This is a genomic window from Arthrobacter sp. Y3225209 (assembly GCF_059090685.1).
Genome location: NZ_JBNHFW010000024.1, coordinates 1 through 50,169 on the forward strand (window position 1 = coordinate 1; position 50,169 = coordinate 50,169).

Annotated in this window: 52 protein-coding genes and 1 pseudogene; 23 read left to right on the forward strand and 30 right to left on the reverse strand. The window is 66.1% G+C overall.

Features of this window, described 5'->3' with window-relative positions:
* Positions 1–118: 118 nt before the first annotated feature.
* Positions 119–1,174 carry an acyl-CoA dehydrogenase gene (locus tag AC5RVB_RS12775; RefSeq protein ID WP_494142869.1) on the reverse strand — a complete coding sequence of 352 codons (1,056 nt, stop codon included), beginning with the start codon at positions 1,172–1,174 and terminating at the stop codon, positions 119–121.
* Positions 1,171–1,791 carry a class I SAM-dependent methyltransferase gene (locus AC5RVB_RS12780; RefSeq protein WP_494142870.1) on the reverse strand — a complete coding sequence of 207 codons (621 nt, stop codon included), beginning with the start codon at positions 1,789–1,791 and terminating at the stop codon, positions 1,171–1,173. Before AC5RVB_RS12780 ends, AC5RVB_RS12775 begins: the two co-directional genes overlap by 4 nt.
* Before the next feature lie 130 nt (positions 1,792–1,921).
* Here AC5RVB_RS12780 and AC5RVB_RS12785 point away from each other — a divergent pair, with 130 nt between their 5' ends.
* Positions 1,922–4,039, forward strand: coding sequence for an FAD-dependent oxidoreductase (locus AC5RVB_RS12785; protein ID WP_494142871.1), 2,118 nt, complete (start codon positions 1,922–1,924; stop codon positions 4,037–4,039).
* Between the two features lie 102 nt (positions 4,040–4,141).
* On the opposite strand, the gene AC5RVB_RS12790 is transcribed toward AC5RVB_RS12785, so the two are convergent.
* Together AC5RVB_RS12790 and AC5RVB_RS12795 are read right to left on the reverse strand one after the other, a co-directional pair.
* The gene (locus AC5RVB_RS12790; RefSeq protein ID WP_227904843.1) at positions 4,142–4,804 is read right to left on the reverse strand and encodes a response regulator; all 663 of its coding nucleotides are present in this window, start codon (positions 4,802–4,804) and stop codon (positions 4,142–4,144) included.
* Entirely contained in the window at positions 4,801–5,937 is a 1,137-nt protein-coding gene (locus AC5RVB_RS12795; RefSeq protein WP_494142872.1) for a sensor histidine kinase, read from the reverse strand. The genes AC5RVB_RS12790 and AC5RVB_RS12795 overlap by 4 nt, the downstream gene beginning before the upstream one ends.
* Before the next feature lie 168 nt (positions 5,938–6,105).
* On the opposite strand from AC5RVB_RS12795, the gene AC5RVB_RS12800 reads away from it, so the two are divergent.
* Complete coding sequence (locus AC5RVB_RS12800) at positions 6,106–7,107, forward strand: CPBP family intramembrane glutamic endopeptidase (protein WP_494142873.1); 1,002 nt, start codon at positions 6,106–6,108, stop codon at positions 7,105–7,107.
* Positions 7,108–7,159: 52 nt separating this feature from the next.
* On the opposite strand, the gene AC5RVB_RS12805 is transcribed toward AC5RVB_RS12800, so the two are convergent.
* Positions 7,160–7,345: a hypothetical protein gene (locus AC5RVB_RS12805; protein WP_494142874.1), complete on the reverse strand. Its 186-nt coding sequence runs from the start codon at positions 7,343–7,345 to the stop codon at positions 7,160–7,162.
* Positions 7,346–7,445: 100 nt separating this feature from the next.
* On the opposite strand from AC5RVB_RS12805, the gene AC5RVB_RS12810 reads away from it, so the two are divergent.
* From AC5RVB_RS12810 to murJ, 7 genes are all read left to right on the forward strand, one after another.
* On the forward strand, positions 7,446–7,640 hold the full coding sequence (locus AC5RVB_RS12810; protein ID WP_227929323.1) for a hypothetical protein: 195 nt from the start codon (positions 7,446–7,448) through the stop codon (positions 7,638–7,640).
* A gap of 158 nt (positions 7,641–7,798) precedes the next feature.
* Entirely contained in the window at positions 7,799–7,948 is a 150-nt protein-coding gene (locus AC5RVB_RS12815; protein ID WP_227904837.1) for a hypothetical protein, read from the forward strand.
* The gene (locus AC5RVB_RS12820; protein WP_227904835.1) at positions 7,945–9,105 is read left to right on the forward strand and encodes a N(5)-(carboxyethyl)ornithine synthase; all 1,161 of its coding nucleotides are present in this window, start codon (positions 7,945–7,947) and stop codon (positions 9,103–9,105) included. The genes AC5RVB_RS12815 and AC5RVB_RS12820 overlap by 4 nt, the downstream gene beginning before the upstream one ends.
* Positions 9,106–9,185: 80 nt before the next feature.
* Positions 9,186–9,767, forward strand: a complete 582-nt coding sequence (locus AC5RVB_RS12825) for a YdeI/OmpD-associated family protein (RefSeq protein ID WP_494142875.1) — start codon at positions 9,186–9,188, stop codon at positions 9,765–9,767.
* 73 nt (positions 9,768–9,840) lie between these two features.
* The gene (locus AC5RVB_RS12830) at positions 9,841–10,914 is read left to right on the forward strand and encodes a DNA polymerase IV (RefSeq protein ID WP_494142876.1); all 1,074 of its coding nucleotides are present in this window, start codon (positions 9,841–9,843) and stop codon (positions 10,912–10,914) included.
* A gap of 146 nt (positions 10,915–11,060) precedes the next feature.
* Positions 11,061–12,608, forward strand: coding sequence for an LTA synthase family protein (locus AC5RVB_RS12835; protein ID WP_494142877.1), 1,548 nt, complete (start codon positions 11,061–11,063; stop codon positions 12,606–12,608).
* A 58-nt stretch (positions 12,609–12,666) separates the two neighbouring features.
* Complete coding sequence (gene murJ, locus AC5RVB_RS12840) at positions 12,667–14,370, forward strand: murein biosynthesis integral membrane protein MurJ (protein ID WP_494142878.1); 1,704 nt, start codon at positions 12,667–12,669, stop codon at positions 14,368–14,370.
* Positions 14,371–14,448: 78 nt separating this feature from the next.
* On the opposite strand, the gene AC5RVB_RS12845 is transcribed toward murJ, so the two are convergent.
* The 3 genes from AC5RVB_RS12845 to AC5RVB_RS12855 all read right to left on the reverse strand — a co-directional run bounded on the left by AC5RVB_RS12845 (position 14,449) and on the right by AC5RVB_RS12855 (position 18,413).
* Positions 14,449–15,435: an alpha/beta hydrolase gene (locus tag AC5RVB_RS12845; RefSeq protein ID WP_494142879.1), complete on the reverse strand. Its 987-nt coding sequence runs from the start codon at positions 15,433–15,435 to the stop codon at positions 14,449–14,451.
* A gap of 43 nt (positions 15,436–15,478) precedes the next feature.
* Positions 15,479–17,155, reverse strand: coding sequence for a flavin-containing monooxygenase (locus AC5RVB_RS12850; RefSeq protein ID WP_494142880.1), 1,677 nt, complete (start codon positions 17,153–17,155; stop codon positions 15,479–15,481).
* A gap of 151 nt (positions 17,156–17,306) precedes the next feature.
* Positions 17,307–18,413 (reverse strand): helix-turn-helix domain-containing protein, encoded by a 1,107-nt coding sequence (locus AC5RVB_RS12855; RefSeq protein ID WP_494142881.1) that lies wholly within the window; start codon positions 18,411–18,413, stop codon positions 17,307–17,309.
* Between the two features lie 101 nt (positions 18,414–18,514).
* Between AC5RVB_RS12855 and AC5RVB_RS12860 the strand changes: the two genes are divergently transcribed.
* A complete protein-coding gene (locus AC5RVB_RS12860) occupies positions 18,515–19,537 on the forward strand; it encodes an NADPH:quinone reductase (protein WP_227904821.1) in 1,023 nt (340 codons plus the stop codon).
* A gap of 148 nt (positions 19,538–19,685) precedes the next feature.
* Complete coding sequence (locus AC5RVB_RS12865; protein WP_290245825.1) at positions 19,686–19,814, forward strand: hypothetical protein; 129 nt, start codon at positions 19,686–19,688, stop codon at positions 19,812–19,814.
* Positions 19,815–20,095: 281 nt separating this feature from the next.
* Here the strand turns inward: AC5RVB_RS12865 and AC5RVB_RS12870 are convergent, their stop codons facing one another.
* The 3 genes from AC5RVB_RS12870 to arsB are packed head-to-tail and all read right to left on the reverse strand — an operon-like array spanning position 20,096 to position 23,110.
* Positions 20,096–21,571, reverse strand: a complete 1,476-nt coding sequence (locus AC5RVB_RS12870) for an FAD-dependent oxidoreductase (protein WP_494142882.1) — start codon at positions 21,569–21,571, stop codon at positions 20,096–20,098.
* Positions 21,572–21,596: 25 nt separating this feature from the next.
* Entirely contained in the window at positions 21,597–22,010 is a 414-nt protein-coding gene (locus AC5RVB_RS12875; protein ID WP_227929314.1) for an arsenate reductase ArsC, read from the reverse strand.
* Positions 22,007–23,110, reverse strand: coding sequence for an ACR3 family arsenite efflux transporter (gene arsB, locus AC5RVB_RS12880; protein ID WP_494142883.1), 1,104 nt, complete (start codon positions 23,108–23,110; stop codon positions 22,007–22,009). Before arsB ends, AC5RVB_RS12875 begins: the two co-directional genes overlap by 4 nt.
* Before the next feature lie 117 nt (positions 23,111–23,227).
* Between arsB and AC5RVB_RS12885 the strand changes: the two genes are divergently transcribed.
* On the forward strand, positions 23,228–23,572 hold the full coding sequence (locus AC5RVB_RS12885; RefSeq protein ID WP_227904814.1) for an ArsR/SmtB family transcription factor: 345 nt from the start codon (positions 23,228–23,230) through the stop codon (positions 23,570–23,572).
* Positions 23,573–23,582: 10 nt separating this feature from the next.
* Positions 23,583–23,717, forward strand: a pseudogene (locus AC5RVB_RS12890) (DNA polymerase IV); the annotation flags it as partial.
* A gap of 33 nt (positions 23,718–23,750) precedes the next feature.
* Here AC5RVB_RS12890 and AC5RVB_RS12895 read toward each other — a convergent pair.
* Positions 23,751–24,632 (reverse strand): helix-turn-helix transcriptional regulator, encoded by an 882-nt coding sequence (locus AC5RVB_RS12895; RefSeq protein ID WP_494142884.1) that lies wholly within the window; start codon positions 24,630–24,632, stop codon positions 23,751–23,753.
* Positions 24,633–24,733: 101 nt separating this feature from the next.
* Between AC5RVB_RS12895 and AC5RVB_RS12900 the strand changes: the two genes are divergently transcribed.
* Both AC5RVB_RS12900 and AC5RVB_RS12905 read left to right on the forward strand, forming a co-directional pair.
* Positions 24,734–25,426 carry an SDR family NAD(P)-dependent oxidoreductase gene (locus tag AC5RVB_RS12900; RefSeq protein ID WP_290245821.1) on the forward strand — a complete coding sequence of 231 codons (693 nt, stop codon included), beginning with the start codon at positions 24,734–24,736 and terminating at the stop codon, positions 25,424–25,426.
* Positions 25,427–25,637: 211 nt separating this feature from the next.
* Complete coding sequence (locus tag AC5RVB_RS12905) at positions 25,638–26,426, forward strand: hypothetical protein (protein ID WP_494142885.1); 789 nt, start codon at positions 25,638–25,640, stop codon at positions 26,424–26,426.
* Positions 26,427–26,448: 22 nt separating this feature from the next.
* On the opposite strand, the gene AC5RVB_RS12910 is transcribed toward AC5RVB_RS12905, so the two are convergent.
* Together AC5RVB_RS12910 and AC5RVB_RS12915 are read right to left on the reverse strand one after the other, a co-directional pair.
* Entirely contained in the window at positions 26,449–27,285 is an 837-nt protein-coding gene (locus AC5RVB_RS12910; RefSeq protein WP_494142886.1) for a PhzF family phenazine biosynthesis protein, read from the reverse strand.
* 96 nt (positions 27,286–27,381) lie between these two features.
* Positions 27,382–27,849, reverse strand: a complete 468-nt coding sequence (locus AC5RVB_RS12915) for a VOC family protein (protein ID WP_227929306.1) — start codon at positions 27,847–27,849, stop codon at positions 27,382–27,384.
* Between the two features lie 107 nt (positions 27,850–27,956).
* On the opposite strand from AC5RVB_RS12915, the gene AC5RVB_RS12920 reads away from it, so the two are divergent.
* The gene (locus AC5RVB_RS12920; RefSeq protein WP_227929305.1) at positions 27,957–28,919 is read left to right on the forward strand and encodes a helix-turn-helix transcriptional regulator; all 963 of its coding nucleotides are present in this window, start codon (positions 27,957–27,959) and stop codon (positions 28,917–28,919) included.
* Positions 28,920–28,955: 36 nt separating this feature from the next.
* On the opposite strand, the gene AC5RVB_RS12925 is transcribed toward AC5RVB_RS12920, so the two are convergent.
* From AC5RVB_RS12925 to AC5RVB_RS12970, 10 genes are all read right to left on the reverse strand, one after another.
* Positions 28,956–29,351, reverse strand: a complete 396-nt coding sequence (locus tag AC5RVB_RS12925) for an ATP-binding protein (protein WP_227929431.1) — start codon at positions 29,349–29,351, stop codon at positions 28,956–28,958.
* Between the two features lie 432 nt (positions 29,352–29,783).
* Positions 29,784–31,211, reverse strand: coding sequence for an NAD-dependent succinate-semialdehyde dehydrogenase (locus tag AC5RVB_RS12930; protein ID WP_227929304.1), 1,428 nt, complete (start codon positions 31,209–31,211; stop codon positions 29,784–29,786).
* Positions 31,208–32,440: an iron-containing alcohol dehydrogenase gene (locus AC5RVB_RS12935; protein ID WP_227929303.1), complete on the reverse strand. Its 1,233-nt coding sequence runs from the start codon at positions 32,438–32,440 to the stop codon at positions 31,208–31,210. Before AC5RVB_RS12935 ends, AC5RVB_RS12930 begins: the two co-directional genes overlap by 4 nt.
* 7 nt (positions 32,441–32,447) lie before the next feature.
* Positions 32,448–33,422 carry a cyclase family protein gene (locus AC5RVB_RS12940; RefSeq protein ID WP_227929302.1) on the reverse strand — a complete coding sequence of 325 codons (975 nt, stop codon included), beginning with the start codon at positions 33,420–33,422 and terminating at the stop codon, positions 32,448–32,450.
* Positions 33,406–34,212: an IclR family transcriptional regulator gene (locus AC5RVB_RS12945; protein WP_227929301.1), complete on the reverse strand. Its 807-nt coding sequence runs from the start codon at positions 34,210–34,212 to the stop codon at positions 33,406–33,408. Before AC5RVB_RS12945 ends, AC5RVB_RS12940 begins: the two co-directional genes overlap by 17 nt.
* A gap of 48 nt (positions 34,213–34,260) precedes the next feature.
* On the reverse strand, positions 34,261–35,331 hold the full coding sequence (locus AC5RVB_RS12950; RefSeq protein ID WP_227929300.1) for an extracellular solute-binding protein: 1,071 nt from the start codon (positions 35,329–35,331) through the stop codon (positions 34,261–34,263).
* Between the two features lie 127 nt (positions 35,332–35,458).
* On the reverse strand, positions 35,459–36,601 hold the full coding sequence (locus AC5RVB_RS12955; RefSeq protein WP_227929299.1) for an ABC transporter ATP-binding protein: 1,143 nt from the start codon (positions 36,599–36,601) through the stop codon (positions 35,459–35,461).
* Positions 36,602–36,610: 9 nt separating this feature from the next.
* Positions 36,611–37,465, reverse strand: coding sequence for an ABC transporter permease (locus AC5RVB_RS12960; protein ID WP_227929298.1), 855 nt, complete (start codon positions 37,463–37,465; stop codon positions 36,611–36,613).
* Positions 37,462–38,205 (reverse strand): ABC transporter permease, encoded by a 744-nt coding sequence (locus tag AC5RVB_RS12965; protein ID WP_227929297.1) that lies wholly within the window; start codon positions 38,203–38,205, stop codon positions 37,462–37,464. The genes AC5RVB_RS12960 and AC5RVB_RS12965 overlap by 4 nt, the downstream gene beginning before the upstream one ends.
* 181 nt (positions 38,206–38,386) lie before the next feature.
* Complete coding sequence (locus tag AC5RVB_RS12970; RefSeq protein WP_227929296.1) at positions 38,387–39,163, reverse strand: IclR family transcriptional regulator; 777 nt, start codon at positions 39,161–39,163, stop codon at positions 38,387–38,389.
* A 202-nt stretch (positions 39,164–39,365) separates the two neighbouring features.
* Between AC5RVB_RS12970 and AC5RVB_RS12975 the strand changes: the two genes are divergently transcribed.
* The 5 genes from AC5RVB_RS12975 (at position 39,366) to AC5RVB_RS12995 (ending at position 43,754) form a co-directional block, all read left to right on the forward strand.
* Complete coding sequence (locus tag AC5RVB_RS12975; protein ID WP_227929295.1) at positions 39,366–40,280, forward strand: DUF6282 family protein; 915 nt, start codon at positions 39,366–39,368, stop codon at positions 40,278–40,280.
* Positions 40,280–41,227 (forward strand): 3,5-dioxohexanoate:acetyl-CoA acetone transferase, encoded by a 948-nt coding sequence (kce, locus tag AC5RVB_RS12980; RefSeq protein ID WP_227929294.1) that lies wholly within the window; start codon positions 40,280–40,282, stop codon positions 41,225–41,227. Before AC5RVB_RS12975 ends, kce begins: the two co-directional genes overlap by 1 nt.
* A 5-nt stretch (positions 41,228–41,232) precedes the next feature.
* Positions 41,233–42,144: a cupin domain-containing protein gene (locus AC5RVB_RS12985; RefSeq protein ID WP_227929293.1), complete on the forward strand. Its 912-nt coding sequence runs from the start codon at positions 41,233–41,235 to the stop codon at positions 42,142–42,144.
* Complete coding sequence (locus AC5RVB_RS12990) at positions 42,141–42,929, forward strand: HpcH/HpaI aldolase family protein (RefSeq protein ID WP_227929292.1); 789 nt, start codon at positions 42,141–42,143, stop codon at positions 42,927–42,929. Before AC5RVB_RS12985 ends, AC5RVB_RS12990 begins: the two co-directional genes overlap by 4 nt.
* Positions 42,930–42,995: 66 nt before the next feature.
* Positions 42,996–43,754, forward strand: coding sequence for an SDR family NAD(P)-dependent oxidoreductase (locus AC5RVB_RS12995; protein WP_227929291.1), 759 nt, complete (start codon positions 42,996–42,998; stop codon positions 43,752–43,754).
* Here AC5RVB_RS12995 and AC5RVB_RS13000 read toward each other — a convergent pair.
* Positions 43,744–44,430 (reverse strand): CoA transferase subunit B, encoded by a 687-nt coding sequence (locus tag AC5RVB_RS13000; RefSeq protein ID WP_227929290.1) that lies wholly within the window; start codon positions 44,428–44,430, stop codon positions 43,744–43,746. The two genes, AC5RVB_RS12995 and AC5RVB_RS13000, sit on opposite strands and share 11 nt — an antisense overlap.
* On the reverse strand, positions 44,427–45,146 hold the full coding sequence (locus tag AC5RVB_RS13005; RefSeq protein ID WP_494142887.1) for a CoA transferase subunit A: 720 nt from the start codon (positions 45,144–45,146) through the stop codon (positions 44,427–44,429). Before AC5RVB_RS13005 ends, AC5RVB_RS13000 begins: the two co-directional genes overlap by 4 nt.
* A gap of 126 nt (positions 45,147–45,272) precedes the next feature.
* Between AC5RVB_RS13005 and AC5RVB_RS13010 the strand changes: the two genes are divergently transcribed.
* Positions 45,273–46,043 (forward strand): IclR family transcriptional regulator, encoded by a 771-nt coding sequence (locus AC5RVB_RS13010; protein WP_227929288.1) that lies wholly within the window; start codon positions 45,273–45,275, stop codon positions 46,041–46,043.
* 46 nt (positions 46,044–46,089) lie between these two features.
* Here the strand turns inward: AC5RVB_RS13010 and AC5RVB_RS13015 are convergent, their stop codons facing one another.
* The 3 genes from AC5RVB_RS13015 to AC5RVB_RS13025 form a co-directional block, all read right to left on the reverse strand.
* Complete coding sequence (locus AC5RVB_RS13015) at positions 46,090–46,857, reverse strand: EAL domain-containing protein (protein ID WP_227929287.1); 768 nt, start codon at positions 46,855–46,857, stop codon at positions 46,090–46,092.
* An 88-nt stretch (positions 46,858–46,945) separates the two neighbouring features.
* The gene (locus tag AC5RVB_RS13020) at positions 46,946–47,158 is read right to left on the reverse strand and encodes a hypothetical protein (protein ID WP_227904792.1); all 213 of its coding nucleotides are present in this window, start codon (positions 47,156–47,158) and stop codon (positions 46,946–46,948) included.
* A complete protein-coding gene (locus AC5RVB_RS13025) occupies positions 47,155–47,775 on the reverse strand; it encodes a winged helix-turn-helix domain-containing protein (protein WP_227904790.1) in 621 nt (206 codons plus the stop codon). The genes AC5RVB_RS13020 and AC5RVB_RS13025 overlap by 4 nt, the downstream gene beginning before the upstream one ends.
* A 140-nt stretch (positions 47,776–47,915) precedes the next feature.
* Here AC5RVB_RS13025 and AC5RVB_RS13030 point away from each other — a divergent pair, with 140 nt between their 5' ends.
* A complete protein-coding gene (locus tag AC5RVB_RS13030) occupies positions 47,916–48,428 on the forward strand; it encodes a PaaI family thioesterase (RefSeq protein WP_227904788.1) in 513 nt (170 codons plus the stop codon).
* A gap of 175 nt (positions 48,429–48,603) precedes the next feature.
* Here AC5RVB_RS13030 and AC5RVB_RS13035 read toward each other — a convergent pair whose 3' ends face one another.
* Entirely contained in the window at positions 48,604–49,944 is a 1,341-nt protein-coding gene (locus AC5RVB_RS13035) for an APC family permease (RefSeq protein WP_494142888.1), read from the reverse strand.
* Between the last annotated feature and the right edge of the window lie 225 nt (positions 49,945–50,169).

Here is a 50,169-nt window from a genome sequence, read left to right on the forward strand (position 1 = left end):
GCGGCCAGGACCACCATCCGGCGCGGCGGCTCCGGCAGCACGTCCGCCAGCCCGGGCAGGCCGGCCAGCACCGGCTGCCAGATGTTCTCTCCGGGGGTGGGGTCCCGGTGCGTGAAGCTCACCATGGCTCTCCCCCGGCGGTGAGCAGGGCGCGGCCAAGGGCTGCCGAGTCCCGTTCGGCGTGGTGCTGGCGCAGATAGACCTGCAGGTCCGCCACCCGCCGGGCATACTCCTCCTCGCCGGTCAGCGGCCCCGGACCCAGCCCGTGCCCGGCCAGCCGGAGGACCTGCTCGACGGCGTCCGCCACCACCGCCCTCACCTGTCCGGCGAGCAGCGCGCCGTCGGGCCCGTCCGCACGGCCGGCGTCGACGTCAGCCGCCGCGGCGGCCAGGACGCGGCGAGCCCCGTGCAGGGCGGTGTCCGTCTGGCCCAGCAGCATGAGGGCAATCTGGTCCGGTTCCCGCTTTCGGGCGGCGGCGGCCAGCCGTCGGGCAACCCCCACGGCGCCCCCAAACCAGACCGCGGCAACGCCGATACCGCCCCAGGCGAAGCCGCTGCGTTGGAGGTACCAGTTATCCCCGCCCACGGGCACCGCCGGCACGTCGGTGAACTCCACCGCGGTGCTGTCCACGGCGGTCAGCCCGCGGCTGGCCCAGGTCCCCCGGCCGGGACGGACACCGGCATGGCGGAGGTCCACGGCGAAGGCCCGGCGGGTGCCGGGGCCGGTATGGGCGGTGACCACCGCACGGTCCAGCTCTGCTGCCAGGGAGCACCAGGGTTTGGTGCCGGCCAGGCGCCAGCCGCCGCCTTCCGCCCGGGCATCCAGCCGGAGCCCGGAGCCTTCGGCGGCGTACACACCCCAGGAAGCCCCGGCGGAGCCTGCGCTTCCTGGATGGTCCAGGCCGGCCTGGGCAAGAATGGCCAGGGCGTCGAGGTGGGGCTCGACTACCCGGGCCGCGGTAAGGTCTGCCGCACCCAGGGTGGCCAGCAGCTCCCAGAGCCGCATCGTGGTGCCGGTGCCGGGCAGCGGCGCCAGCGTCTCAGCCGGTGCCAGCAGGCCCAGGGCGGCGTCGACAGATCCTTCCACCGCCGCGGTCCGGCGGGCCAGGTCGGCTAACGCGTCCAGCCACGCTGCCGACGGGGCGTCGGAGTCCAGCAGGACGGGACGTCTCACTCCCCGCCGCCGCGTGCGGCCGAGAGTACCGCCACCAGGAAGCCGGCGTCCGGGGTCAGCGGGCGCAGGTCCCAGGTGGACAGCTTCAGTTCCACGCCCAGCCCGGCTGCCTCGGCGTCGGCGAAGAACTGTCCGAAGTCGTAACCGCGCCCGGCGCCGAAGCCGATCACCACCCGCCCTTCCGGCGCGAGGTGCGCACGCATCCGGGCCAGCACTTCAGGCGCGGTGCCGGGGGCCAGAAACGTCATCACGTTGCCGGCGCAGACAATCAGGTCAAACGGCTCGCGGATGCCCTCAGCGGGCAGGTCCAGTTCGGTCAGGTCCCCGACCAGCCAGGTGGCCTGCGGGTGGTCGTTCCGGGCAGCGTCGATCAGCTCCGGGTCCACATCCACACCGACGACGGCGTGCCCGCGCCGCGCCAGCTCGCCGCCCACCCGGCCGGGCCCGGCCCCGGCGTCGAGGATCCGAGCGCCGCGCGGCACCATGGCGTCGATCATCCGGGCCTCACCGTGCAGATCCGCACCCTGCTCCCTCATCTGCTCGAACCGCTGGATATACCAGGCGGAATGTCCCGGATTTTGCTTCTTTTTGGCTTCCCAGAGAGTTTCCTTGCGCATCCTTCCAGCGTACTCAACCGCGGAGAGGGAAAACGCCCGCCCGGGCGCCCGCCGAGGGGCATAAACGGCTGTACGTGGCCCACCCGACATCGTGTGTTTACACCGTAAACATCAGCGGTAAAGTACCACTGTGAGTACTAAAACCTTCCCCCACCTGATGTCTCCGGGCCGTATCGGCCCCATGGAAACGCACAACCGGATCGTCCTCCCTGCGATGGACATGAATGTCTCGGAGCACGGTGAGATCGAACAGCCGGAGATTGACCACTATGTGGCCCGCGCCAAGGGCGGCGCCGGCCTGATCATCACCGGCGCCTGTGCCATCGCGTTCCCGTACGGCGCGGCCTCCATGAAGGAGCCGGGCCTCTCCGATGACAAGTACATCCCCGGTCTCAAGGCGCTGGCCGATGCCGTCCACGCCGCCGGCAGCAAGCTCTGCATCCAGTCCACCCACCACGGCAAGGTGGCCCGCGTCGACACCGCCAACGACCGCCCCGTGCTCGCCCCGAACCAGCCGGACTACAGCTATGACATGTCCGCCCTGGCTGACAGCACCCGCGAAGAACTCGGCAAGATGGGCGCCGCCACCGCCGGCAAGCAGACGTCCTACAAGGAGATGACGGCCGAGGACATCGCCTGGCTGGTCACCACCTGGGCCGATGCCGCCGAGCGCATCGCCAAGGCCGGCTGCGACGCCATCGAAATCCACGCAGCCCACGGGTACATCCTCGGGGTGTTCCTGAACCAGCGCGACAACAAGCGCACGGATCAGTACGGCGGTTCGCTGGAAAACCGGGCTCGGCTGGCCTGCGAGGTCATCAGCGCCGTCAAGGAGCGCGTCGGCGACCGCCTGGCCATCCTCGTCCGTGTCGCCGGTGAAGAATACGGACAGGACGGCGGACTCACCCTCGAGGAAGCCACGGAAGCCTCGAAGCTGTTCGAAGCCGCCGGCGCCGATGCCATTCACGTCACCGGCTGGGGCCGCAACCCGTTCGATAACTTCACCGACGGCCCGCTGCCCAACAAGGTCGGCGCCTACCTGGAGAACGCAGCCGAGATCAAAAAGCAGGTCAGCGTTCCCGTCATCGCCGTCGGCCGTATGCTGCCGGAGGTGTCCGAGAAGGCACTGGCCGCCGGGCAGATCGACTTCGCGGCCATGGGCCGCCAGCTGCTGGCCGATCCGGAACTGCCGAACAAGATCCGCGACGGCAGGTTTGACCAGGTCCGCCCCTGCATCAACTGCTACCTGTGCGTGGCCGAGAACTTCTTTGACGACACCCCGTTCTGCGCCGTCAACCCTGCACTGGGCAACGAGGCGCTGCTGCCGCTGAAGCCCGCCTCCGCCACCAAGCACGTGGTCATTGTCGGTGCCGGTCCCGCAGGTCTGGAAAGCGCCCGCGTGCTGACCGAACGCGGCCACCGCGTCACCGTGGTGGACAAGTCGGACCGTCTGGGCGGGACCATGTGGTTCTCCACCATGACCACCCCGGACAACGAGCGGCTGCTGCGCTGGTTCAAGTCCGAAATCCGGCGGCTGAACATTGCGGTGAAGCTGAACACCCCTGCCACGGTGGAATCCATTCGGGCCCTGCACCCGGACCACGTCATCATTGCCACCGGCGCCGTCCGCCCCAAGCCGGACTTCCCCGGCGGTGACCTGCCCGTGGTGCAGACCGGTGACACGCTGCGCGCCATGATGCTCGGAACGGCCACTGCCGAGGAAGCCGGTGCGGTACTGAGCACCCTGGGCAAGCTGGGCCGGCTCTCCGGCATCACCAAGAGCCCCGAGTTTGTCCGCCAGTTCACCAGGTTCTGGCTGCCCATGGGCAAGGACGTGGTGGTTATCGGCGGTTCGCTGGTGGGCCTGGAACTGGCCGAATTCCTCGCCGAGCGCGGCCGCCGCGTGACGCTGCTGCACGAAAAGCAGCAGCTCGGCCTGCCGCTGGCCATGCCCCGGCGCTGGACCGCGGTGAAGGATGCCGAGAAGCACGGGGTGAAGATCCACCGCAATGCCTCCATCACCCGCATCACGCCCAAGAGCGTGGAGTGGACCGTGGGCGAAGAGAGCTTCACCGCTCGCGCGGACATGGTGGTCTACGCAGACGGTACGACGTCGGCCTCACCACTGGCGGACGAGCTGCGGGCGGCGGACCTGGGCATCGACGTCGACGTTGTGGGTGACGCCGGCGCCGTCAACTACATCCACGGCGCTATCCACTCCTCGTGGAAGGTTGCCGCGGAGCTCTAGGAGGGCGCACCTTCCCCCAGGCGCGGGAAACCGGCAGGCCGCAGTGATGGCGGCCTGCCGGCTTCCCCTTTTAGGAGAAGCAGGGCGGCAACGGTCCCGAAGCTACCCGGCCGGTGCGTCGGCCTGGAGGACGGTCACGGCCAACTGGACACGGTTGGTGACGTCGAGTTTGGTGAAGGCACTGGCAATATGGGTTTTCACCGTAGCCACGCTGACGAAGAGTTCGGCGCCGATTTCCGTGTTGGTCAGGCCGCGGGCAACGGCACGGGCCACGGCGCGCTCCCGCTCACTGAGCTCCAGCAGCGGATTGGGCTGTACCGCGGGCGCCGGCCGGACCGTGGCCGCGGCCGCGACAATACGTTTAAGGATTCCCGGGGAGAAGCGCAGCTTGTCCTCCGCCGCGGCGCGGACCGCTGAGACTATGTCGGCCGGCGCGGTGTCCTTCAGCAGGAAACCGCTGGCCCCGGCCCGCAGCGCGGACAGAATGAAATCATCCGTCTCGAATGAGGTCAGGACAATCACCTTGGGCGGGACGGGCAGCACGGTCATGCGTTCAGTGGCCCCGATCCCGCTCAGGCGGGGCATGCGGATGTCCATCAGTACGACGTCGGGCTCCAGCTCGGCGGCGAGCCGGACGGCGGTTTCACCGTCGCCCGCTTCACCGACAATGGAAAGGTCCGGCGCCCCATCGAGGATGAGCCGCAGCCCCGCCCGGATCAGGGGCTCATCATCCACCACCATTACCCGCACTTTGTCCGCCTTCACCACGGCACCTCCACTTTGGTCATGTAAACGCCCTGGCGGTCCCCCGATTCAAAGGACCCACCGGAGAGCCGGGCCCGTTCGGCCAGCCCGATCAGGCCCAGCCCATCCGGCGAGCGGCGCGGAGAGCCGGAAATCGGATTGCTCACTTTCACGGTAATCCCGTGTCCGGGGGCACCGGTCAGGGACACGGTCACCGGATGGCCCGGGGCGTGTTTCTGGGCGTTGGTAATGCCTTCCTGCGCCACGCGGTACAGGTGACGGGAGGTGGCGTCCGCGGGAGCATCCTCCCCGGATGCCAGCAGGGCCGGTTCAATACTCAGGGTGATCTCGGTGCCGGCCGCACGCGCGGAATCCACCAATGCCGGAATGGATGCGATGTTCGGCTGGGGCGCAGCCTCCGCCTCGTCCTCCCGCAGGACCGTCAGCACGGTGCGCAGTTCCGTTGCTGCCTTATGCGCGGTCTCCCGCAGCATCCCGGCCGTGGAACGGATGGTCTCGGCGTCCAGATCCGTCCGGTATTCCAAGGCTCCGGCATGCATGCTGATCAGGCTGAGCCGGTGGGCCAGGGTGTCGTGCATTTCCCGGGCGATCCGGGTGCGTTCGGCCAGCCGCGCCTGGTCCGCGCGGGCGTCCTGTTCCCGGCGTGCACTGTCCGCTTCGTGGTGCAGCGAGACGATCAGCTGCTGCCGCGCGCCGCGGTTCAGGCCGATAAGCACCAGGACCACCAGCGGGACCACTGCGACCAGGAGCACCCACCAGATCTCGCCGTCGATCGGATCGCCGGGGTTGACGGCCGTGCCGGCGGCCATCCCCGCGGTAAAGACTGCCGCGGTCGCGGCCACGTACCGGGGACGCCGCAGCGCGGCAATGCGGATAATGCACAGGCAGGCCGCCGGGAAAGCCAGGCTGGAGAGCCCGCTCACGGCAATGATGGCCAGCCCGGCACCCACCGGTGCCCGGCGCAGGGCAAGGGGCAGCAGCCCAAGCGCGGCAAGGCCCAGGAGGAAGTCCAGGAACATTAGGGCGGCGAACCTGCCCGTGACCGCTTCTCCTTCGGGCGGCATCATGGCGCCTTGGGCCACCAGGAAAAGCAGCAGCCCCGCCACCCCGGTCCCGGCGGTAATACCGGCCACTCTCCAGGCGCTGTGGCGTTGTCTCAGAGGCGGCATTCCACCGATCCTAGTGAGCTGTGTGCCGGGCCCGCAATTGGCCGAAAGCATGAGGTTATCTCCTCCATCCGGCAGGCGGTTAGGACCGGTTGGCCGAAGCGGGAGCCGGCATGCTGCGGTCAGGCTGGTTTCATGACATTCACTGACCCGCACCGGGACCCGCCGGTCCCTGACCTGCCCCAGCTCCCAGCGGAGCCCTACCCGTATCACCGGGCAGCCCTTGCCCGGCCCGGCAACAGGTGGTGGCACCCGCTAACCACCCTTCTGGTTGCCGTAGCTGTGTTCGCAGTCCTGATGCTGCTGGCAGTGGTTGCGCTGGTGGTGGCGGGCATCTTCGTGCCTTCCATTGGCACCGCCGTGGACCGGGCGGTCTCCGCGGACGCGGACCTCACCGATCCCGCCCAGTTGCTCTTTATGCTTGCCACAATCTGCCTTCTGTGGCCGGCGGCAGCACTGGGCGTCCGCTGGGGAGGCAGGCGTCCGGCCGGCACACTCTCATCCGTCACCGGCCGGCTGCGCTGGCGCGTCTTTCCCCGCCTGCTCGGGTTGGCCGCAGTGCTGTTTGTGGTGTGGAACGGCCTGAGCCTGCTGCTGCCGGAGGCTTGGGTGCAGGCCGGTGAGGGCCGCGGGGACGGAAGCTCCGGCAACGTGTGGCTTTTGCTGCTGGTGGTCCTGGCCGTTGTGCCGCTGCAGGCCACCGCAGAGGAATACGCCTTTCGCGGCCTGCTGATGCAGGGCATAGGTTCCTGGCTGCGGCATCCGGCCTTTGCAATCCTGCTGCCGGTTCCGTTGTTTGTCCTCGGCCACGGGTACGGGCTGGTGGGGCAGATTGATGTTGCCGCCTTCGCTGTTGCCACGGGCTGGCTGGCCTGGCGCACCGGCGGCCTCGAAGCGGCCATCGCCCTGCATGTCATCAACAATGTCGGTGTTTTTGCCCTGGGATCGGTGGGGCTGTCAGACCCCAACGCCACCGATATGCCGCTGGCGGCCCTCCCGTTTTCGCTCGCCTTCCTGCTGGCCTATTCACTGATTGCGGCCCGCGCGTTTCCTGCACCGGCGTTGACGGCAAAGCCACACGAACGAAATGGTCATCCGCCAACGTCCGGAACCACAGCGGCCTCTTCCAGGGTTTGAGCGGCGGTCCGCCATCGCCTAGGCTCCCGCAGATAGGTTGCCTAACAGTTGTTCAGGGGGAAATCGCTTTGCGTATGGAAAACAGTTCAACCAGGACCACCGTTTTAATGCTGTCCGCTTTAGTCCTCTCGGCGGCGGCTGTCTCCGGCTGCAGCGTCAGCCCGGAGGCGGCGGATCCCGCACCGTCCCGGACACCTTCCGCGACGGCTGCGAAGTCAGCGGCACCCGCTCCGGTCACCCGGCAGCCCTCACCGCCTGCGGGCGAAGTGTCAGTCCCGGAGGCGACCGCGGAACCGCCTGCCGTGTCCGCACCGGCCCTCCCGGGGGCCCAGGCCCCGTTGACTGCCGACACCGCACAGCAGATCGTCGCCGATTCCCTGCAGAACAGCCCGGACCTGGTGTACGACGTGTTCGAGAAGCCGGACGGATCCTTCGAGGTGAAGGTCCGGTCCAAATCGCTCGCGGAGCAGGGCGGGTCCGGCACCGTGGGCCTGTACAAGGTCTCACCCACCGGGGCCTTATCGCTGAAGTAGATCGCGGTGCCTTCTGCCTCATGCACGGCGGTCATGGCCGGTATACCCAGGCACGGGGCAGGCCCGGGTACTCCGCAAAAACATGCGTAACCCGGAGACGAACCGGACCTGTATGGTTCAGAGTCAGGAACCCCTCCGGTTCCGCTACAGGAGCGAACATGTCAGACAAGTCCCCGCGCCAAGCAGCATCCAAGAAGTCCGGCAAATCCATCAAGGAAAAACGCGCCGAGAAGAAGGCCGCAGCAGCTCCGTCCGGTTCCATGGACAAGGCCACCGGCTCAAAGCCAGCAAGCAACCAAAAGAAGTGACCGGCCCCGAGGACCATCTCACTCTCGGTGTCCTGGCCAGCACCCGCAAGCCCGCCGAACGCCGGCTGCCCCTCCACCCGCTGCATCTGGAACGCATCGCGCCGGAGGTGCGGCAGCAGCTGATCCTCGAAACGGGGTACGGCGAGAGTTTCGGTGTGTCCGACGCCGTGCTGAAACCGCTGGTGGGCGCAATCCTTCCCCGGGCCCAGGTAGTGGCGGAGGCCGACGTCGTCCTGCTGGCCAAGCCGCAGCCGGAGGACCTTGCCGAGCTGCGGGACGGGCAGACCCTCTGGGGCTGGCCGCACTGTGTGCAGGACCGGGCCATCACCCAGCTCGCGATCGATAAGAAACTCACGCTGATTGCCTTCGAGGCCATGAACCACTGGGCCGGCGACGGCGGCTTCGGCCTGCACGTGTTCCACAAGAACAATGAGCTGGCCGGTTACAGCTCCGTGCTGCATTCCCTCGCCCTGACCGGCGTCACGGGCGATTACGGCCGCCGGCTCAGCGCCGTCGTTATCGGTTTCGGTGCCACCGCCCGCGGGGCCGTGACCGCACTGAACGCGCACGGCATCCACGACGTCCAGGTACTGACCAACCGCGGCGTCGCGGCAGTGGGCTCCCCTATCCACTCGGTGCGGATAGCCCAGTTCGACCACAATGACTCTGCGCCGTTCCTCAGCGAAGTCATCACCGAACGCGGCCGGGTGCCGCTCGCCCCGTTCCTGGCCCAGAGCGACATTGTGGTGAACTGCACGCTCCAGGATCCCAATGCCCCGCTGACCTATCTGCGCACCGAGGACCTGGCCGCCTTCCGGCCCGGGAGCCTGATTGTGGATGTGTCCTGCGACGAGGGCATGGGCTTCGAGTGGGCGAAAACCACTACCTTCGCGGACCCCATGTTCGAGGTGGGTGAGCACATCAACTACTACGCCGTGGACCACAGTCCGTCCTACCTGTGGAACTCCGCCAGTTGGGAAATCAGCGAGGCCCTGCTGCCGTTCCTGGAAACCGTCATCGGCGGACCCGCGGCCTGGGCGGAAAACGACACCATCCGGCAGGCGATCGAGATCAGCGACGGCGTCATCCGGAACAAGGACGTGCTGCAGTTCCAGCGCCGTCAGGCCGTTTACCCGCACGCAGCACTGGCGGTGTAAACGGTGCGGGCCGGCGGTCTGCGCCGGTCCGCTCCGGATAGCGGACCGTAGTTGTCCTGGTTATACGCCAGACTCGAAGCATGCCCGCAATCCCATCTCCTGCCGTTCCAGAACTGACGGTGGCTGACGCCGCCGCCTGGCGGGAGTGGCTGGAGGAAAACGAATCCTGCAGCAACGGTGTCCGCCTGGTCCTCGCAAAGAAGGGCATTCATTCGCCCACGTCGCTGAGCTACGCCCAGGCCTTGGAGGAGGCCCTGTGCAGCGGCTGGATTGACGGGCGGAGGAACAGCGGAGACCAGGGGACCTACCGGCAGCACTTCACGCCCCGCCGGGCGCGGTCGCTGTGGTCGAAGCGGAACATCGAACTGACCGCAGGCCTTATTACTGCCGGCAGGATGCGGGAACGCGGTTACGCCGAAATCTCCCGTGCCAAGGCGGACGGCCGCTGGGACAGCGCCTATCCCGGAGCTGCCGCGCTCGACGTCCCCACGGATCTGCAGACCGCGCTCGACGCCGATCCCGCCGCAACCGCCGCGTTTGCCGCGCTCAGCCGCTCTGCCCGGTATCCGGTCCTGCTGCAGGTGGTCACCGCCCCCAATGATGCCGTGCGTGCCGCGCGCATTCTCCGGCAGGTGGCGCGCCTGGCCGCAGGCAACGGCTGAGGACTGAACTGTTCGCGCCTCTGTCGGGAAATTTTTGCTGGTCCCGCAGCGGTGCCTGCGGCACACTGGTCGCGTGGACGCTATCCCCTGGGTGCTGCATGTTGACCTCGACCAGTTCATTGCCGCCGTCGAGGTGCTGAGGCGCCCGGAACTTGCCGGCAAGCCGGTGATCGTGGGCGGCCGCGGTGACCCCACTGAACGGGCGGTGGTCTCCACAGCTTCCTACGAAGCCCGGGCCTTCGGCGTTGGCTCCGGGATGCCGCTGCGGATTGCGGCCCGGAAGGTGCCCGACGCCGTGATCCTTCCGGTCGACGCCGACGCCTACCTCGCCGCCTCGGAGACGGTGATGGCCACGCTGCGCGCCCGGCCCGGCGCCGTCGTGCAGGTCCTGGGCTGGGACGAAGCCTTCGTCGGCACGTCCACGGACGATCCCGAGGCCTACGCCCGCCAGTTGCAGTCCGCAGTCCTGGAGCAGACGCAACTGCACTGCAGCGTGGGCATCGGCGACACCCTGGTGCGGGCAAAAAACGCCACCGACCTGGGCAAGCCCGCCGGGGTTTTCCGCCTCACCAAGGAGAACTGGCTGGAGGTCATGGGGGCCCGGCCCACCAAGGAGCTGTGGGGCGTTGGCAACAAAATCTCCGCCCGGCTCGTGAAGCTGGGCATCACCACCGTTGCGGAGCTGGCCGCCGCTGATCCGCAGTCGCTGGTGCCCGAGTTCGGGCCGAAGATGGGCCCCTGGTATGCGCAGCTGGGCCGCGGCGACGGCGCCGGTACCGTTGACGACACCCCGTGGGTGGCCCGCGGACACAGCCGGGAAACCACCTTTCAGCAGGACCTCACCGAGGCGGCACAGGTAGAGGACGCCGTGCGGGAGCTGGCCGCGAACGTCCTGAAAGACGTGGAAGCCGAAGGGCGGCCGGTGATCGGGCTGACCCTGAAGGTCCGCTACGCACCGTTCACCACCAAGACCCACGCCAGGAAGATCCCGGAAACCCGCGACCCGGGCGAAGTCCTGGACCGGGCACTGGAGCTCGCCCGGGCCATCGAGCCCGGCCGCCCGATCCGGCTGCTTGGCCTGCGGGCGGAAATGGCCATGCCGGAGAACGCCAGGAAGGGCCATACCCCCACGCGCGGCGGCTGGTGAGGCCGCTGCAACGGGTGTGCAACTGGTTACTAAACGCACCATCATGTTGAACGGGTACCCTAACGGTATTAGTCTTCTATGACCCGAGAACGGGTGAATGTCAAGGGTGCCCGGAGAAACGTGCGTCCAGAACGAGAGGTGTAGCCATGTCCGGCCGTAATCTTCACGTGGCCCGACGGAGCGGCGCCGTGGTAGGGCATCTTCTTGTCTACCTCCTCATCTGGCTGGGCCTCACCCTGCTCATCGCAGCCATCGGCATCCGGATGTTCTGGGGCGAGATCACGGTAGGGCAGATGCTCCTGAACCTCGTGTCGGTGGAAACCGACGGCGGAGGCGGATCCATCGTCTGGATGGGCATCCTCGGCGTCGGCGTCCTGCCCGTGCTCATCACCCTGGCCATCGCCTATTGGCAGCGTTCCCGGCGCCGCAAGCACCGCGCCCGGGGCCAGCACCTTTCCTCCCCGCGCTCGCGCTGGGTCATGCGCAGCGTCTCCACCGTCCTGGTGGGCGCGGTGGTCATCGGCGGCACCACGGCCTTCGCCACCACTGTGGGCGTGGGCGATTACATCAAGGCCGCGAATTCCCCTTATGACATCGGGGACTACTACGCGGAGCCGAACGTCACCGGCGCGGAGAACAAGCGCAACCTGGTGACCATTTACCTTGAATCCGGCGAAGCCACCCTCGCCGATGACCAGCTCTTCGAAAAGGACGCCTTCGCTCCCCTCAAGGAAGCCACCCCGGCCGAAGAAGGCTGGCAGAGCGTGGAAAACCTGCAGCAGTACAACGGCGGGGGCTGGACCATGGCCGGCCTGGTTTCCACCCAGTGCGGCATTCCCCTGAAGGGCTCGGGCCTGGGCGGCGGCAGTGCCACCAACGAACTCGGCGAAGACGTCGACACCTATCTGGGCGGCTCCACCTGCCTGGGCGACGTCCTGGAGGACCACGGCTACACCAGCGTCTTCCTGGGCGGCGCCAACTCCTCGTTCGCCGCGAAGGACACCTTCCTGGGCAGCCACGGCTACTCCGAGGTCAAGGGCCTCAACGAATGGCGCGCCACCGGGGAACCCGAGGAGAACTTCCGCAAGGACTGGGGCCTGAGCGACGAGCGCCTGCTCGCCCACGCCAAGGAGCAGATGGACGAGCTGCACGCCGAGGCAGAACGCACCGGGCAGCCATTCAACCTCTCCGTGCTGACCCTGGACACCCACGAGCCGGTCCACATTTACGATTACTGCGATGTGGACACGGATAGCGCGGTCACGTCCGTGTTCGCCTGCTCCCTCACCCAGGTGGCCGGCTTTGTGGAGTACATGGAAGCCCAGGGATACCTCGAGGACACAGCGGTGGTGATCATGGGCGATCACCTTAAGCACATGAGTGCCGGCGACGCGTTCCACGAACAGCTGGACCACCACCCCAACCGCACCATCTTCAACCGCGTCTGGGTTCCCGGCGGAAGCCAGCCGCTGCGCTCCGACATTGACCAGCTGAACATGTACCCGACCCTGCTCGAAGCCGCCGGCCTGACCCTGCGGGATAACTCCGCCGGGCTTGGCGTCTCCGCCTTCGCCCCGGCGGTCCCGGAAAGCTCGGCGCAGGCGCTGGAACCCGAGGCATACTCCCTGCTGCTGGATTCCCTGTCGCCACGCTTCTACGCGAAGGCCTGGGCTGGCGAGGACCCGGTCCGGTAGCTGCGCGCCCGTGCCGGGAGGCGGCTGCCTACCGGTGTGCCGTGAAACGATGGCCGATATGAGTACACCCTCCGGTCCGCCGCCGAACGCGGCGCCCGCGGCCGTTGACGGCCCCGCAGAGGCGGGGTCTACCGTCCGCGCCGGCGCCGTCATGGCGGCCGGCACCGTGGCCTCCCGGATCCTCGGCCTCATCCGGACGGCGCTGCTTGCCGCCGCCATCGGTACGGCCGGCGGGGTCTCGGATCCGTTCAACTCGGCGAACAGCCTGCCCAACTTCATTTACCTGATGGTTGCCGGCGGCGTCTTTAACGCCGTCCTGGTTCCGCAGATCATCCGCGCGAGCAGGCAGCCGGACCGCGGAGCGGACTACGTCAGCAGGCTGCTGACCCTCGCCGCCGCCGTACTGCTGGTCCTCACGGTCCTGGCGACCCTCGCGGCCCCGCTCATCGTGGATCTGACCACCGGTTTCACCGATGAACGCCTGCAGCTGGCCACGCTGTTTGCCTACTGGTGCCTGCCGCAGATCTTTTTCTACGGGATGTATGCCGTGGTGGGCCAGATCCTGAATGCCAACGGCTCTTTTGGCCCCTATATGTGGGCTCCCGTGGTGAACAACGTGGTGTCCATCGCGTTTCTGACGGTCTTCCTGGTGGTGATGGGCGGCGAAGGCACGCAGGAGCACACCCCCGAGACCTGGACCTCGGCGCAGACCCTCCTGGTGGCAGGGGGCATGACACTCGGTGTGGCCGTGCAGGCCCTGGTCCTGCTTATTCCCCTTCAACGGCTCAAGCTGGGCCTGAAACCCAGGTTCGGCCTGCGCGGGACCGGGCTGGGACGGACCGGCAGACTGGCGTCCGTCACCATCATCACGATGCTGGTGGGCAACGGGCTGTACTTCGTAAACCTGCGCATTGCCACCATCGCCTCCGACGCACGGAAAGGTCTTTTGGCGCAGGATCCGCCGGTTCAGATTGCCGGCTCCAGCAACCTGGATACCGGCGTCCTGATGTACCAGCTTCCGCACGCCGTCATAGCCCTGTCCCTGGCCACCATCATGTTCAACCAGCTCTCCGCCGCGTCCGCGAACGGCGATCTTGCCGCAGTGCGGGCGGTGCTCTCCCGGGGGCTGCGGTTCACCGGTGTGGCCACTGTCTTCGGCGCGGCCGCCCTGCTGGCGTTGGCCGGCCCGCTCGGCATGCTCTTCAGCGAATCCCCCGAGGTGGCCACGCTCAACGGCACCATCATCGCCATCCTCGCCGTGGGTACCCCGTTCCTGAGCATCAACTTCTTCCTCACCCGGGTCTTTTATGCCGCCGAGGATGTTCGGACGCCGCTGAAAATCCAGCTGATCCTCTCCGCCGTGGGGGTGGCCCTTGCCCTGACCGCCGGCATGCTGGACCCGCGTTTTATTGTGCCCACGCTCGCGGCTGCCTACTCCCTGGGCAACGTGATCGCCGTCGTCGTGAGCCATCTCTTCCTCACCCGGGCCATCGGGCCCTACGGTGCCGGGCACGTTTTCGACGTGTATGTCCGGCTTGCCCTCGCCGGGCTTGCCGCCGCCGCTTCCGGCGCAGCCCTGTGCCGGGTGTTCGGCGCCAACGAGGTGGGCGGCTATTTCTGGCAGTCCAGGCTCAACTCCGTGGTGGTGCTGGCCGTGGGCGGTGTGCTGATGCTCGCCGTCTACTTGGGCATGCTGCGGCTGCTGCGGGTCAGCGAGCTCAAGCAGCTGATCGGGTTGGTCCGCGAGCGCTTCGGCCGGTGAGCGCGGCCTGAAAGCGGGCGGTGGACGCCGAAGCGGCGGCCCGGGTGTACCGGACCGCCGCTCTTTCAAAGAGTGCAGCTAACCCTTGAGTGACCGGCTCAGTCCGCCCAGGAAGTCCCGGAAATAGGACCCGGTGACCTGGGCCTGCGGGTTCATGTCATAGGCGTGGTAGGCCCCGGGGTAAACATGCAGTTCGGTGGGCACGCCTGCGGCAATCAGCCGGCGGGCATAGTCGATGTCCTCCTCCAGGAACAGGTCCAGGGCACCCACGCTGATGAACGCCGCCGGCAGTCCGGCCACACTCTCCACCCGGGCAGCGGCCGTATAGGGTGATACGCCGTCGATGCCCGGTTCGTGGCCAAGGATCGAGGTCCAGCCGAAGCGGTTGTCCGACTGTGTCCACAGGAACTCACCGGCGTACGGGTGCGGGTCCCGGGTGCTGGCCGTGCGGTCATCCAGCATCGGATAGATCAGCAGCTGGTAGGCGATGGGGAACTCGCCGCGGTCCCGGGCCAGGATCGCCAGGCAGGCAGCCAGCCCGCCGCCGGCGCTGGCACCGCCCACCGCGATACGGGCAGCATCGATACCGAATTCGGCGGCTTTGCCGTGCAGCCACCGAAGCGCGGCATAGCAGTCCTCCACCAGACCCGGCGCCGCTGTCTCGGGGGCGAGCCGATAGTCCACCGAGGCTATGGATGCCCCGGTCTCGGCGACAATCCGGCGGCACAGAATCTCGTCGGCGTCGGCGGACCCAATGACGTATCCCCCGCCGTGGATCCAGACCATGCCGGCAGAGGACGTCGTCGTTTTGTTTTTGGGTTCGTAGTAGAGGACCCGCACGTCGGGGTCGCCCTCGGCGCCGGGGACGAAGTACTCGGTGGTCGTGACGTCGGGGAAGAGCTCCTGGGGGTCCGGGGCATCCTCGACCGGGGCTCCCATCATTTCGCGGACACTCGGAAGCGTCTCGGCCGAAAGGTTCAGGACCGGGAAAACGTCGAGCAGATCGACAATTTCAGGGTCAATCAGATGCCGGGAACTGATGGATGAAGCGGGTTTCAGGGTCATGGCGTCCTTCATTCTGTTGGGAGGTGGGAGTGATTCGACGGGGTCAGGATTCGGCAGGCACCGGGGCCTGGGAAGCTGACTGCCGGGAGGGGCGTACATCGGTGGAGGTTTTGAGGGTGAAACCGCGGTAGCCATCCGCTGCCACCTGGTCACACAGCTGGCGGTAGGCACCGACACCGCCGATGTACGGCATAAAGACCCGGGGCTTACCGGGGATATTGGCGCCCATGTACCAGGACGCCGCCCGGGGATGGAGGGTCATGTTGGCTACCTCGTTGACGTGGTCGCCCCAGTTCTCCTCCGCCGTCGGGTCGGCGTCGGTCCTGGTGACGCCGTGGTCCCGGGCGTACGCGATGTGGTCGGTAATCCAGTCCACGTGCTGTTCTATCGAGACCATCATGTTGCTCAGCACGGACGGGCTGCCGGGGGCAGTGATCATAAAGAGGTTGGGGAACCCCGCGCTGGCGATGCCCAGGTAGGTGCGGGGCCCGGCTACCCACTTCTCCCGGAGTGCCACGCCGTCCGTCCCGCGGATGTCGATGGCGTTCAGTGGGCCGGTCATCGCATCGAAACCGGTGGCGTAGACAATGTCATCCACTTCGTAGAGTTCCCCTGCCACTACCACACCGCGCTCGGTGATCCGTTCAATCGGCGTCTCGCGGACACTGACGAGGGTGACGTTGTCCCGGTTGTAGGTTGCGTAGTAGTCCGTGTCCACGCAGATCCGCTTCGTCCCGATCGGATGGTCCCGCGGCACCAGGAGGTCGGCGATATCCGGGCGCTCAACTACCTCGCGGATCCGGTCACGGACAAACTCCGCCACCACCTCGTTGGCTTCGGCGTTTACCCCCGTATCGATGAACGCGGACAGGAAGCCCGCACCGCCGTAGTCCCAACGCTCCTTCATTTCCCGGGTCCGGACATCCTCGGGCAGTTCAAGTGCGCTGCCGATGGGGGCCGCGGGATTCGTCCCGGTGGGCGAGATCCGTGCCGCCTGACGCAGCTGCTCGTAGTTCGCCTTGGTCTGCTCGATCTCTGCAGCGCTCAACGGTCCGTTCACCGCCGGCACCGAGAAGTTCGGAGTCCGCTGGAAGACCGTGACATGCGCCGCCTGAGCGGCAATCACGGGGATGGACTGGATTCCCGAGGATCCGGTGCCGATCACCGCCACCCGGCGGCCGGTGAAGTCGACCTCCTCATGGGGCCACCGCCCGGTGTGGTACGTCGGCCCGCTAAAGGTCTCCATGCCCTCGAAGTCCGGCACGCGGGAGGCAGAGAGGCAGCCGACGGCGGTAATCAGGTACTGCGCGGTGGTAACGAGGCCGTCGTCCGTGTACACCGTCCAGCGATCCTGCGCTTCGTCGTACCGGGCACTGTCGATCGAGGTGGAGAAGGCAATGTCGGGACGAAGCCCGAACCGGTCAGCCACGTGGTTTGCGTACCGCAGGATCTCCGGCTGGGTCGGGTAGCGCTCGGTCCATTGCCATTCCTGCTGGAGCTCCGGCGAGAAGGAATAGGAATAAAACAGTGACTCAACGTCGCACCGCGCCCCCGGGTACCTGTTCCAGTACCAGGTCCCGCCTACCCCGTCTCCCCGTTCAAAGACCCGTACGTTGAGCCCCAGGTCATCGCGCAGCCGTTTCAACATGTACAGGCCTGCGAACCCCGCGCCCACAATTACGGCGTCGTAGTCGGTTGTTTGCCCGTCCGATACAGTCATCGGGACACTCCGTCCTTTTCCGGCGTCATTGCCGGCCCAGGCTTTCTGGTGCCCATCAGTCTGTATCGAACCCGGGGACACGTCTTCGGCCAAGTGGCTCAACAAACCCTCCGGCGCACGCCATCTGGCGGTTTCAGGACCCGGCCAGGCCTTAGGTGCCGGACGTGTCCTGCTCCGCGGAGTCGCGGACCCGGCGCAGACAGAGGGCAATGAAGAGCCGGGTCCGTCCGTACGGTTCCGTGATGGTGAAGCCCAGTGCCTGCTCGGCGCGCTCAACCCGGTAGGCCACGGAGTTGTGGTGCAGATACACCGAGCGCGCTGCCTGCCGGACGGAATCCGTTGCCGCGACCGCCTCGAGGATCCGCAGCATCTCCGGACCGTGTGCCTTCCGCAAGGCATCGAGTACGTGGACGTCCTCCACGGTGTCTATCTGCTCCCGGGTCAGGTACGCCGGCAGCAGGGCATACCCGCCCAAGGCCGCTGTCTCCACCAGCACCGCTTCACTCGTGGGATAGGGCGCACTGTCATGGGTTGCCGGCAGAGCGTAGCGCAGCCCCAGGAGCGCCTCGGTGTGAGCTGCCGGCAGGTCCGGGACATTGACACCGCGTGAGAACGCCGCCCGCACCCCGGTCGGTACGGCCAGGCTTTGCAGCGTATCCGCTACGCCTGCGGCTGCGAGGAACAGGGCCTTCCCGTCATCGTAGGTACACAGCACCGAGGCCGTTTTCCCGATCCGCCGCACCAGTTCCTGCACCCCCTCCGCCGGGCCCCTGATACCGATGACGGTGAGCAGTTCAGCCGCGGAAAGCCCCAGCTGCCGTGCCGCCGTGAGCCGCTCATCCGGACGGCGGTTCGCATCAAAAACCACCTCGGCGGCCGGTAGGGAACCCCTGGCTGACTGCCGCAGGGCCACCTTCACGGTGATCCCGAGGCGGCGCAGGAGCAGATCCTCCTCCGGGCATGGCAATCCGTCCAGCCAGACCTGCAGACCTCCCGGGATCCGGCGCGCGCCACGAGGGAGGGGACCCGTGCCGCGCCGTACCGCCCCGTCCGCATCAACGGTGAGCCCTGCCCCGTCCGGCGCCCGGAAACCGGCTCCGCGGCCCAGGACCCTGGCCACACTCTGCAGAACTGTTGACGGGTCGGCCTCCCGTTCCAGCAGTTCGTCGAAGACTTCCCAGACATCGGCCCGGCGGGGAGCCCCGGCACCACGATGTGCCAGAGTTTCCTCGCGCGGGTTGTCCGAGCCGGTCAACATAGGGGTCAGGCTAACCCGTTACCGGTTTTTCCGCGATGGGTGTACCTCCGCGGAAGGAAGCCGGCGGGAATAGATCGCCCGCCACCGCACTTGTACCGCCCATGAAATCAATCGTGTACTCCGCCACCGGTCCTTCATCCGTCCTTTCACTCGCAGAGCGCGACGTCGCCGCGCCCGGTCCGGGCGAAGTGCGGGTCCGCGTCGCTATCTCCGGCGTGAATCCCACCGATTGGAAGGCCCGCGCCGCCGGGGAACCTCCGTTCCCCGAGGTGGTACCGAACCAGGACGGCGCCGGTACGGTGGACGCCGTCGGCGAGGGGGTCACGCACCTGCAGCCAGGTGACCGGGTGTGGATTTACCTGGCAGCGCACGGCCGCCCCACGGGCACTGCACAGGAATTCACTGTCCTCCCCGCGGACCGTGCGGTGAAGCTGCCTGAAGGCATCGGGTTTGACGTCGCCGCCAGCCTCGGCGTGCCCGCCATGACGGCGCACCGCGCCCTGACCGTGCATGAACACGGCCCCGCCCGGCTCGCCCCCGGGGCCCTCGCCGGACGCACCGTGCTGGTCCAGGGCGGTGCCGGCGCCGTCGGGCACGCTGCAATCCAGTTCGCCGTCTGGGCCGGAGCCACCGTGATTGCCACGGTGAGCAGCGATGCGAAGGCTGAACTGGCTACTGCCGCCGGCGCCCACCACATTGTCCGCTACCCCGACGACGCCGAAGCGGACCGGATCCGCGAGGTAGCCCCGAACGGTGTGGACCAGATTGTGGAGGTCTCCCCCGCGCAGAACGCCGCCCTCGACGTGGAGGTGATTGCCAACCACGGCAGTATTGCCTACTACGCCAACAACAACGGCGAGGAATTCACTGCACCCATCGTGGCCAGCTTCGCCAAGAACGTCCGCTGGCAGGGTGTGCTCATCTACACGGTGGGTGAAGACGCCCAGCATGCTGCCGCCGAGGACATCACCGCAGCCCTCCGCGACGGTGCCCTGCCGGTGGGCGGCTCCGCCGGACTGCCGCTGACCTGGTTCCCGCTGGAGGAAACCGCTGCGGCACACGACGCCGTCGAAAACGGCACCACCGGCAAGATCCTCATCCGCGTCTCTGAGGAAAGCGCCTAGTTCTCTGAGGACACCTAGTCAAGGGGCCTGCCCTCCGCCGGCGTACCTGACAGGGGTTACGTTCGGTGGCGCCCGGGTGCAGGATGGGTCCTACCAACCGAGGCAGTGGGCAGGCGCTTCGGCCCCTAGCGAGGAAAGGCAGAATCCCATGGCAGATCTGGGCGGAATGGCAGACAAGGCAAAGGACGCGGCCAAGGATCACCCCGAGCAGGTGGACCAGGCTAAGGAGAAGGCCAAGGACGCCATGAGCGGCAATAAGGACGACGAGCAGAAGTAGCACTCGTTCGCGCACCAATCTTCACAGCGGAGCCGGGCAGCCCAGGCGGCCCGGCTTTCTGCTGGTTTGGGGTCAGTTTCCTGCTGCCGCCCTGACCACCGCAGAACTTCCCAGTCAGTGGTGCGGATGTTTCCGGTGAGGTCCCACGTGCCCCACCAGTCACCAAGCGTGGGAATTCCCGCAGGCGACGCCGTCGAGTGTACAGCTAGCGGGCTTTTGACCGGCCGATAGGGCCGTTAGCTGTACATTGGGCAACCTGAAAAGACCCGGGCAGCCGGCATTCAGTTCCCTCGTGCTGCGGAGCGGCCGTGGGCCAGTCCGGTGGGAATGCCAAGGAACTGCGGTTCCGGCGCACTGCAGCACGACGACGACGCGGGCTCCGGCTCCGCCTCAGGTTCGCTGCAGCACGACGACGCCGGATCGGGTTCCGGGACCGGCGCGGTTCCGCAGCAGGAGGCTTCAGCTGCTCCGCCGCCCGCCGGTGCGTCGCAGCTGCCGCCCAGATCCGTGGAACAGACACCGGTTTCGGGCAGGACCAGCTGCACGTCATCGGCGGCCTCCCGGTCTCCGGCCAAGGCGGCGGCGATGGAGCGGACCTGCTCGTAGCCGGTGGCCATCAGGAAGGTGGGCGCCCGGCCGTAGGACTTCATGCCCACAATGTAGAAGTCCTGCTCCGGGTGGGACAGCATTGTGGCGCCGTGCGGTGCCACGGTGCCGCAGCTGTGGAACTCGGGATCAATCAGCGGTCCGAGTTCCCGCGGCGCCTCCACGGCAGGGTCAAGGTCCAGCCGGATTTCGCGCAGCATGCCCAGGTCGGGGCGGAAGCCGGTGGCGGGCACCAGCCGGTCCACCTCCAGCAGCTTTTCCCCGGCCGGCGTCTTCCCGGCCACGGCCAGGATGCCGTCGGTTGTGAACCCGGTGATGGTGAAGGAGGTGTGCAGCTCGATCCGGCCCTCCTGCACCAGGTTGCGCAGCCGGCTGCCCAGTGCGCCACGGGCCGGCAGCCCGTCCAGGTCGCCGCCGCCGTACACCCCGGCCGCGGAGGCACTGCGGATGGCCCAGCTGATCCGGGTTCCGGGTTCCTGTTCGGCCAGCTCAGCCAGGGCCAGCAGGGTGTTCGCGGCGGAGTGGCCGGCGCCGACCACCAGCACGTGCTTACCGGCAAAGCGTGCACGGTCCCTGCCAAGAACGTCAGGCAGCGGACCGGTGATCAGCCCTGCCGCCAGCGCCTCGGCTTCCCCGGGGGCCGGCAGCCCGGCCTGTCCCAGCGGGTTCGGGGTATTCCAGGTGCCGGAGGCGTCAATGACGGCGCGTGCCCGGTACTCGGCTGCCGTACCCCGGACGTCTTCCGTGCGGATCAGGAACGGCGTGCCCTCCCGGCCGCCGGTGCGGGTTTTATCCAGGCCTTCGCGGCTGACGGCCACAACCCGGGTGGAGGTGTGCAGGGAGGCGGCGATCGCGGGGCTCGCAGCCAGTGGCTGCAGGTATCGTTCCCACAGCTCGGCCCCGGTGGGCAGGGTGTCGGCGTCGGGTTCCTGCCACCCGGCAGCGGTGAGCAGGCGGCGGGCGGCGGGATCGACGTCGTACTGCCACGGTGAGAAGAGCCGGATGTGGCCCCAAGACGCCACGGCGGCAGCCGGTGTTGGCCCGGCTTCGAAAATGATCGGGGTGAGGCCGCGTTCCAGCAGCTCGGCAGCGGCGGCCAGCCCTACCGGTCCGGCACCGATCACGGCGACGGGAAGATCGGAAATGTTCATGGTGTGTTCCTCTTCAGCGCGGGTATTAGGTCGCGGTCAGCAGGTCGGTGATGAGTGCGGAAACCCGGGCCTTGATTTCATCCCGGATGGGCCGGACGGCTTCCACGCCCTGGCCGGCGGGGTCCTCGAGTTTCCAGTCTTCGTAGCGTTTCCCGGGGAAGATGGGGCAGGCGTCGCCGCAGCCCATGGTGATCACCACGTCGGATTCCTGCACGGCCTGCGTGGTCAGCACCTTGGGCAGCTCCGCGGACATGTCGATGCCGTCTTCGGCCATCGCAGTCACGGCGGCGGGATTCACGGACCCGGCGGGGGCGGAGCCGGCGGACCGGACCTCGATCCGCCCCTCGCCCAGGCTGCGGAGGTAGGCGGCGGCCATCTGTGAGCGGCCGGCGTTGTGCACGCAGACAAACAAGACGGAGGGTTTCTGGCTGGCGCTCATCGGTTGGTCTTTTCTGTGGAAACGGCGGGGACGGGAGCAGCGGGCCAGTATTTCCTCTGCGCCCACAGGGCGGCGTAAACCAAGGCCACCAGCACGGGCACTTCGATCAGGGGCCCGACGACGCCGGCTAGTGCCTGCCCGGAGGTCACGCCGTAGGTGCCGATCGCCACGGCGATGGCCAGTTCGAAGTTGTTGCCCGCGGCGGTAAAGGCGAGCGTGGCAGTGCGGGGGTACCCCAGGTCCAGGACCCTGCCCAGGACCATGCCGGCGCCGAACACAACAATGAAGTACACCAGCAGCGGCAGCGCAATCCGGGCGACATCCAGCGGGCGGGAGGTGATGCTGTCCCCCTGCAGCGCGAACAGCAAAACGATGGTGAACAGGAGGCCGTAGAGCGCCCAGGGGCCGAGTTTTGGCAGGAACCTCTGCTCGTACCAGTCCCGGCCGCGGGCTTTTTCACCCAGGATGCGGGTGAGGAAGCCCGCCAGCAGCGGGATGCCCAGGAAGATCAGGACGCTGGTGGTGATGGCCAGGAAGGAGAACTGCATGCTAGTGGTTTCCAGGCCCAGCCAGCCGGGGAGCACCTGCAGGTAGAACCAGCCGAGCGCACCGAAGGCCAGAACCTGGAACACGGAGTTGATGGCCACCAGTACGGCGGCAGCCTCACGGTCCCCGCAGGCCAGGTCATTCCAGATCATCACCATGGCGATGCAGCGGGCGAGTCCCACAATGATCAGTCCGGTCCGGTATTCGGGCAGGTCCGGCAGGAAGATCCAGGCCAGCACGAACATAAACGCGGGGGCGGCCACCCAGTTCAGGACCAGCGAGGTGAGCATCAGTTTCCGGTCCGTCACCACGGCGCGGGTTTCGTTGTACCGGACCTTGGCCAGCACCGGATACATCATCACCAGCAGGCCGACGGCGATGGGCAGGGACACGTTGCCCACGCTCACCGAGTCGAGGGCGGGTCCAATGCCGGGAACCAGCCGGCCCAGCAGCAGGCCCGCTGCCATGGCGGCCAGGATCCATACGGGCAGGAACCGGTCCAGGGTGGAAAGCCGCCCGGTGACATTGTCGGCGGACGGGGCGGGGGTGCTCACGGAACTCCTCTGGCGGGGACGGGATTCATAGCGGTCGGCAGGAATATATCGACGTTCTTCGATCTCGAGTATTCTCCCAGGCATCGACGGGTGTCAATTTATCGGCATAATGGACAGGTGACCTCCGCCCAGACAGCTACCGATCCCGCAGCCTGCTGCGCGCCGTTGACGTCCGAAGCGATCAGTCTTGAGGATGCCCAGCAATTCGCCCGGCTGCTCAAGGCCATGGCGGACCCTACGCGCCTGCGCCTTCTCTCACTCATTGCGGCCCAGGAGAACAAGGAAGCGTGCGTCTGCGATCTCACCGGCCCGGTCGGCTTGGGGCAGCCCACCGTGTCCCATCATCTGAAGATCCTCGTGGACGCGGGCATCCTGAACCGTGAAAAGCGGGGAGTTTGGGCTTATTACTCCCTCATTCCCGGCACCCTGGAGCGAGCTGCGGCCGTGCTCGCGCCGCGGTAAAAACCGCTAGGTCCTGGCCCGCTCGCTGGACCCGGCCGGCGCCATCGAACCCGGCCGTCCGATCCGGCTGCTGGGCCTGCGCGCCGAAATGCCGATGCCCGACGACGCCCGGAAGTGCCGTACGCCCACCCGCGGCGAGTGGTGAGCAGGGACGTGGAGGCAGCGCCGGCGGGTCTCCTCAACCGTCCAGTTGAAGTGCCGCCGAGACAGCCGAGACAGCCGATACAGCCGATACGCGCAGGAAATCGAGTTTTCCTGCCGCCTCGGATCCGGCGGCCGCGGTGTAGGCAACAATGTGCAGGTCCGTGCCGGCCACGGTGAAAATGTCGCAGTCCAGCTCCACATCCCCGACGACGGCGTTCTGCACCACTTTCATTTCGGACTGGTGCTCGCTGACGGTTCCGCTGTCCCACAGTGCCCGGAACCGTTCACTGGATGCAGTCAGATCAGCAATCAGTTCCTGCACCCTTTGGTCATGCGGGTACCGACCGCGAGCACGGCGCAGGTCCGACACAAGGGAGGCTTCAAAAATCTCCAGGCTGCCCTCCGGACAGATGATCCGGATTCCGCTGCTGCCCAGCGTTCTCCCGGCAAAGTGCGAGCGCAGGAGATTGGGACGGCCCTTGTCGGGCGGGGTGGGCTCCCCGAGAAGGGCAGCCCACAGCGGACTGAAGGAGAGCAGGTCCCAGGCGGCGGTGAATACGGCCACCGGTACTTCACCGAGCCGCGCCACCAGCCGCTGCACGCCGGGCGGGATATGCGCCGGCACTTCTCCGGGCCCGGGCGGAAGCAGCCCGGAGATCTCGAAGAGATGGGAGCGTTCGGCGTCGCTCAGCTGCAGCGCACGTGCCAGCGCCGCTGCCACCTGGGCGGAGGGCCGGCGGGCGCGGCCCTGCTCGAGGCGCACCAGGTAATCAACACTGACACCTGCCAGCTGGGCCAGCTCCTCCCGCTTCAGCCCCGGCGCCCGCCGGAAGCCGTAGACGGGAAGGCCCGCGTCCGCCGGCTGCAGTCGGTCGCGCCAGGAACGGAGAAGGGCACCCAAGCCAGAATCCTTCATGGAGAGAGTCTGCCAGCCGCAAACCGGTTCTGGGTGGCACTGACAGTCCATATGCTGGCCCGTGCCACGACATCGGTCCGCAGCGGGTCAAGACTAGGGCCATGACAACAACACTGATTACCGGCGCCAACAAAGGCCTGGGCTATGAAACAGCACGCCGTCTCCTCGAAGCGGGGCATACCGTCTGGATGGGGGCGCGCGATGAAATCCGTGGGCGGGAAGCGGCCGAAGCACTCGGCGGCACGTTCGTACAGCTCGATGTCACCAGCGATTCCTCCGTGGAGGCCGCCGCCAAAACCGTGGCAGCTGCCGGCGGCCTGGACGTCCTGGTCAACAACGCGGGCATTCCCGGACCCTTCGCCCAGGCGGAGGACCTGACGGCGGCCGATGCAGAGGCGGTGTACGGCACCAATGTGGTGGGCATCGTCCGCATGATGCATGCTTTCCTGCCGCTCCTGCGGGAGTCCGACGAGGGAACGGTTGTGAATGTCACCAGCGGAGTGGGCTCCTTCGGCTTTGCGCACGACCCGGAGCGTGTTGAGTCCACCGTGGTGATGCCGCTCTACACCTCCTCCAAGTCCGCCGTCACTATGCTGACCGTGCAGTACGCCAAGGCGTTCCCGGAGCTCCGCATCAATGCTGCGGACCCGGGCTACACCGCCACTGATTTCAACCGGCAGCAGGGCACCCAGACGTTACAAGAGGGAACGGACGCCATCGTGGAGCTGGCCACCCGCGGCGGTTCCGGCCCCACCGGCACGTTCATCGACAGGTCCGGTGCCGCCCCCTTCTAATATCACCGCTTTCCGGCAGCAGCTGCTGTCTCCTCTTCGTAAGCGCACACCATTGAACCGGGCGGGAGATGCCGGGAGCGAACAGACGGTCCGTACCCACCCATGCATCCAGCCTCGCGGCTAGACTGGATTTGAGCCTGGAGACAGGGCCGCCACTCGTGCGCACGGGAGAAGACGGTTGCCCTGATGGCCGTCATCTCACGAGAGGATCATGATGTCTCGTCTAACTCTGGAGAACATCTTCAAGGTGGCCGTCGCGGTCTTCTTCTTTCCTTTCCTGCCGCTACTGGTCCTGATGATCGGCATCCGCAGGAAAAACGTCAAAGTGATCCTCGAAGGCGCCCTCTACGTCGCCTGCATCCTGGCCGTCACCGCTGGTGCCACCTCGTTCCTTTTCGGCACCTTTGTGGTCCTTGGGATTATTGCCGTCTCCGGCATGCGGTCCTATCACCTTCGGGACCTGTGGCTGCACCCGAGAGCCCGCGGATGGCGGCCCTTCGGCATGACCCCTTCCCCGGATGCAGGACAGCCAGGCGACCCGGCCGCGACGGAGGCATCGGCGGCAACACAGGGGCTGTCTCAGGCGCTGTCGTGGTCTGCTTCTCTGGCGAAACGGAACCGGAACCGCCTTCCGGAGCAGGCGTATGCCAGTGTGCTGGAAACCTGCCGGACGTTGGATTCGGTGATCAAAGCCGAAGAGCGTGAGCCGCTGGGCGACCCGCAGTTTGAGTACGAACTCTCCGCCACCGTGCGGGACTACCTGCCCAGCGTCCTGCGCAGCTACCTGGCCATCCCGCCGCGCATGCTCGAGATTCCGCAGGCCAGCGGACGGACCCCCAACCAGGAACTCGCGGAGCAGCTGCAGCTTCTCTCCGGCCAGGCCGACACCCTGCATGCCAGCCGCCACCGCCGCACATCCGCGGAGCTGACCAACACGGGCAACTTCCTGCGGGAGCGGTTCGGCAACGGCAAGAGCGGCTTCGACTTCGGGATCAGGTAAGCAGAACGACAGGCGCCTTCAACTACAGCCGCACAGTCCCCTCGATGCAGCTGGTGACCGTGCCGCCAACCCAGATTTTCCCCTCGCGCCGGGTTATACGAACCCGACCGTGGCGGCCGAGGACGGTTCCTTGCGACGCCGTGTAGGGCGGTGCCGCCACAGCCGTGTCGGTGAGCCACTGCCCCAGGCCGGCGTTGAGGCTGCCCGTGACCGGGTCTTCCCACACGGGGTCTCCGCCCACGAAGGCACGCACCTCGACGTCGGCATCACCGGCGTCGTCGTACGGTCCCACCACACCGATTTCCAGTTCGCCTGCCTTGCCCGGATCGGGCTGCAGGTTCAGGACCTCCCGGGCCGAGGCAAGCCGGACACCGATCCACTGCGGACCGTTCACCAGCCATGAGGCATCAAGGATCTCCTCCCGACGGATCCCAAGCACCTCCGCCACCCGGCGGAGAAGCGGTTCATCAACGGGCCCGTAACGGGTAAACGGCGGCGCTTCGAAGGCCAGTGAATCCCCCTCCACCCGCACCGGGATCAGGCCTGCGGCACATTCCTGCAGCACCGTTCCGTTTGCCCTGGGCCTCCCTCCGGCCTCCAGCCAGGCCCTGGCCGAGCCCAGTGTCGGATGCCCGGCAAAAGGCAGCTCTTCCCTGCCGGTGAAAATCCGCACCCGGTAGTCGGCCCCGGGGCTGCTCGGCGGCAGAAGGAATGTGGTTTCCGAGAGGTTGGTCCACGCGGCGAAGCGCTGCATCTCCTCGGCGCTCAGTCCGTCGGCATCGTGCACTACCGCCAGCGCATTGCCGCGGTAGGCCTCCTCCGAGAAGACATCGACTTCGCTGTAGGGACGCGTTCTCATCGCGCCACTGTAACAAGGTCACCGGCCGAACAAGGTTCCGCAATGAACCAGGTCCCCGGGCGGCGCGGCACCCGGGGACGGTAGCGGGACGGCGGTTCACCCGTTGTAGGGCGCCTCGACGTCGATCACCCAGGTCACGCCGAACCGGTCGGTGAGCATCCCGAAACCGGGGCTCCATGCCGAGGCGGCGAGCGGTTCGATGATCTGCGCACCGTCAGCCAGGGCGCCCCAGAGCTTGTCCACTTCTGCCAGGCTCTGTCCGCGCAGGGACTGGAAGAACGTCCGGTCCGTGATGGTGGTGCCGTTTTCACGGCGGGTGGTGCCGGCGGTTGCGGCGGCGTCGGCACTGTCCTGGCCGGGGATGTCGTAGGCCATCAGGCGGAAGCCGTCCGGGGCTTCGAGCTGGCCGAACACGATCTTCTCGGCACCCGGAACCTCCTTGGGCATACCGAAGTCCCCGTAGGTGGCGGAGGTGACGCTGCCGCCGAAGACCGACTGGTAGAACGCCAGCGCGTCCGCCGCGGTGCCGGGGAAGTTCAGGTGGGTGGTGGTTTTGATGCTCATGGGTTCTGTCCTTTTGCCTCTGTAAAGGCCCGCCCTTTGCGGCCCTGAGAACAGACTGAACCTGGTAGAGGACAGGTTATGTCCTCTACTTCAGGCATACTCAAACCATGCCCGGAACCTCGTCACGGATGCTCGCCCTGCTCTCCCTGCTGCAGTCGCGCCGGGACTGGCCGGGCCGGGTGCTGGCCGAGCGGCTGGACGTGACCTCGCGAACGGTGCGCCGCGATGTGGACCGGCTGCGCGAGCTCGGCTACAGCATCGAGGCAGTCAAGGGGCCCGACGGCGGCTACCGGCTGGCGGCCGGTGCGGAACTGCCGCCGCTGCTTTTTGATGATGAGCAGGCCGTGGCCATCGCCGTCGCGCTCCAGAGTGCCGCGTCCAGCGGGGTGAATCTGGACGACGCCGCGGCCCGGGCGCTGACCACGGTGAAGCAGGTGATGCCCTCCCGGCTGCGGCACCGTGTGGAGGGAATCCGGTTCACCGACGCCGGCGCGGCCGTGCGGGTGGATCCGCAGGTCCTCGAAGCGGCCAGCGCCGCCGCCCGGGACCGCCGGGTGCTTCGCTTCGACTACGGTGATGACGTGTCCAGGCCGCCGCGCCGTGTGGAGCCGCACGCCGTCGTCGCCCGCCACGGCCGCTGGTACCTGATTGGCTGGGACCTCGAGAAGGCCGATTGGCGGATCTACCGGCTGGATAAGGTGGCGCCCAGGTTCCCGGCCGGGCCGGTATTTGCCGCGCGGCCGGTCCCTGCCGGGAACGCTGCCGCGTTCCTCGCGGCCCGGCTGAAGGGCTCCGACGGCGGCACGGACTGGCCGTGCTACGGGGAGCTGCTTATTGAACTTCCCGCCGCCGCGATTGCGCCGTGGCTGGGTGACGGCGAGCTGGAGCAAGTTTCAGAGAGCGCCTGCCGCGTGCGGGTCGGTTCCTGGTCGGAGGCCGGGCTGCTCTCCTGGGCACTGCGCTTTGATGCTCCGTTCACCGTCCTTGGTCCCGACTCGTTGAGGGACTCACTTGCCGGCTTCGCGGCGCGGATTAGGGCAGCGGGTAGTGCCGGCACCGTCCATGCCTGAATCGGGCGCTCTACCGCCAGCGGGAATGCAGGACCTCTATCGCCCCCTGGCTGAAACGAGTCCGTTCCTAGGCCAGCACTCTCCCGGCGTCGTTCGATGCCCGGCGAAGCTCCGGGGCGGCGCAGGCAACTGCGCGCTGACACGGATTCCGGCTTCACTGCGCGGGGTGATCGTCAGGATTCCGTCGTGTGCGTGCATGATTCTATTGACGATCGTCAGGCCCAGTCCGACGCCCGCGAGGTCGCTGTAGTTGCGTTCGGTCCCGCGTTGGAACGGTCCGGAAAATGTGGAGACCAGTTCGGGGCGATTCTCTCTCCCCGCTGTTTCGACAGTGAGCACACCGCGGTCCAGGAACGGGATTCGACCTTGAGTCGTACCGTGCCGTCTTCCGGCAGGTTGTGCACGATGGCGTTGCGTGTGAGGTTCCAGCATCTGCAGCAGCACATGGGGCTTTCGTCCCCGGCATAGATGCTGCTCCCCAGTTTCTCGGCCAACGAGAGCAGCGTTTCGGCCGCTTCCTCCATCAGAAGGGACAGGTGAACCGGTTCAGGAGAGAAAGACTTCCGATTTGCACGGCTGAGCACCAACAGCGCCTCGGTGAAATCGATCGCCCAACCGTTGGCGTTTCACAGGCCTTCATCCTGAACTTACAACTTCCTGCTCATGATTCCAGCCTGATTCCGCACATTATCTTCGCCCAGGCAGTGACTTCCGCGGTAGGGATTGTCCTGTGGCGGAAGTGGTACCGAAACGGCGGGTGAGCACCCGCGTATGTGTCTTTGGTTTCCATTGCGCCTGCCACTGTCCTGGCTTACGACGGATCCGGGATCAGCATCGTCACCGGTGCCACCATGCCAACCCGGGTCAGGCCGTCATTGCGATGTACTTTTCTTCTAGGAACTCGAGAATGCCTTCGGAGCCTCCTTCGCGGCCGAGTCCGCTTTGCTTCACCCCGCCGAAGGGGGCCGCCGGGTCGCTGACTACTCCGCGGTTGATGGCGATCATTCCGGCCTCGAGCCGTCGCGCCACCGCCATGGCTTCGCGTTCTTCTCCGAATACATAGGCCATGAGCCCGTAGACGGTGTCATTTGCCATCCGGATGGCCTCGTCCACGTCGTCATACCTGACGACGGCGGTCACCGGTCCGAAGATTTCCGACGAGTTGATCTTCATTCCGTGCTTGACGCCCGTCAGCAGGGTCGGGTCGTAGAAGGCTCCCACCGCGTGGCTGTGCCCTCCCTGCACGATCGTGGCGCCCTCCGACACGGCAGATTCAACCAGGTCCGCGACCTTATCCCGTTCCCCAACCGACACGAGTGCTCCCAGACGGTTTGCCCGATCCAGCCCGGGGCCAACGGTGTACTCCGCCAGGGCCTCACCGAACCTGGCCACGAAGGCGTCGTGGAGGGAGGAGTGGACGTAGAAGCGGTTCGCTGCCGTGCAGGCGGAACCGCCGTTGCGCATTTTTGCCTGCAGGGCGCCTTCAACAGCGATGTCGAGGTCTGCGCCCGGCAGCACGATGACCGGAGCGTTGCCGCCGAGCTCCATCGACGCGCTCACCACGCTGTCGGCGCATTCCTGCAGCAGTACCCTGCCCACCTCAGTTGACCCGGTGAAGGACAGTTTCCGCACTTCGGGCCGGGCGATCATCTTCGCGGTAAGGGGTCCGGTGGGAACTGGCGTCACGAGGTTGACGACGCCCGGCGGGAATCCCGCCCGGCGCAGTACCTCGACCATGTAGGCGGCCGTCAGCGGTGTTTCCCGTGCCGGTTTCAGGATGGTGGTGCATCCGGCCGCGAGTGCCGGCGCGAGTTTGCGGGTTGCCATGGCGGCGGGGAAGTTCCAGGGGGTGATGAGCAGGGAAACGCCGATGGGCTGCCGGTCCACGACGATGCGTTTGTCTCCCGCCGGGGACAGGCGGTAATCGCCCGGTATGCGCACTGCTTCCTCCGAGAACCAGCGAAAGAATTCCTTTGCATAATTCGCCTCGGCGACGGCGTCAGCCCAGGACTTCCCGTTTTCGCGCACCATGATCTCCGCGAAGGCTTCGGCTTCGTCCGTCAGGATTTCATAGGCGCGGCGGAGCAATTCGCTGCGCAGGCGGGGAGCCGTGGCGGCCCATGGCTCCTGGGCCCTGGCGGCCGCGTCCACGGCGGCCATGCAGTCCTCCTCCGTCGCGACGGCGAACCGCGCGGCCACGGAAAGGTCCGACGGGTCGATGACGTCGAAGCGCTCTCCGGACGATCCCGGCCGCCAGCTGCCGTCGATAAAGAGATCGGCGATGTAGGTCACGAGTGCCTCCCGTTGCTGAGGGCGCCGTCGTAGGCGCGGGTTAGGATGTTAAGGAGAAGTTCAGCCGTCACGGGTATGGGAGCAATGGCCACGAGCCGCCGGGAGGCCAGGCCCATCTCGGCAATATGCGGCAGCTGTTCTTTGGTGATGCCGATGCCGGCGAGGGATCCGGGAACCCCGATCGCTTGGTTGATGGCGACGATCCTCGTGATGGCATCATTTGCCTGTTGTTCCGGCACGGTTGATGCAGAGCCCAGGGCGGCACCGATGGCGGCTATACGTCCAACCGTTCCCGGGTCTGCCATGCAGGCATCAAGGACATATGGCAGGAGCAAACCCGTGCCCAGCCCGTGCGGGGTCTTACTCAGCGCACCGATGGGGTACTGCAACGCGTGGGAGAGGTGTGTTCCTGTGGGGCCGAACCCGATTCCACCGAGGAGGGCCCCAAGGGCTACTTCTTCCCGTGCCTGCCGGTTCCCGGGTTCGGTGACAGCGAGGGGCAGCCAGGTGCCGAGCTTCGCTATTCCCTGCAGCGCGATGGTTTCCGCGAAAATGTTGCGGCCCGTGAAGACCGGCAGCGTCGAAGACCAGTCCGGGTCCAGCGGTGCTGCGGTGAAGGATTCGACGAGGTGTACCAGGGCGTCAATGCCGGCGAAGGCGGTGACGCCGGCGGGTGCACCCAGCGTGAATTCGGGGTCCACAACGGCTGCCTGCGGGATCAGGAATGGGCTCGAAATACCCACTTTGAGGGTGAGCTCGGGGTCGGACACCACGGCCACAGGTGTGACCTCCGATCCCGTTCCGGCCGTCGTCGGGACCGCGACAACGGGGATGGTCGGGCCGGGGACCGCGTTCTCCCCGTAGTAACGGGACAGGGGTCCGCCGTGTGTGGCGAGCAGCCCGATGAGCTTCGCCGCGTCGAGTGCGCTGCCTCCTCCCACCGCGAGGATCACGTCCGGGTCCAGGGACCGGGCCATGCTTCCGGCGGCGTCGAGTGAGGGGGCGGGCAGCTCGGCAGCTATATCGCTGTACACGCTGACTTCCAGTCCGGCACCGTGAAGGACGGCCAGGAGGTCGCGGAAGTGCTCCGTCGGGGGAAGGAACGGGTCCACGACGGCGAGGACACGCGTTCCGTGGAGTTTGAGCAGTTCGGGCAGCTGGGCCCGGGCGCCATAGCCGAAGTGCACGCGCGATGGCAGCCGGAGCGTCCCGGTGATGGAGGGATTCATGGTGCTCCTATTTGAAAGCGATGGCGTTCGGCGGAGAGCCGACGCCGCCGGGAATGTTGAGGGGCTTACAGGTGAGGAAACACTCGTACACGCCGTCCTCGGCACAGTCCGCGGCGAGCTCGTCCAGTTTCCACAGTTCCCCGAGCGCCATGCCGAGCAGGGCGAGGAGCGGGCGGTGCAGCATGCCGCTGTGATCGACCCCGGTCGGCGGGGGTGCGTCGGCCGGGCTCCGGAAGTCGGAGTCGATCACGGGGTCGGCCTCGACGGCGAGGTTGTCTGCCGCGACGAGGGAGATCTCGTGGTCCCACAGCCAGCGGAGCGTTGATTCCCGCTGGGCGAGGCCGGGTGATTGTTTCCAGGGATCCGAGCGGCGCTTTTCGGGGGTTTTCGCGAGGTAGTCCTCCGCCCATGCGGTGCGGAGAAGCAGAATCTCTCCGCCGTGCCAGGACACATTCTGGCTCTCCGCTATTTCATCGAGCAGGTCCGTACCGATGGCAATGGTGGAGGAGGAGTCGTAGGAAAGGCCCTGTTGGGCGAAGAACCGGGGAACGTCCAGCAGGACGCCCCGGCCCGCGATGCCCGGGCCGGCCCAGTTCTGGATGCCGAGCCGGATCGAATCGGATGTGTTTTCCTCCGTCGAAAGGCCGTTGTAGAAACCGTGCTCGGGGTGGCCGATGTGGCGGAGTGCGTCAATCTGGGAGGAGGACTGCAAATAGAAGGAATCAACCCAGTCGTCCCGATGCCAGGTGTTGTTGGAGAACACCGTGTGTTCAAGCGGGCGGCGGGTTCCAGTGGGGTAAGGCTCGAAGGCAGTGACGGGGTGGTCGAGGCCGAAGCGGCGGCCGGTACGGACCAGCCGGGCCGCGGATGCGACCCGCTCGGGTGTTAGGAAGTTGATCGTGCCGAGCTGGTCGTCTCTCCCGAAGACGTTCCAGCTCGACCCCGGGGGCTCGGCGGAGGCGAGCTCATCGTAGGTCGGCAATCTGTTGTCCTTTTTGGCCGCCGCCCAGTTCTTCGCTGAGCGCGGCCGCGGTTCCCCTGAGTTGGGTGAGGATGGGTGAGCCGGGGCTGAGGTCTGCAGCCGGGTCGGCGCCGAGGAGCGCAACCGTGGCGGCAATGCCGTATTCGTCGAAGACCGGAACGGCGATGCCGAAGAGTCCCCCGGAGTGGTGGGCAATGCTGTAGCCGTGACGCCTGGCGTTGTAGATTGCCGCGTCAAGTTCTGACCGCTGGGCAGCAGGCAGGCCTGCCGCCGTTGTTCCGACGGCGTGGGGGTCCTTGAGGTAGGCAAGGAACACGTGCGTCTGTGCGGCGGTGATCTCCAGAAGCGATCCGGGCCGGACGGTCACAATGATGGTTTGGTTGCTGTCCTCTTCCACCAGGGTCGCCACCGGACCGTCCACGGCCCATAGGCTGAGGACGGCGGTCATCCGGACGGCGCCGCTCAGCTCGGCCAGGTACGGGGGCGCGATCTGCACCACCGGACGCCGGCTGAGCGCATGGATGCCCAGCTGCAGCATGAGTCCGCCAAGGACGAAGGCACCGCGCCGCGGACTCCGCTCGAGCATTCCGGCCGCGACCAGCGCTACGCAGTACCGGTAGGCGGTTGTACGGTTCAGGTTGAGCTTGGCTGCGACCTCTGCCGGCGTCACTTCGACCGTGTTGGGCCCGAAGAGTGCGCAAATCTGCGCTGCCCGGGATACTGCCTGAATGTCGTAGCCGGAGGTCTCGGCGTTTCCCTCGGTGTTCACCATCACATAAGCGTAGTTCAAATGGAGAACACTTCAGGGGACGGGCACCGGCCTCCGCCGGTGCCCGTATTATCCGGCCAACCACGTCGTGACCTTGGTGGATGCCTCATTGAAGTTCTTGGCATACCAGTCAACATCCTGGAGGATCGTCTCTCCCGTATTGACCTTGCCGTTGACCTCAACCTGGGACGTGTACTCGTCCAGCTTTGGCTCGGCGGCCGTATTGACCGGGGAAACGCCAAGCAGCTCGGAGATCTTGGCCGCCGGCCCGGGTTCCACAACACTTGATACGAAGTCCACCACGGCGTCCTTCTTCGCGGAACCAAGCGGAACGGCGAAGGCATTGAGTGATGTGACCGTGACGTCCCAGACGATGGTGATGTCGTCGTTCTCCTTGAGGAGAGGCACAAGCCGCGAGTCGGGCAGGAAGAAGATATCAACCTGGTCGGCGCTGACGGCCTGCTGCAGTGCTCCTACATTCGGGGCAAAGGTGGTGTCGTCCCGGATGCTGTCGAGCTTGCCGAGTGCGCGGTCGACGTCGAGCGGATACATCTTGTCCGGCTCCACGCCGTCTGCGGTCAGCGCGTATTCCAGGATGCCGTTCTGCAGGTTGGTGACCATTCCCCGCTTGCCCGGGAACGCGTCGGTGTCGAAGAAGTCGGCAACGGTCTTGGGGCCTTTGCCGTCAGGGAAGGCGTCTGTGCGGTAGGCCATGGGGGTGGCGTTGATCCAGTTGCCGATGTAGCACTCCCCCACGGTGCCCGGGACCAGGTCCTTCTGGTCCACGGAAGACAGGTCGAGTTTCTCGAAGAGGGTGCCGCAGTTCTGTTCCGCGGCATAAGGGGCAACCGCCATCACGTCCCACTGCACCGCACCGGATTCCACCTGTGCCTTCACCTGCGCCACGTCGGGCGGGGAGGTGTTGATGAATGAAACGTTGGGGTTGTCGCCTGTGTAGGACTTCTGCCATGCCTCGATCTGTGCAGCCTGCCCGTCGCCGCCGTAGCCGACGTAAGTGAGTTCAACGGGTGCATCGGGCCCGGTGGCTTCCTCTGCGGAGTCTCCGCAGCCGGTGAGCAGTCCGGCGAGGGCGATGATGCTGAGGGCCGGCACAAACACTGATTTGGATCTGGACATCATTGTCGTTTCCTTTGGGGTTTGGCCGAGATGCTCGGCGTTGTTCATAATATGAATTTCAGTTTCACTTGGTGAACGTTAGGCGACACGGTACCACTCAAGACGTCGATGTAAAGCGAGGAAATGCGGGTCAGGCAGCGACGATCCGTTGGCGTTCGGGCCGCCACCAGGCGGTGACGGCATCGCCGATGTTCAGCGTCGAACCCAGTGCGTCGATACGGGCGCGGCCGCCCAGGTTGCCCCTCCCCAGGTTCAGCAATGCGGTGCGGTAGGACCCCATGTATTCCAGGTCCTTGATGGTGGCCGGGATGGTATTTGCCCCGGCCGGAACGGAGCCTGGATCAAGGGCGATGAACAGGTCTTCAGGACGGACAACTATGGCGCTGCGCGAACGGACGCCCGCATGCCCCGCCACGGTGCGGGGATCCACCGACCAGGTCCGGTCCTCCCAGACGGCGTGCTCCCCGAAGCCCGCGTCGCCAAGGTCAAAGACATTGGAGTCGCCCAGGAACCTTGCCGTGAAAAGTGTTTCGGGTTCGCGGTACAGCTCTTGCGGACTGCCCACCTGTTCAATGTGCCCGTTGTTGAAGAGGGCAATGCGGTCGGAGAGGTTCATTGCCTCTTCCTGGTCGTGGGTCACGAACACGAACGTGGATCCCACTTCGCGGTGGATCCGGCGGATCTCTGCCTGCAGTGTGGCGCGGAGGTTTCGGTCCAGGGCACCCAGCGGCTCATCGAGCAGCAGCGCCTCGGGCTGGAAGACGATTGCCCGGGCAAGGGCGACGCGCTGTTGCTGCCCGCCGGACAACTGCGTCGGGTAATTCCGGTCGCGGCCCGGCAGTTGCACCAGGTCGAGCACGTCGGACACCCGGCGGGCAATGTCGGATTTGGACATTTTCCGCTCACGCAGCGGATATCCCACGTTCTGGGCAACCGTCATGTGCGGGAACAGGGCATAGTTCTGGAACAGCATCCCGAGGTTCCGCTTGTGCGGCGGCAGCGTTCCGACGTCGGTTCCGTTCAGGGCGATGGTCCCGCTGGTGAGGGTATCGAAGCCGGCAATGAGGTTGAGGGTGGTGGTCTTGCCTGATCCGCTTGGTCCGAGGAAGGTCATGAACTCCCCCGGTTCGATGGTCAGGGAGATATCGTCCACCGCCGGAACCTCGAGTCCGTAATCCTTGGTAACGCCCGCCAGCCGGATCTGGGTGCCCCGCCGCACCAGCGTCGGGGGCGCCTTCCGGGAGGGAACGGTCTTTTCGTTCGAAAGGGTCACGGCATACTCCTAGTCGGTCTTCTTGCGGTTGCTGATGAGCTGCGGCACCAGGAAGATGGCGGTGACCGCGACGACGATGAGGCTCGATGCCGCCGAGATGGTGGGGTCGAGTTCATAAGTGACGCTGTTGTACATCTGTACCGGCAGCGTTTGGAACGTCGGCGAGCGGAGGAACAGCGCAATCACCACCTCGTCGAAGGACGTGGCGAAAGCGAAGACCGCACCGCTGAGGATGCCGCGGCTGATCAGCGGCATCGTCACCGTAATAAAGGAACGGATCGGGGAAGCACCGAGCGACGCCGAGGCCCTCAGCAGCTGCGCGTCAAAGCCGCCGAGGGCACTGGTCACGGCCACCAGCACAAAGGGGACTCCCAGCGCGGCATGTGCCAGCACGTACCCCAGGAGCGAACCGGTCAGGTGCCATTTCAGGAACGAGATGTAGACGGCCACGGCAATCACGATCGACGGGGTCACCATGGACACCATGAGCACCGTGCGGACAAAAGACGCGGTCCGTCCGGTCATCCGGCTCAGGCCCACCGCCGCTGCGGTGCCCACAACGGTGGCCATTGCAGCCGCGAGCAGGGCCACAAGGAAGGAATTGGCAAGCGAGGTAAGCCAGATGGGGTTGGTAAAGAAGTTCTGGTACCAGCGGAGCGTGAATCCCTCCGGCGGCAGCTTGAACGCCGAGGATGACGAGAAGCTGGACGGGATGACCACAAGGGTGGGGAGGACCAGATAGAGCGCGACGGCGCCGCCGACCACCCACAGCCATACGGGAATCGGATCAACCCCGCGGTCCCGCCGCCGCCGGCTGCGGGGAGCTGCAGCCTTGCGGCTGCCGGTGTCTGTCAGTTTGCTCATGGGGTGTCCTTCGCCTTTGACGTGGCCACGACGCCGATCGCGGATATGGTGCCGCCGATGCGGTTCGCCCAGACCACCAGTACGAGGGTGACCACCAGGACGAGCATCCCCAACGCGCTGGCTCCGGCGAAGTCCAGGATCTGGGTGGTGCGCTGGGCGAGCAGCTGGGCAATAAGGGATTGCTGCGGTGAACCAAGCAGCGCCGGCGTCACGTAGAACCCGAGGCTCAGCGTGAACACGAGGATCAGCCCCGAAACCACCCCTCCGCGGGAAAGCGGCCAGTAGACCTTCCAGAAGGCGGCGATCGGTGACGAGCCGAGCCCTCGTGCCGCCAGGAGCAGCTTGCGGTCAATGGAACTCAGCGTGCTGAAGAGCGGGAGCACCATGAACGGAAGCAGGACCTGGCTCATCGCCACGGTGACGCCCACAACGGTGCCGTAGAAAACGACGTCGCCGGCCCCGAGGGCGTCAAAGAGGCTCTGTACGGGCCCGCCCCGCTGCAGGAGAACAATCCAGGCGAAGTTGCGTGCCATCACCGAGGTCCAGAAGGGGACGAGGACAATAACGAGCAGCACTCCGCGCAGTCGCGGACCCACCCTTGTCATGAGGTAGGCGTAGGGATACCCGATGAGGAAGGTGACCACGGTGACTATGACCGCGGTTCCGGCCGTCCTGCCGAGCACCGTGAGCGTGACGCCGTCGGTAAACAGGGACTTGTAGTGGTCAAGGGTGAAGTCCACGCCCCCGAAACTGCGGAAGAGGCTCTGCAGGAGGGGAAGGAGAAGCACTCCGGCAACCAGGGCGAGAGCCGGAATCAGGAGTGCCCAGTTCGGGCGCGGTGCCCGAACTGTTCGAGCTGTTCGAGGTAACAGGGTCATGGTCTGGTTATCCGTTCGACATCATTGACGGTCGGGGCAGGCATCAGATGGTCACCGTTGAGCTGATGCGTTCGGCAGCATCCCGAAGCAGCTCTACACGAGGGGAGGAGAGGTCAGAGGGAGAGAGCATTGTGGTGGTGCCGAGGACGGCCACCGCGGCCTGTATATCACGGCTTCCGAAGACCGGCGCCGCCACCGATGCCAGGCCAACCCGGCCCAGGTCGGCCCACGCCACACGGTTCCGCCGTGCAAGCGCGAGTTCCGCCTGCTCCTTCCGCGCTTCCGCCCCGTCAAGGGACGCGTGCATGCGGGAAGCCACCTCCGGGTCGGATTGGAAAGCGAGGAGCATCCTCGACTGGGCCGCCTTGAGTTCGAGAACCGTGCCAACCCGCACGGTCAGCAGGATGGTCCCCCCGTTCGCTTCTTCGACATGGCTCACCACCGCGCCGGACCGTCCCAGGAAACTCAGCACCGCGGTGAGTCCCGTCTGGTCTGCAAGCGTGCGCATGATGGCCGGTGCCACCGTAAGGATCTGCTGGCGTGCCGACACCAGCGAAGCCAATTGGTTGATCAGGGGACCGGGGCCGTAGCCCTGGCCGAGGAACCCGGACGCCTGCAGGGACTGCAGGTAACGATGCGCGGTAGTCCGGTTGAGTCCGAGGCGGTCGGCCACCAGGGTCGGGCTCAGCACCTGGGTGTTCTGGTCGAAAAGGGCAAGGATCATGGCTGCCCTATCGATGGTCTGAATAGCCCCGCGGTCACCATAGGGCAGCGCGGCGCTGCGGTCTGCGGCGGCGAGCGCATCAAGCGGATCAGGCACACCGCACCTCCTCGTCGAGGCTCGAAGGATCATTGGCGCTCAGTAAAACAACTGGTTGTTCATAATGCAAGCATTATTTTCATTTGATGAACGGTCGGCGGACCGCCTGGCAGAAATTGCGCCGCAAACCCCTAGACAGCAACCCATGGACTTCGTATGTTGAACACGGTCAACACAATCCGAACAACAAGGAGGTTCTCGGATGTCCATTTCCAACGACGTTCCCTCGCCCGCCCTGCTCAAAGTCCTGGAAGGAGCGGTCGATCTTCATGTCCACTCCGGGCCGAGCCCGTTCCCACGCCGCCTCAACCATGTGGAGGCGTCCTATGATGCAGCCCGCATTGGCATGCGGGCGCTGCTCATCAAGTCGCACCACCACAACACGGTCATGGACCTGCTTGCCATGGGGTCCCAGCTGGCGGACGCGCCAACCCCTGTCTACGGGGGCGTTGCGCTCAACTCCGAGGTAGGGGGTATCAACCCGTCGGCCGTCGCCGTCGCCATCCAGATGGGCGGACGTGCCGTATGGGGTCCCACGGTGTCGGCGGCCCAGCACATCGCTGCCCATAACCACGACGACGGGTTCCCCACCGCGGGCGCCAATCTCGAGGAGAAGGAGGTGTCCATCTGGGACGCCGGCGGCAACGTCTCCGAAGACACCGTCCGCGTTACACAACTGGTTGCGGAGGCAGACATCATGCTTACCGGCGGCCACCTCGATGCGGCGTCGATGAAGGCACTTTTTGCAACCGCGAAGGAAAACGGTGTTCGCCGGCTGCTGCTCCACCATCCTGATTTCATTGTCAACGCCTCCGATGACGACGTCGAAGAAATGCTGAAGTCGGGCGCGTTCGTGGAACATGAGCTGTCCATGTACCACCCGGACGTTCCCGCCCCCGGTTTCCCCATAAGCCGCCTGGTGGATTGGATCGACCGGATCGGTCCCGAACACACCGTCATCGATTCGGACCTCGGCCAGAAAACCAATCCGTTGCCGGTGGACGGCTACATCTACGTCATTCAGCAGCTGCTCGACCACGGGGTGGCCGAGAAGGACATCCGCCAGATGATCTGCAGGAACACCGCCTTCCTGCTGGGCCTGGAAGAAACAAACTGATGCGCCAGGCAGAAAAGGTCATCATCACCACCGCAGTGACCGGGTCGGTGAACGTCCCTTCGCAGAGCCCCTTCCTCCCCCTCGCGGCCGAAGAGGTAGTTGCCTCGGCCTTTGAAGCCGCTGCTGCCGGCTCCGCGATCATCCATCTCCATGCGCGGCACCCCGACGGGCGGCCCGCCTGGGAGGCCGAAATCTATGAGGAGATTGTCCCCGCCATACTCGAGAAGACCGACGTCGTCATCAACATCACCACCGGCGGCTCGTCTGCGATGACGATGGACCAGCGCCTGGCCGGAGCGCTCCGGTTTTCCCCCGAACTTGCCTCCCTGAACATGGGATCAATGAATTTCGTTTACTCCGGGATCGCGGACAAAGTCACGGGTTGGAAGCACGACTGGGAAAAGGAGTACGTGCTCAACACGTATTCACACCCTTTCATCAACTCCTTTGACCGCATCGAGCACACCCTCCGGACCCTCGGGGACGGCCACGGCACGCGTTTCGAGTTCGAGTGCTACGACATCGGCCACCTGTACTCCCTGGCCCACTTCGTCGACAGGGGCCTGGTGGAGCCGCCGTTCCTTATCCAAGGTGTTTTCGGCATCCTCGGCGGAATCGGCGCCGACCACGAAAACCTCACCCACATGGTCACCATCGCGGACAAGCTCTTCGGCAACGACTACTATTTCTCCGCCTTCGCCGCCGGGCGCAACCAGATGCAGTTCGGCACCCACAGTGCCTGGCTTGGCGGCAACGTCCGCGTGGGCCTTGAAGACAGCCTGTGGATCAGCAAAGGCGAACTTGCCACCAGCAACGCACAGCAGGTCCGGAAAATCCGCGCCGTGGTCGAGGACCTCGGCAAACAGATCGCCAGCCCCGACGAGGCACGGCAAATGCTCAACCTCAAAGGCGTCCAGAACGTCACCATCGACTCAATGATGAGGTAATCCTGATGAACACATACGCCAAGGACGACATCCGGTCCTCCCTTGCGCCGGCGACGGCGGCCAGGACCGTGGATCCGTCGACCCCGATCAAACCCTCGCAGTGGATTGAATTCCTGTCCCATGAGCCCTCCGAAACAGGCCCGCACGGCAGCCGCACGTGGAACGCCCGCGCCGCCAACCTGGTCATCAGCTACACCCAGGCCAAAGCCGGCGACGTCTTCCCCCGCACCGGACAACCCGATGAATACGCCGTCCTCCTGTACTCCGAGAGCGCACCCCTGCACATCACGGCCGGCAGTGAGTCAACCAGTGTGGACGAGGAGGCGCTCGTCGTTGTTCCGCCCGGAGACAGCTCGGTCACGGCCACGGCTGACGGGATCCTTATCCGCTTGTTTTCCTCGGTGGCGGACGATCTCCGGGAGGGCGCCCTCAATGCGGAGGCCTACCGGGAACCGGATCTTCGGGCCACCCCGCTGAAGCCGTGGCCGGATCCGGTAGGAGGCTTCCGCCTGCGGACTTACCGGTTGAAGGACACCCCGGTTGTTCCCGGCCGGTTCGGACGGATCTTCCGGACCACCAACCTGATGGTGAACTTCCTTGCCGAGGAACCGGGCCCGCGGGAAAAGACCAAGCTGTCCCCCCACTTCCACGATGACTTCGAACAGATCTCCCTCGCCGTCAAGGGCAGCTTCATCCACCACATCCGCTACCCGTGGGGGCCGGACTCGACCCAGTGGCGTCCGGATGAGAGCCGCCGGATCGCTACTCCGTCCATCTGCATCATTCCCCCGCCCACGGTGCACACCACCCAGGGGATCGGCGGGCACCAACAACTCATCGACATTTTCTCCGCGCCCCGCGAGGACTTCTCCGCGTCCGGCTGGGTCCTCAACGCCGACGACTATCCAGCCAAATGACGCTTCCCTATCCGGCGAGCCTGTTTCGGCAGGCGTTAGCGAATCCGGGGGCGCCTGCGCTGGGCACCTGGATAAAGATTCCCGCCATGGAGAGCATGGAGCTTATTGCCCTCGCCGGCTTCGATTTCGTGGTCATCGACCTCGAGCATTCCGCCATGAATCTGGAAACCGCGTACCGCCACATCGGCACCGCCCTGTTCGCCGGCGTCGCGCCGATTGTCCGCGTTCCTTCACTGGACAGCGGCATGATCCAGCGTCTCCTCGATGCGGGCGCGGAGGGGATCATGGTGCCGCACGTGGACACCGTCGAGGAGGCGGAAGCCGCCGTCGCAGCCACGCGGTTTCCACCTCTCGGGACCCGGGGCGTGGGCTCAACGAGCCGTGCGGGGGCCTGGGGTGCCATGCCCCGCGAGGACTACATGCGCTACGGCCAGGAGCAGGTGGTGCTGATCGCCCAGATCGAGAGCGGGGCGGCCGCCCGGGCCGCCGGAGACATCGCTGCGGTCAAGGGAATCGATTGCCTGTTGATCGGTGCCGCAGATCTGTCCACCTCAGAGGGCGGGACGGAATCCTCGCCACACGTGACCGAGCTCATCGAAGGTGCCATCCGCGCCGCAGCTGCAGCGGGCATGCCGATCGGCAATGCGGGCGGTCCCACTGCAGGCTCCGTCCAAGCTGCCGTCGACGCCGGTTATTCATTCACGCTGATGGGCAATGACGCCAGTATGCTCGGTGCCGCCGCTGCTGCTGCCGTTGCCGCAGGACGCACCGTCCGGTACGGCTGACCCAAGGCCGACGGCGTATGCCGGCGGCAACGTAACGTTCCCTTTAACGGGGTGAAAGGAAACACCATGACAGCACGGCTTCTCGAAGGAAAAATCATCCTCATTGTCGGTGCGAGCACCGGCATCGGGGCCGATGCCGCACGGGTATTCGCCCGCGACGGGGCGTCCCTGGTGCTTGCGGCCCGGAGTGAAGCCGGCCTCCGGACCGTCGCCGACGAACTCACGGCCGCAGGAACACCGGTGGCCTGGGTTACGGGCGACGTGAGCGTCGGAGCGGACGTGCGGCGCTTCGTCGATACTGCCCTCGAGCGGTTTGGGCGGCTCGACGGCGCGTTCAACAACGCCGGGCTCACCGGCGCCGGGATGCTTCACGACGTCAGCGAAGAAGACTTCGACCGGATCATGGCGGTCAACGTCAAGGGAGTCTGGCTCTGCATCCGCGAGGAGGTCCGGGCCATGTCCGGCGGGGGCGGCGGCTCCATCGTTAACGTCAGCAGCATCGGCGGCACCCGGGGCAGCTCGGGCATGGGCGCCTACCAAGCGACCAAACACGCCGTCATTGGCCTCACCCGCACCGCCGCCCATGACAACGGGCCGGCAGGTATCCGGGTCAACGCCATCGCTCCGGGGCCGATCGAAACGCCCATGCTGCAGAAGACCCGCGAAGCCATCCCCGGCGGCGTCGAGGCGCGCATCGCCGCCACCCCGCTCCGCAAAGCAGGTACCACTACCGAGGTCGGTGATGCCGCCGGCTGGCTCCTGAGCGACAGGGCAAGCCACATCAGCGGAGTCGTGCTGCCGGTGGACGGCGGATTCAGTTCCTGACCGCTTCGGGTCCGGCGGACGGCACCGGCTCCCGGCCGGCGACCCAGGCGACCGTGAACGGGGCATCGGTCCTCGCCCGTACCTCCTCGACGCTCACGGCGGGTGCTATCGCCGTCATCACCAGGCCGTCCTCCGTGACATCGAAAACTGCGAGGTTGGTGATGATCTCATCGACGCATTGCCTGCCTGTCAGCGGCAGGGTGCACTCCCTGACGATCTTGGCGCTGCCGTCCTTCGCCACGTGGTCGGTGACCACGATTACCCGAGGGGTGCCCGCGACCAGATCCATCGCCCCGCCCATGCCCTTGACCATTGCCCCGGGAACCATCCAGTTGGCGAGGTCGCCGCGTGCCGAGACCTGGAGCGCACCAAGGACGGCTGTGTTGATGTGCCCGCCCCGGATCATTCCGAACGACGTGGCCGAGTCAAAGAAGCTTGCCCCCGGGACAGCCGTGACGGTTTGCTTGCCGGCATTGATCAGATCGGCGTCTTCCTCTCCCTCATAAGGGAACGGCCCGATACCGAGCAGCCCGTTTTCACTCTGCAGAATGATGTTGACGCCTGCAGGAATATGGTTGGCCACCAGGGTCGGAATGCCGATGCCAAGGTTGACGTAGTCACCGTCCCGGAGGCCTGCGGCGGCGATCGCCGCCATCTCGTCCCTTGTCCAAGTCATGATCTGTTCCCTCCAGTCAGTGTGCGCGGCCGGGTTGTCCGCTGCTCGATGTCCTTGGCCAGGGACGTTGTCACCAGCCGTTGGATGTACACCCCCGGGGTTACTACGTGGTCCGGATCCAGGTATCCGGGGGCAACCAGCTCCTCGACCTCGGCGACTGCGAGCCGGCCTGCGGCTGCCACCAGGGGATTAAAGTTGCGGGCCGTATGGCGGTAAACGAGATTGCCCTCCCGGTCACCGCGGTAAGCGTGCACAAGGGCGACATCTGCAACGATCGCCCGCTCGAGGAGATATTCCTTTCCCCCGAACTCCATGGTCGTCTTGCCTCCGGCTACGGGGGTTCCCACCCCTGTAGCCGTGTAAAAGCCGGGGATTCCCGCTCCCCCCGCCCGGAGGCGTTCGGCGAGCGTTCCCTGCGGCACAAACTCCACGTCGAGGGTCCCTTGGAGATAGGCCGCGGCGAACCCGTTGTTTTCTCCCACGTAGGACGCGATGACCCGGGAAACCTGGCCGTTCTCGAGCAAAAGGCCGAGGCCTTTTCCATCCACTCCCATATTGTTCGAGACCACCGTGAGGTCCCGGACCCCGGAGTCCCGCACCGCCTCGATGAGGTACGACGGAATTCCGCTCAGTCCGAAGCCCCCAACCGCCAGGGTCATGCCGTCACTGAGCACGCCGTCGAGGACTTCGCGGGCGCTTGTCCACACTTTGGACATCGGAACTCCTTCAATCGGATGGAGGCGAGCCAAACAGGGTGGAAAAGCAGAATCAATAGGCCAGAATGAATTCGGCACTATGTGAATTCTGGTTTTCAAGTTGTCCACATACTGAATCGGTGAACCATGCCTGAAGCGCTTCCCGGAAGCCAAGTTGTTGCACGCGTGGCCGCCATCCTGCGCGCACTCAGCGCCTCCCCGGGCGGGCTGCCCACGAGGACGGTCGCTTCGACCACCGGGCTTACCCGGCCCACCACGTACCGGCTGCTTCGTTCCCTCGCACTCGAGGGATATGTCGATTTCGACGAAACCCGTTCCCGCTGGGTATTGGGTACCGAGCTGTTCGTGCTGGGAACCGTCGCCGGCGCGCGCCACGATATAACCGAACTGGCCATCCCCCATGTCCGGCGGCTCGCGGCAGTGACAGGTGAAAGCGCGTTTCTCTCCATCCGCCGAGGTGACGAGACGGTCTGCCTGCTTCGGGAGGAAGGCAGCTTCCCCGTGCGGTCTTTCGTCCTGTACGAGGGCGTGCGTTTCCCGCTGGGCGTCGCCTCGGCCGGACTCGCCATCCTCTCCTTCAGCAAGCCCGAGGAAGTCGATGCCTACTTCCGTCGCTGGGGAAATCCGTGGGGCACCGGACATTCCGAAGCAGAGATCCGGGACCGGATACTCCGCACCCGGGAACAGGGGTTCGCGGTGAACCCCGGCCTGATTGTGGAGGGCAGCTGGGGAATGGGCGCGGCCGTTTTCGACGCCACACGCAACGCGACGTACGCCCTAAGCATCACCGGCATCGAGCAGCGCTTCGGATCCGCAAGGCTCCCGGTCCTGGGCCGGGCGTTGCTTGAAGAGGCCCATCAGTTCAGCCGGCGCCTCGCGGGAAGGGCCGGCCGGTAACACCCGCGGACCGGCACCGCCTGCCAGCAGCTCGGTCCAGATGGAGTCAGGCCCCTGCGGGGACATCGGGAAGAGCGTCCATCCGCACTTCCGGAAGCGCCTCGAAGGCAGGCTTGGCAAACCAGTAGCCCTGGAACAGCCGGATCCCGGCGGCCTTGAGCACCCGGAACTCAGCCTCGGTTTCGATCCCCTCAGCCAGCAGCGTAATGCCGAGTTCCCGGGCGATGCCGATGATGCCGGCCAGGACGGCCTGGCGGGCAGGGCTGGTGTCGATTCCGCGGACGAGTTTCATATCGATTTTGATCAGGTCCGGCTGGAAATCAACCAGCAGGCCAAGCCCTGCATGGCCGGCACCGAAATCGTCCACGGCTGTGGTGAACCCGTGCTTGCGGTACTCGGTGATGATGTTGGTGAGGTGCGCGGTGTCGGAGACCTCTTCGTTTTCGGTGAACTCGAACATGATCGAGGACATCGGAAAGTTGCACCGGCGGGCAGTATTCAGGGTCGCCCGCAGGCAGGCAGCCGGTTCATAAACAGCTTTGGGCATGAAGTTGATGGAGAGCATCAGCTCCTCGCCCGCGGGAAACAGGCGCGAGGCCAGCTCAATGGCCTTGACCCGGCAGTCCTGGTCGAAGCGGTACTTCTGCTCCGGTGAAACCTTGGACAGGACCTCATAGGCCCCTTCCCCGGAGGCACCACGCACCAAAGCCTCGTAGCCCCACACCCGGCCGGCAGCGGCGTCGTAAATCGGCTGGAACGCCATACTGAAGTCGAAGTCGAGTTTTGAAGCCGTGCTGCAGCCGTTGCATGCCATGTGGTGTCCCCCCGAGTGAATAGGATCAGTACATTACTGCAGCTGGAACACGGAGGTGAGCACCCCGCCGCCCAGACGCACCGCGGCGTTACAGCAGCGGGTAAAGACCGCTGTGGGCGATGGCCCGTGCGTCCGTTCGGCGCTCAAGGTGCTGCCGGAACAGGGCAACTTCGGGCCCTTCGGGCCGGCCGAGCCGGGAGCCGGCGGCGATGAAGGCCGTGCCGAGGCGGATCAGTGCGCGGGAGGTGAATCCTGCATGAACGGTGGCGGGCGGGTAGTACCCGAGGCTGGCGGAACTCATGGCTGCTCCTGGAAATCGATGAGGGGAAAGGCGTTGAAGTGCAGTTGGACGGGGCGGGCGCCGGGGGTTCCGGGTTCGCTCCGGTAGGCCTCGAGCTTTTCCCGCAGGATCGCTTCCATCTCGCGGGTGAACTTCCGGAGCTGGTCTGCGGTGAGCTGGGCGTTGAGGGTACTGAGCATGGCGGCGTCCGCCCACTCTGCCGGCAGTTCGGACGGGCTGCCTGACGTAAAGGCAGCCAGGGCCTCCGCACGTCCCTGGACAAAGTGCCGGTTCACCTGCCGGGCCGCCTCGCGGACGGCAGGGTCCTGTTCGGACGAAGAGGTATTGACGGCCAGGGTGCCCCGCGGGCGTTCCCACCACCGCTCGCGTCCCGAGCCCCGGTTCTCGATTTCGCGGACCAGGCCGTGCCGTGCCAGTTGCCGGAGGTGGTAGCTGGTGGCTCCGCTGGATTCCCCCACCCGTTTGCCCATGCTGCTGGCGGTCTGAGGCCCGTACTGGGACAGGATGTCCAGCAGCTGCACCCGGAGCGGGTGGGCCAGGGCTTTGAGTACGGGGCCGTCGAGGACACGGTCACCGTCACGGGCGGGCTGCTTTTCGGGCAGTGGTTCTGCGGTCATGGAGCCAGCATGCCAGTGCAAAGGTTTATTTGCAAACGTTTCTTTGCATCTGCTCCGCAAGCAGTCCTGCGCCGCCCTGTGTGTGGCCTGCATTACTGTGGCTATGGATCCCAGCACCCACAAGCCTTCAAGGAGACCCGATGTCCGCTTCCGAAATGCGTTCCAAAACGCTTGAATACTCCCCGGCGGAACGGGACGTCGCGCGCATCTTCTCGCGGACCGGGCTCGAGCACCTGCAGGCGCTGGCCGCCGGCGAGGTTTCCGGCCCGCCGATCAGCAGTCATGTCGGCCTGCGGCTCGTCAGCGTGAGCGAGGGCGACGTCGTCATGACGGCGGAGCCTGACGAATCGCACTACAACCCCATCGGCTCCGTCCATGGCGGCTTTTTCGCCACCGTCCTGGACTCGGCCTGCGGCTGCGCCGTGCACTCGACTTTGCCGGCCGGCGTCGGCTACACCAGCCTCGAGCTCAAGGTGTCCTTCCTGCGGCCCGCCACCGCGGACACGGGCACTGTCACGGCCCACGGCTGGGTGACCAAGACCGGACGCAACGCAGCCTTTGTCGAAGCGGACCTGCGCGACGCCGCCGGCCGGGTCCTCGCTACCGCCTCAAGCACCTGCCTGGTGGTGGGCCCCGATCCATCGGGACGTTGAGCCTTACATATCCCTATTGTTTGCCCGCCCCGGCAAGCCCCCAGCGCCCTGCGCTCACGTCACCCTCCCATGGATTCGGCTATCTCGTGCGCCCAGCCTGCCACGCAGGCGCCCGGGCCGTCACACCCTTGAATCCCGGGGCGACTACCTGCAACCAGCAGCCTGCGGTTGCGGATCAGCGGGGGTTCACACGGTCCTCGTGCTTGCGTTGCGCCCGTGCAGCGAGGAACAACAAGGATCCGATCGCCACGTAGACGGCGGCACTGAGCCAGATAGCCGCGGATTGCTGGGTGAGGAGCGCAATGCTGGCAATGATCGCCAGGACCGGCATGAACCGGGGGGCGGAGAAGTGTTCATGGTCCACTTTGTCCTTTTTGAGGACAAGGACGCTGACGTTCGCGGACAGGAACACCAAAAGCAGGAGCAGCACGGTGGTTTCGGCCAGCGAGGCGACATTTCCGGTGAGCGTCAGGACAATCGTCAGCCCGGCCACCACCACAATGGAAACCCACGGGGTACGGCGGCCCGGCAGCACGCGGCTGAAGGCCCGAGGGAGCAATTCGGCTTCCGCCAGGCCGTAACCGACACGGCTGGCCATCACCATAAACAGCAGCGCGCCGTTGGCAATGGCAATCAGCGCGATGATGCTGAAGAGCCCCGGCGGGATGGCGACACCGCTGGCGCCGACGACGGCGAGGAGTGGGCCGGTGGACTCGGCCAGCTCCGTCGGGTCCATCACGATGACGGCGCCGAGGGCGATAAGGAGATACACCAGCCCGGCGGTGCAGATGGCGCCGAACAGTGCGCGGGGGTAGGCCTTGGAAGGATTACGTACTTCCTCGGCCATGTTTGCTGCCGCTTCGAAACCCAGGAAAGAGAAGAACGCGACGATCGATGCGGCGAAGGCGCCTTGCAGGGGCGGCACGTCCGGCGCGAACTCAAGGAGCCGGGAGGGTTCCCCGTTACCGGAGGTGAAAACGATGGCACAGACCACAATGACGATGACCAAGCCGGATACCTCGATGACGGAAGCTATCAGGTTCGCGGCGAGGGACTCCTTGACGCCGCGAAGGTTGATCAGGGTCAGCAGGATGATGAAGACAACCGCGGCGGGAGCTGCCGGCACATCGATGAGCGCCGTCAGGTAGTCGCCCGCGAAGGCGTTCGCCAGCGCGGCAGCCGTGGTGATTCCGGAGGCCATCATCAGGAATCCGACCAGGAAGGACACATAGGGGATGCCAAAGGCCCGGTCGGCGTAGCGGGCGGCTCCGCCGGCGTGCGGGTACTTGGTGATCAGTTCTGCGTAGGTTGCGGCGGTGAGGAGCGCGACCAGCAGCGCGATCAGCAGGGGTAGCCAGATCGCACCACCGACGTCGGAGGCCATGGTCCCCACGAGGGTGTAGATGCCGGCACCGAGGGTGTCGCCCACGATAAACGCGAACAGCAGCGGCACCCCGATGGCCCGCTTCAACCCGGGTGATGATTTTGATGTGGCAGTGCCGGTCTCTTCCGTCATTGGGCTATTGGATTCCGTTTGCTCCCCCTGCGCAATACTTGGGCGGAATCCGGTGCACAAAAAGTGTTGGCCGGCAGGCGCACCGGCCTGCCATGGTGCCGGCGGGGGCGGATAGGCTGGGGTTCGCCAGCCAGCGGCCGTGCGCGGCAAACCGCCTCGAGCCCCTCACGACGAAGGACGCCAGTGTCAGACCCCCAGCCGCCCGCGCGCGGGCCGTATCCCGCC

Coding starts and splice junctions, on each gene's coding strand:
- AC5RVB_RS12800 (WP_494142873.1), top strand. CDS start 6,106: ATGACATTCACTGACCCGCACCGGGACCCGCCGGTCCCTGACCTGCCC.
- AC5RVB_RS12910 (WP_494142886.1), bottom strand. CDS start 27,285: ATGAGAACGCGTCCCTACAGCGAAGTCGATGTCTTCTCGGAGGAGGCC.
- AC5RVB_RS12900 (WP_290245821.1), top strand. CDS start 24,734: ATGACAACAACACTGATTACCGGCGCCAACAAAGGCCTGGGCTATGAA.
- AC5RVB_RS13020 (WP_227904792.1), bottom strand. CDS start 47,158: ATGAGTTCCGCCAGCCTCGGGTACTACCCGCCCGCCACCGTTCATGCA.
- AC5RVB_RS12855 (WP_494142881.1), bottom strand. CDS start 18,413: ATGTTGACCGGCTCGGACAACCCGCGCGAGGAAACTCTGGCACATCGT.
- AC5RVB_RS12925 (WP_227929431.1), bottom strand. CDS start 29,351: ATGCTGGAACCTCACACGCAACGCCATCGTGCACAACCTGCCGGAAGA.
- AC5RVB_RS12845 (WP_494142879.1), bottom strand. CDS start 15,435: ATGACCCTGAAACCCGCTTCATCCATCAGTTCCCGGCATCTGATTGAC.
- AC5RVB_RS12990 (WP_227929292.1), top strand. CDS start 42,141: ATGACGCTTCCCTATCCGGCGAGCCTGTTTCGGCAGGCGTTAGCGAAT.
- kce (WP_227929294.1), top strand. CDS start 40,280: ATGCGCCAGGCAGAAAAGGTCATCATCACCACCGCAGTGACCGGGTCG.
- AC5RVB_RS12875 (WP_227929314.1), bottom strand. CDS start 22,010: ATGAGCGCCAGCCAGAAACCCTCCGTCTTGTTTGTCTGCGTGCACAAC.
- AC5RVB_RS12815 (WP_227904837.1), top strand. CDS start 7,799: ATGTCAGACAAGTCCCCGCGCCAAGCAGCATCCAAGAAGTCCGGCAAA.
- AC5RVB_RS12950 (WP_227929300.1), bottom strand. CDS start 35,331: ATGATGTCCAGATCCAAATCAGTGTTTGTGCCGGCCCTCAGCATCATC.
- AC5RVB_RS12935 (WP_227929303.1), bottom strand. CDS start 32,440: ATGAATCCCTCCATCACCGGGACGCTCCGGCTGCCATCGCGCGTGCAC.
- AC5RVB_RS12780 (WP_494142870.1), bottom strand. CDS start 1,791: ATGCGCAAGGAAACTCTCTGGGAAGCCAAAAAGAAGCAAAATCCGGGA.
- AC5RVB_RS13015 (WP_227929287.1), bottom strand. CDS start 46,857: ATGGCATGCAACGGCTGCAGCACGGCTTCAAAACTCGACTTCGACTTC.
- AC5RVB_RS12920 (WP_227929305.1), top strand. CDS start 27,957: ATGCCCGGAACCTCGTCACGGATGCTCGCCCTGCTCTCCCTGCTGCAG.
- AC5RVB_RS13000 (WP_227929290.1), bottom strand. CDS start 44,430: ATGACTTGGACAAGGGACGAGATGGCGGCGATCGCCGCCGCAGGCCTC.
- AC5RVB_RS13030 (WP_227904788.1), top strand. CDS start 47,916: ATGTCCGCTTCCGAAATGCGTTCCAAAACGCTTGAATACTCCCCGGCG.
- AC5RVB_RS12850 (WP_494142880.1), bottom strand. CDS start 17,155: ATGACTGTATCGGACGGGCAAACAACCGACTACGACGCCGTAATTGTG.
- AC5RVB_RS13005 (WP_494142887.1), bottom strand. CDS start 45,146: ATGTCCAAAGTGTGGACAAGCGCCCGCGAAGTCCTCGACGGCGTGCTC.
- AC5RVB_RS12895 (WP_494142884.1), bottom strand. CDS start 24,632: ATGAAGGATTCTGGCTTGGGTGCCCTTCTCCGTTCCTGGCGCGACCGA.
- AC5RVB_RS12995 (WP_227929291.1), top strand. CDS start 42,996: ATGACAGCACGGCTTCTCGAAGGAAAAATCATCCTCATTGTCGGTGCG.
- AC5RVB_RS12960 (WP_227929298.1), bottom strand. CDS start 37,465: ATGAGCAAACTGACAGACACCGGCAGCCGCAAGGCTGCAGCTCCCCGC.
- AC5RVB_RS12865 (WP_290245825.1), top strand. CDS start 19,686: ATGGCAGATCTGGGCGGAATGGCAGACAAGGCAAAGGACGCGGCCAAG.
- AC5RVB_RS12985 (WP_227929293.1), top strand. CDS start 41,233: ATGAACACATACGCCAAGGACGACATCCGGTCCTCCCTTGCGCCGGCG.
- AC5RVB_RS12975 (WP_227929295.1), top strand. CDS start 39,366: ATGTCCATTTCCAACGACGTTCCCTCGCCCGCCCTGCTCAAAGTCCTG.
- AC5RVB_RS12860 (WP_227904821.1), top strand. CDS start 18,515: ATGAAATCAATCGTGTACTCCGCCACCGGTCCTTCATCCGTCCTTTCA.
- AC5RVB_RS13035 (WP_494142888.1), bottom strand. CDS start 49,944: ATGACGGAAGAGACCGGCACTGCCACATCAAAATCATCACCCGGGTTG.
- AC5RVB_RS12905 (WP_494142885.1), top strand. CDS start 25,638: ATGATGTCTCGTCTAACTCTGGAGAACATCTTCAAGGTGGCCGTCGCG.
- AC5RVB_RS12915 (WP_227929306.1), bottom strand. CDS start 27,849: ATGAGCATCAAAACCACCACCCACCTGAACTTCCCCGGCACCGCGGCG.
- AC5RVB_RS13025 (WP_227904790.1), bottom strand. CDS start 47,775: ATGACCGCAGAACCACTGCCCGAAAAGCAGCCCGCCCGTGACGGTGAC.
- murJ (WP_494142878.1), top strand. CDS start 12,667: ATGAGTACACCCTCCGGTCCGCCGCCGAACGCGGCGCCCGCGGCCGTT.
- AC5RVB_RS12870 (WP_494142882.1), bottom strand. CDS start 21,571: ATGAACATTTCCGATCTTCCCGTCGCCGTGATCGGTGCCGGACCGGTA.
- AC5RVB_RS12825 (WP_494142875.1), top strand. CDS start 9,186: ATGCCCGCAATCCCATCTCCTGCCGTTCCAGAACTGACGGTGGCTGAC.
- AC5RVB_RS12835 (WP_494142877.1), top strand. CDS start 11,061: ATGTCCGGCCGTAATCTTCACGTGGCCCGACGGAGCGGCGCCGTGGTA.
- AC5RVB_RS13010 (WP_227929288.1), top strand. CDS start 45,273: ATGCCTGAAGCGCTTCCCGGAAGCCAAGTTGTTGCACGCGTGGCCGCC.